The 57,671-nt window shown below is 61.6% G+C and carries 48 protein-coding genes and 2 pseudogenes (2 of these 50 running past the window's edge); 27 read left to right on the forward strand and 23 right to left on the reverse strand.

Translation table 11 applies throughout. The features are described from left to right. Positions 1-669 carry the 5' portion of a DMT family transporter gene (locus M1E16_RS11310; protein WP_458130313.1) on the reverse strand. The gene continues 258 nt to the left of window position 1, outside the view, so the window shows 669 of its 927 coding nt (coding positions 1-669); it begins with the start codon at positions 667-669; the stop codon falls past the left edge of the window. 115 nt (positions 670-784) lie between these two features. On the opposite strand from M1E16_RS11310, the gene M1E16_RS11315 reads away from it, so the two are divergent. Continuing rightward, a complete protein-coding gene (locus M1E16_RS11315) occupies positions 785-1,801 on the forward strand; it encodes a LysR substrate-binding domain-containing protein (protein WP_458129931.1) in 1,017 nt (338 codons plus the stop codon). A gap of 30 nt (positions 1,802-1,831) precedes the next feature. Here the strand turns inward: M1E16_RS11315 and M1E16_RS11320 are convergent, their stop codons facing one another. The 4 genes from M1E16_RS11320 to M1E16_RS11335 form a co-directional block, all read right to left on the reverse strand. Beyond that, positions 1,832-2,734, reverse strand: a complete 903-nt coding sequence (locus M1E16_RS11320) for a bestrophin family protein (protein ID WP_305495189.1) — start codon at positions 2,732-2,734, stop codon at positions 1,832-1,834. A gap of 239 nt (positions 2,735-2,973) precedes the next feature. After that, on the reverse strand, positions 2,974-3,279 hold the full coding sequence (locus tag M1E16_RS11325; protein WP_458129932.1) for an NIPSNAP family protein: 306 nt from the start codon (positions 3,277-3,279) through the stop codon (positions 2,974-2,976). A gap of 169 nt (positions 3,280-3,448) precedes the next feature. Beyond that, a complete protein-coding gene (locus tag M1E16_RS11330) occupies positions 3,449-3,970 on the reverse strand; it encodes a hypothetical protein (RefSeq protein WP_434674148.1) in 522 nt (173 codons plus the stop codon). A 412-nt stretch (positions 3,971-4,382) separates the two neighbouring features. Then, on the reverse strand, positions 4,383-5,348 hold the full coding sequence (locus M1E16_RS11335) for an AraC family transcriptional regulator (protein WP_458129933.1): 966 nt from the start codon (positions 5,346-5,348) through the stop codon (positions 4,383-4,385). Between the two features lie 101 nt (positions 5,349-5,449). On the opposite strand from M1E16_RS11335, the gene M1E16_RS11340 reads away from it, so the two are divergent. From M1E16_RS11340 to M1E16_RS11390, 11 genes are all read left to right on the forward strand, one after another. Further along, on the forward strand, positions 5,450-6,721 hold the full coding sequence (locus M1E16_RS11340) for an MFS transporter (protein ID WP_458129934.1): 1,272 nt from the start codon (positions 5,450-5,452) through the stop codon (positions 6,719-6,721). 339 nt (positions 6,722-7,060) lie between these two features. Next, a complete protein-coding gene (locus M1E16_RS11345; RefSeq protein WP_458129935.1) occupies positions 7,061-8,008 on the forward strand; it encodes an ABC transporter substrate-binding protein in 948 nt (315 codons plus the stop codon). 252 nt (positions 8,009-8,260) lie between these two features. Next, positions 8,261-9,676 carry an LLM class flavin-dependent oxidoreductase gene (locus M1E16_RS11350; protein WP_458129936.1) on the forward strand — a complete coding sequence of 472 codons (1,416 nt, stop codon included), beginning with the start codon at positions 8,261-8,263 and terminating at the stop codon, positions 9,674-9,676. A 4-nt stretch (positions 9,677-9,680) separates the two neighbouring features. Next, the gene (locus M1E16_RS11355) at positions 9,681-10,652 is read left to right on the forward strand and encodes an AMP-binding protein (protein ID WP_458129937.1); all 972 of its coding nucleotides are present in this window, start codon (positions 9,681-9,683) and stop codon (positions 10,650-10,652) included. Next, positions 10,649-11,419: an ABC transporter ATP-binding protein gene (locus M1E16_RS11360; RefSeq protein WP_434652175.1), complete on the forward strand. Its 771-nt coding sequence runs from the start codon at positions 10,649-10,651 to the stop codon at positions 11,417-11,419. The genes M1E16_RS11355 and M1E16_RS11360 overlap by 4 nt, the downstream gene beginning before the upstream one ends. Further along, positions 11,416-12,297 carry a branched-chain amino acid ABC transporter permease gene (locus tag M1E16_RS11365; protein WP_458129938.1) on the forward strand — a complete coding sequence of 294 codons (882 nt, stop codon included), beginning with the start codon at positions 11,416-11,418 and terminating at the stop codon, positions 12,295-12,297. The genes M1E16_RS11360 and M1E16_RS11365 overlap by 4 nt, the downstream gene beginning before the upstream one ends. A 4-nt stretch (positions 12,298-12,301) precedes the next feature. Next, a complete protein-coding gene (locus tag M1E16_RS11370) occupies positions 12,302-13,366 on the forward strand; it encodes a branched-chain amino acid ABC transporter permease (RefSeq protein ID WP_458129939.1) in 1,065 nt (354 codons plus the stop codon). A gap of 87 nt (positions 13,367-13,453) precedes the next feature. Further along, a complete protein-coding gene (locus M1E16_RS11375) occupies positions 13,454-14,788 on the forward strand; it encodes an ABC transporter substrate-binding protein (RefSeq protein ID WP_458129940.1) in 1,335 nt (444 codons plus the stop codon). Between the two features lie 25 nt (positions 14,789-14,813). Continuing rightward, on the forward strand, positions 14,814-15,590 hold the full coding sequence (locus M1E16_RS11380; RefSeq protein WP_458129941.1) for an ABC transporter ATP-binding protein: 777 nt from the start codon (positions 14,814-14,816) through the stop codon (positions 15,588-15,590). A 168-nt stretch (positions 15,591-15,758) separates the two neighbouring features. Continuing rightward, positions 15,759-16,991 carry an SfnB family sulfur acquisition oxidoreductase gene (locus tag M1E16_RS11385; protein ID WP_458129942.1) on the forward strand — a complete coding sequence of 411 codons (1,233 nt, stop codon included), beginning with the start codon at positions 15,759-15,761 and terminating at the stop codon, positions 16,989-16,991. Between the two features lie 10 nt (positions 16,992-17,001). Continuing rightward, positions 17,002-17,388 carry a hypothetical protein gene (locus M1E16_RS11390; RefSeq protein ID WP_458129943.1) on the forward strand — a complete coding sequence of 129 codons (387 nt, stop codon included), beginning with the start codon at positions 17,002-17,004 and terminating at the stop codon, positions 17,386-17,388. On the opposite strand, the gene M1E16_RS11395 is transcribed toward M1E16_RS11390, so the two are convergent. The 5 genes from M1E16_RS11395 to M1E16_RS11415 all read right to left on the reverse strand — a co-directional run bounded on the left by M1E16_RS11395 (position 17,340) and on the right by M1E16_RS11415 (position 22,424). Further along, a complete protein-coding gene (locus tag M1E16_RS11395) occupies positions 17,340-18,326 on the reverse strand; it encodes an alpha/beta hydrolase (protein ID WP_458129944.1) in 987 nt (328 codons plus the stop codon). The genes M1E16_RS11390 and M1E16_RS11395 overlap by 49 nt on opposite strands. A 64-nt stretch (positions 18,327-18,390) precedes the next feature. Then, positions 18,391-19,413 (reverse strand): transketolase family protein, encoded by a 1,023-nt coding sequence (locus tag M1E16_RS11400; protein WP_458129945.1) that lies wholly within the window; start codon positions 19,411-19,413, stop codon positions 18,391-18,393. Then, positions 19,410-20,258: a transketolase gene (locus M1E16_RS11405; protein WP_458129946.1), complete on the reverse strand. Its 849-nt coding sequence runs from the start codon at positions 20,256-20,258 to the stop codon at positions 19,410-19,412. The genes M1E16_RS11400 and M1E16_RS11405 overlap by 4 nt, the downstream gene beginning before the upstream one ends. Positions 20,259-20,276: 18 nt before the next feature. After that, positions 20,277-21,575, reverse strand: coding sequence for an MFS transporter (locus M1E16_RS11410; protein WP_458129947.1), 1,299 nt, complete (start codon positions 21,573-21,575; stop codon positions 20,277-20,279). A gap of 99 nt (positions 21,576-21,674) precedes the next feature. Beyond that, entirely contained in the window at positions 21,675-22,424 is a 750-nt protein-coding gene (locus tag M1E16_RS11415; protein WP_458129948.1) for an SDR family NAD(P)-dependent oxidoreductase, read from the reverse strand. 196 nt (positions 22,425-22,620) lie between these two features. On the opposite strand from M1E16_RS11415, the gene M1E16_RS11420 reads away from it, so the two are divergent. Beyond that, positions 22,621-23,538 (forward strand): LysR substrate-binding domain-containing protein, encoded by a 918-nt coding sequence (locus M1E16_RS11420; RefSeq protein ID WP_434604421.1) that lies wholly within the window; start codon positions 22,621-22,623, stop codon positions 23,536-23,538. A 29-nt stretch (positions 23,539-23,567) separates the two neighbouring features. On the opposite strand, the gene M1E16_RS11425 is transcribed toward M1E16_RS11420, so the two are convergent. Then, positions 23,568-24,419 carry a LysR substrate-binding domain-containing protein gene (locus tag M1E16_RS11425; protein ID WP_434568800.1) on the reverse strand — a complete coding sequence of 284 codons (852 nt, stop codon included), beginning with the start codon at positions 24,417-24,419 and terminating at the stop codon, positions 23,568-23,570. Between the two features lie 242 nt (positions 24,420-24,661). Here M1E16_RS11425 and M1E16_RS11430 point away from each other — a divergent pair, with 242 nt between their 5' ends. From M1E16_RS11430 to metC, 9 genes are read left to right on the forward strand one after another with little or no spacing between them, the layout of a single operon-like run. After that, on the forward strand, positions 24,662-25,504 hold the full coding sequence (locus tag M1E16_RS11430; protein WP_458129949.1) for a transporter substrate-binding domain-containing protein: 843 nt from the start codon (positions 24,662-24,664) through the stop codon (positions 25,502-25,504). A gap of 59 nt (positions 25,505-25,563) precedes the next feature. Then, complete coding sequence (locus tag M1E16_RS11435) at positions 25,564-26,415, forward strand: transporter substrate-binding domain-containing protein (RefSeq protein WP_458129950.1); 852 nt, start codon at positions 25,564-25,566, stop codon at positions 26,413-26,415. Continuing rightward, entirely contained in the window at positions 26,412-27,836 is a 1,425-nt protein-coding gene (locus M1E16_RS11440) for an FAD-binding oxidoreductase (protein WP_458129951.1), read from the forward strand. The genes M1E16_RS11435 and M1E16_RS11440 overlap by 4 nt, the downstream gene beginning before the upstream one ends. Then, positions 27,833-29,044 (forward strand): aminotransferase class I/II-fold pyridoxal phosphate-dependent enzyme, encoded by a 1,212-nt coding sequence (locus M1E16_RS11445; RefSeq protein ID WP_458129952.1) that lies wholly within the window; start codon positions 27,833-27,835, stop codon positions 29,042-29,044. The genes M1E16_RS11440 and M1E16_RS11445 overlap by 4 nt, the downstream gene beginning before the upstream one ends. After that, entirely contained in the window at positions 29,041-29,775 is a 735-nt protein-coding gene (locus tag M1E16_RS11450) for an amino acid ABC transporter permease (RefSeq protein WP_458129953.1), read from the forward strand. Before M1E16_RS11445 ends, M1E16_RS11450 begins: the two co-directional genes overlap by 4 nt. Continuing rightward, positions 29,765-30,553 (forward strand): amino acid ABC transporter permease, encoded by a 789-nt coding sequence (locus M1E16_RS11455; protein ID WP_458129954.1) that lies wholly within the window; start codon positions 29,765-29,767, stop codon positions 30,551-30,553. Before M1E16_RS11450 ends, M1E16_RS11455 begins: the two co-directional genes overlap by 11 nt. Next, positions 30,540-31,379, forward strand: a complete 840-nt coding sequence (locus M1E16_RS11460; protein ID WP_458129955.1) for an amino acid ABC transporter ATP-binding protein — start codon at positions 30,540-30,542, stop codon at positions 31,377-31,379. Before M1E16_RS11455 ends, M1E16_RS11460 begins: the two co-directional genes overlap by 14 nt. A gap of 13 nt (positions 31,380-31,392) precedes the next feature. After that, complete coding sequence (locus tag M1E16_RS11465) at positions 31,393-31,989, forward strand: cysteine dioxygenase (protein ID WP_458129956.1); 597 nt, start codon at positions 31,393-31,395, stop codon at positions 31,987-31,989. A gap of 45 nt (positions 31,990-32,034) precedes the next feature. Next, positions 32,035-34,782, forward strand: coding sequence for a cystathionine beta-lyase (gene metC, locus M1E16_RS11470; protein ID WP_458129957.1), 2,748 nt, complete (start codon positions 32,035-32,037; stop codon positions 34,780-34,782). Between the two features lies 1 nt (position 34,783). Here metC and M1E16_RS11475 read toward each other — a convergent pair whose 3' ends face one another. From M1E16_RS11475 to M1E16_RS11520, 10 genes are all read right to left on the reverse strand, one after another. Beyond that, positions 34,784-35,911 (reverse strand): glycosyl transferase, encoded by a 1,128-nt coding sequence (locus M1E16_RS11475; protein ID WP_458129958.1) that lies wholly within the window; start codon positions 35,909-35,911, stop codon positions 34,784-34,786. Then, complete coding sequence (gene wecB / locus M1E16_RS11480) at positions 35,908-37,011, reverse strand: non-hydrolyzing UDP-N-acetylglucosamine 2-epimerase (protein ID WP_458129959.1); 1,104 nt, start codon at positions 37,009-37,011, stop codon at positions 35,908-35,910. Before wecB ends, M1E16_RS11475 begins: the two co-directional genes overlap by 4 nt. Further along, positions 37,008-38,594 (reverse strand): GMC oxidoreductase, encoded by a 1,587-nt coding sequence (locus tag M1E16_RS11485; RefSeq protein ID WP_458129960.1) that lies wholly within the window; start codon positions 38,592-38,594, stop codon positions 37,008-37,010. Before M1E16_RS11485 ends, wecB begins: the two co-directional genes overlap by 4 nt. Next, the gene (locus M1E16_RS11490; protein WP_458129961.1) at positions 38,584-39,867 is read right to left on the reverse strand and encodes an NAD-dependent epimerase/dehydratase family protein; all 1,284 of its coding nucleotides are present in this window, start codon (positions 39,865-39,867) and stop codon (positions 38,584-38,586) included. The genes M1E16_RS11485 and M1E16_RS11490 overlap by 11 nt, the downstream gene beginning before the upstream one ends. Further along, the gene (locus M1E16_RS11495) at positions 39,864-40,277 is read right to left on the reverse strand and encodes a GtrA family protein (RefSeq protein WP_458129962.1); all 414 of its coding nucleotides are present in this window, start codon (positions 40,275-40,277) and stop codon (positions 39,864-39,866) included. The genes M1E16_RS11490 and M1E16_RS11495 overlap by 4 nt, the downstream gene beginning before the upstream one ends. Continuing rightward, positions 40,274-40,942 (reverse strand): class I SAM-dependent methyltransferase, encoded by a 669-nt coding sequence (locus tag M1E16_RS11500; protein WP_458129963.1) that lies wholly within the window; start codon positions 40,940-40,942, stop codon positions 40,274-40,276. The genes M1E16_RS11495 and M1E16_RS11500 overlap by 4 nt, the downstream gene beginning before the upstream one ends. 110 nt (positions 40,943-41,052) lie before the next feature. Continuing rightward, the gene (locus M1E16_RS11505) at positions 41,053-42,072 is read right to left on the reverse strand and encodes a glycosyltransferase family 2 protein (protein WP_458129964.1); all 1,020 of its coding nucleotides are present in this window, start codon (positions 42,070-42,072) and stop codon (positions 41,053-41,055) included. Positions 42,073-42,083: 11 nt separating this feature from the next. Then, complete coding sequence (locus tag M1E16_RS11510) at positions 42,084-44,492, reverse strand: phospholipid carrier-dependent glycosyltransferase (RefSeq protein WP_458129965.1); 2,409 nt, start codon at positions 44,490-44,492, stop codon at positions 42,084-42,086. Positions 44,493-44,712: 220 nt separating this feature from the next. Next, positions 44,713-47,163: a glycosyltransferase gene (locus tag M1E16_RS11515; protein ID WP_458129966.1), complete on the reverse strand. Its 2,451-nt coding sequence runs from the start codon at positions 47,161-47,163 to the stop codon at positions 44,713-44,715. Between the two features lie 146 nt (positions 47,164-47,309). After that, positions 47,310-48,128, reverse strand: a complete 819-nt coding sequence (locus M1E16_RS11520) for an ABC transporter permease (RefSeq protein ID WP_434568782.1) — start codon at positions 48,126-48,128, stop codon at positions 47,310-47,312. Positions 48,129-48,311: 183 nt separating this feature from the next. Here M1E16_RS11520 and M1E16_RS11525 point away from each other — a divergent pair. From M1E16_RS11525 to M1E16_RS11540, 4 genes and pseudogenes are all read left to right on the forward strand, one after another. Then, positions 48,312-49,538: pseudogene (locus tag M1E16_RS11525) on the forward strand (ABC transporter ATP-binding protein); the annotation flags it as partial. A 135-nt stretch (positions 49,539-49,673) separates the two neighbouring features. After that, positions 49,674-51,035 (forward strand): annotated as a pseudogene (locus M1E16_RS11530) (polysaccharide pyruvyl transferase family protein); the annotation flags it as partial. Next, the gene (locus tag M1E16_RS11535) at positions 51,029-51,715 is read left to right on the forward strand and encodes a 2OG-Fe(II) oxygenase (RefSeq protein WP_458129967.1); all 687 of its coding nucleotides are present in this window, start codon (positions 51,029-51,031) and stop codon (positions 51,713-51,715) included. The pseudogene M1E16_RS11530 and the gene M1E16_RS11535, both read left to right, overlap by 7 nt. Continuing rightward, the gene (locus M1E16_RS11540) at positions 51,708-53,861 is read left to right on the forward strand and encodes a glycosyltransferase (protein WP_458130314.1); all 2,154 of its coding nucleotides are present in this window, start codon (positions 51,708-51,710) and stop codon (positions 53,859-53,861) included. Before M1E16_RS11535 ends, M1E16_RS11540 begins: the two co-directional genes overlap by 8 nt. 260 nt (positions 53,862-54,121) lie before the next feature. Here the strand turns inward: M1E16_RS11540 and M1E16_RS11545 are convergent, their stop codons facing one another. After that, positions 54,122-54,994 (reverse strand): NAD-dependent epimerase/dehydratase family protein, encoded by an 873-nt coding sequence (locus tag M1E16_RS11545; RefSeq protein ID WP_458129968.1) that lies wholly within the window; start codon positions 54,992-54,994, stop codon positions 54,122-54,124. Beyond that, positions 54,991-55,950: a glycosyltransferase family 2 protein gene (locus tag M1E16_RS11550; RefSeq protein WP_458129969.1), complete on the reverse strand. Its 960-nt coding sequence runs from the start codon at positions 55,948-55,950 to the stop codon at positions 54,991-54,993. The genes M1E16_RS11545 and M1E16_RS11550 overlap by 4 nt, the downstream gene beginning before the upstream one ends. A gap of 322 nt (positions 55,951-56,272) precedes the next feature. Between M1E16_RS11550 and M1E16_RS11555 the strand changes: the two genes are divergently transcribed. Next, positions 56,273-57,671: the 5' portion of a PQQ-dependent dehydrogenase, methanol/ethanol family gene (locus tag M1E16_RS11555; RefSeq protein WP_458129970.1), read on the forward strand. The gene runs 779 nt beyond the window's last position; 1,399 of the gene's 2,178 nt are visible here — the first part of the coding sequence; it begins with the start codon at positions 56,273-56,275; the stop codon falls past the right edge of the window.

Genomic DNA, 57,671 nt, shown 5'->3' on the forward strand with positions numbered 1-57,671 from the left:
TGCCACTGACACGATTAATGTCTGGAAAACCAGGCTGGCCACTGCGCCGGTAGAGAAAGTCATCGAGCTTTGGCCTGCTACCAGGCTTAAAGGCAGCAGAAAGAGAAAGGCTCCTGCCAGTTGATAAAACAGGGTCTGGGTTGCCGGAGCTTCACTAAGGCGACTGGTACGCACCGCTACTGTCGTAAATCCCCAAGTAGCGCCCGCGCACAAGCCCAACAGGTCACCCAGAAGACTGTTTGAGTTGGTGATTTGAAGGGCTGTCCCGTCCCGTGGCATGAGGAAGGTGACGGCAATCCCTGCGAACGCCAGAGACATACCAGACCATTGAATCGCGCTAAGGCGCTCCTCCGGCAAGCGTAGATGCAGACCAATGGCGGCGAATAAGGGCGCTGTATAAAGGAAAACCGCCATATGTGAAGCACTTGTCCAGCGTAACCCTTGCGCGATAAACAGAAATTCGCTGGCGAACAGAACGGCCACGACCAACCCGGAGCGGCACCAGACACTTGGCAACCACATCTCCCGCATGATGCATTTTCCGATCAGCCAGACCAAGGCTGCAGCGACTCCGGAGCGAACGGCGACCTGCATGATGGGTGCCATGTCACCAGCAACCGCCTTCATTGCCACTTGCTGGGCACCCCAAATGAGGCACAGCACCACCATCACCGCCGTGGCAGCCCCGTCTACAGACTTTCTCACTTATTGGCACCTTTTATCGCTGATGATTTGCACAACCATTTATTCCTCACGCGGTTGGGAACAGCCGGCCACCTGCCGGATGATCGGCATTGGTTTTTCCTACGGAAATCGGAATTCGTTCTGCGCTGTGGCGAAATTCGATTGTGGGAAAGTACGCAAGCCGCTACAAATCATGTGTTTTCGATCTATAGAAGAGAAAAACTACGTCATGAGAGCTGACACGCCCCTCAGGGCTATCGCTTGCTTCGACGCGGTCATGCGCACTGGCAGCGTCAGCGTCGCTGCAAGCCAGTTGTTCGTGACGCCGGGAGCAGTAGGGCAACAGATCCGCAAACTGGAAGGTTGGCTAGGAACGCCACTGTTCGTACGCAGTGTGCGCAGGCTGCAACCAACGGCGGAAGCTCTGAGCTACTGGGAGCAGGTGAAGCCGGCTCTTCGCCAGCTGGAGACAGCCAACCTGGCTGTCCAGGGTCTTAGAGACAGGCAGGTACGGTTGAGTCTGCCGCCGGCGTTCGCCAAGTCCTGGTTCGCAAAACGGATGCCGTTGTTCACCGAGCGCTATCCAGAAGTGCAACTGCACCTGAGTGCATCTACCGATACCGTGGATTTTAATGACGCCGCCTGCGACCTGGCAGTGCGCCATTTCGATGGATATGCCAGTGACGTGCACGCAGAACTGCTCTTGCCAGACGAGGTAAGGGTCTACTGCAGCCCGGCCTACCGCGAACGGCTGCAGTTGCATGACCTTGATTGTTTGCCGGGAGCCACCTTGCTTTATACGACTTCTCATGCCCACTGGTCTCAATGGCTGTCATCGGTCGGCATGTCCCCTGTTAACTTCTCCAGCAGCCTCAAATTCGATCAGTCCGAGTTGGCAATCGACGCGGCGCGGCGCGACCAAGGTTTGGTGCTCACCAGCCCTTGGCTGGTCGAGGACGACATGGAGCATGGCCTTCTTGTACCTGTCGTTGACGCTGTACTGAAGACTGGCAAGGGCTATTATTTGGTGCAGGCCAAAGATGTGGTGCTGGGTGAGGCAGCCCAACTGTTGCGCCAGTGGCTATGTGAAGTAGCGCGGCGAGTTCAACAACATTGATAACTTGAGGGGCCATTACAGGGTTTTTCTTCAAGCGTTCTCTTCAATCCTGCGCACATCACCCAAGGAATCGCGCTGCATCGACTGCAGGTTCTTTTCGATGGTTTCGCACAGCGCATCCATCTGGATCTGATGTTCGCTGTGGCGGAACGGGCTTTGCAGATCGGTGCCGATGCGCTCGATGGCCAGCAGCATGAACCCAACCACGGTCGAAGCCAGCGGCGTGAACCAGCCCAGGGATTCCACCAGTCCAACCGGCACAATCAGGCAGAACAGCGAAATAAACAGCCGTGGAAAATACACATAAGGGTAGGGCAGCGGCGTATTCGCGATCCGCTCCATGCCGCCCTGACTGTTGGACAGGTCCACCAGCGTCGACTCAAGACGCGCCAGGCGAATGCTGTCCAAGTGTCCGGCCTTGTATTCGCGCGCCAGCAACGTCGCCGAGCCGGTGAGGATATCGTTGGCAAAGTTATTGGTCGTGCCACTGCGGGCAAACTCTTCGTCCGGAATAAACGCCCGCACTTCCTCGGGACAAGGCTGGCCTTGCAGATGCGCGGCGAGGCAATTCACATAAGCGACGTGGCGACGCAACAGGGTCGACTTGACCGGATTCACCTCGCTGCCGGGGTCGTCCAGCAGCGTCAGCACCTGACGGGCGAAGCTGCGTGAATTGTTGATCATCGTCCCCCACAGCGTCCGTGCTTCCCACCAGCGGTTGTAAGCACTGCTGTTGCGGAAGCTGATCAACACCACCAATGCCGAGCCGAGCAAGGTCAGCGGCATCAGCGGCAGGTTCAACTTGGCGTTGAGAAACAGCATGAAGTCCACCGTGACGGCGATGTCCCAGAGCAACAACCAGAACAAAGCCCAGCCCACGTAGCCCATGGTCTTGACGATCAGACGGTAATTTTTGACGATGGCAGCTTTCAAACGGAAACCTCGTGGCGAGCAGTTAGCTTAAACGCTTAAGCTCGGACGATGCTTGGGGGCAAAGGTTCGGTTGGCGCAGGAAGCATGACATTTTTTCGATGGGGCTAGCGACATCTCACGTTCAAGCTCTGTATCGCATGGCGGATAGTTGAAATATCCAGTGCAGGAGCGTCTGCTAATGGCCGCTAGCTCTCGTCGCGAAAGGGTGCAACTGACCAAACGTCCGGAAGTTAATTAGCTCAATCCAGAACGGGACGCAGAAAAGTGCGTTCATAGCTCAAGATAAATCTTTGCTGGGTCGCCTCTGCCACCAGTTTGATGCATTCCTCGTCCAGCTCGCTTTCTTTGCGATAGCGCTCGTACTCAGCGAGGTTGGCAAAGCTGAACAGACAGTAAGCAATGTTGTTAGCACCTTCAGCCGGTAGAAAGTAGCCGTGATGCTGGCCGCCCATGCGGGTCACGACACCGATCCACTGACGGGAATAGCTTTCGAAGGCCGGGAGTTGGTAAGGGTCAATGGCATATCTGACATGGCAAGTGATCACTGATCAGTCCTTGGAAGGGGGCAGGCCAACATTTTACACTCCAACGGCGCAACGCGGAGCGGACCGCTTTTCGCTGCAGAACAGTGGTCGGTAATCGGTGTCGTTGCCCGGGGAGGGCGCTATCCGCCCGTAATGGTATCCAACTCGCAACGGATGCCGTGCGGTGTCCCTATTCTTTAACGAATTTCAGGCATGCGAACCCAGTCTTGATTTGCAGCTGTTGAATGGGTTCGACGCTTTCCTGGTCGCCGACTTTCTTGACGACGCCTACGCCGCAAAAATATTCGTCGCGATTGAAGATAGGAAGAATGCCTGTCCTGGGCTTGCTCCAAGAGCCTTGGACCAAGGTATACGTGGCGCCGTTCTGTGGAGTGAAAGAGAACGGTATCTGGCAAACGCTGCCTCCTGCCACCCGCCCATAGGTCAGGATCAGCTCCTTATTCACGGCGACCCGAGATTCGATATGGTCGCCGTTAGAGGGCAGGATGGTGTAGCCCGCATAGCATCCATTGTCGCTGAACGTCATGGCATCCAGTCTCGCACCATTTCCAGCCTTGAGGCGAACCGTTGCGGAGGGTTCACCGGGGGCGGGAACGACATACTGCTTGCCCTGCAAAAACGAAGTGCAACCGCTAATGACAAACACGCCGGCCAGCAAAATACATTGGCTGGACTTTTGAATGAGGTGCATCCATCTCTCCTTGATTCTATTGGGTGCCCTAGTCATCCCGGGGCTTGGGACTGCCGAATAGCGGGCTGATATTCCGGTCTCCTTAAGCTTTGCTTAAAGAACAGCAATACGTCTGCTCCTGGCCGAAAGTCACCGGTTGCGAAGGGCACCAACCGGCCGAAAGCGGCGTTCGATCCACTATCTTCAACCACAGCATTTATGATCCCGTCCATAACGCCGTTGCAACAATCATAGAGCAGAGATCCTTGTAGATAGTCTTCCGTAACCGCGACGGACAGCTCGTTCAGCGGCGATCAGCCACTGACGCGCCCATGATGCCCGCGCCAACGACAACTACGCGTTTGCCCTGCATATCAACTTTCTTACTGCCGACGTGAAAAATCAACTTCGTCGTCCTATCCGCCTATCAAGGCTAGAGAGCCGACTGCCTCGACTGACGACTCAACCCAGGTGTCTTGCCCGTAACACGCTTGAATGCGCGGCTGAAAGCGGCTTGGGAGGTGTAGCCCAGGCGCTGCGCCACTTCTTCGATTGGCAGCCTTTCGAGCGTCAGCCACTGGCTCGCGAGCCGCATCCGCAGTTCGGTGACGTAGCGCAACGGGGCCATGCCGATAGTCGCCTGGAAACGGTCGGCGAAGACCGAGCGCGAGGTATTGCATTGCTCCGCCAACTGCGCGACGGTCCAGTCGCGGCCCGGTTGTTGATGGAGCGCGAGAAGTGCATTGGCCAGGCGCTGATCGCGCAATGCGGCGACCAGGCCAGAGGCATTACCGCAGGCGCACTCCACCCAACCGCGAACGACCATGGCGGCCACCACGTCGGCCAGCCGCGCGAGAATGCCGGCGAAGCCGACACGTGCGGCGCTGGCTTCGCGTTCCATGGTGGTCAGGATCGGCATCAGTCCGGGGTAACGCTGACCACCGGCGTCAATCAGCATCAGGCCCGGCATCAGCCTGCCCAGGCCATGGATGCTGCCCAGTTCAAACTCCATGCAGCCGCTGAACAGAATGGTCGTCGGCGTGGGGCTGGCATCGTTTCCGGTATCCACCGCGCTGACGGCATCGCCGAGGGGAGCGCCGTCCAGGCGATCGATGTCTTGAACCGGCGCGTCCACATGGGACAGCAGTTGGTGGGCCGCCCCATGGGAAATGAACACGGCATTGCCGGCCGACAGCGCATAGGTGGTTCCGTCTTCCATCCGCAGCAGTGCATTGCCGACCGCCAGGAAGTGGAACCAGGCGTGTCCTGGTTTGGCAGCGAAGCCCAGGCCGAAGGCTGGACCGGCCTGGATACGCCGGTACTCGACACCACGCAGGCGCATGCCGCGCAACAGCTCGTTGATGAGATCCGAGGAGAGGGCAAACTGATTGGTGGGCATGGTTCAGGTGTTTCGGTCAAAAATTTGAGGTTTTCGATCATAGATCATCCGGTTTCGCGCGCCTAGACTGCGGGTCGCAATGAAATTCGGAGATCCGTGCAATGACTGACTGTGTGTGTAATGCCGTACCCGGCAGCCGTTCCGGCGTCGGGCCGGATGTGGAGCCGACAACCCCCGCGTGGATGGCCGTTTTCTCGCTGGCAATGGGCGTGTTCGGATTGCTGACCGCCGAGTACCTTCCGGCCAGCCTGTTGACGCCGATGGCGACCGACCTGGGAGTGTCCGAAGCGTTGGCTGGCCAGGCGGTAACGGTGACCGCCGTGGTCGCGTTGTTCGCTGGCCTGTTGGTGCCAGGCCTGACCCGCGGCATCGACCGCCGCTGGGTGCTGCTGGGTTTCTCCACGTTGATGATCGCATCCAATCTACTGGTCGCCGTTTCTTCCAGCCTCGCGGTGCTGTTGCTGATGCGGATCTTGCTGGGCATTGCCCTTGGCGGGTTCTGGAGCATGGCGGCAGCGGTGGCGATGCGCCTGGTACCGGCGGCTTTGTTGCCCCGAGCGCTCTCGATCATTTTCAGCGGCATCGCCATCGGGACGGTGGTTGCGGTCCCGTTGGGTAGCTACCTGGGCGGGCTGTATGGCTGGCGCAGCGCGTTCTTTGCAGCGGCGGCGGTAGGTGCGGTGACCCTGGCTTTCCAGTCGTTCACGCTGCCGCGCCTTGCGCCACGCAGGCCGGCACGCCTGCGCACCGTACTTGAAGTGTTGCGGCGCCCGGGCATCGCCATGGGCATGTTCGCTTGCGTGCTGGTGCACAGCGGCCATTTCGCGATGTTCACTTATGTCCGGCCATTTCTCGAAGGGACTACCGGCATCGACGCGCAAGGGCTGTCGCTGATGCTGCTGGGTTTCGGTGTGGCGAACTTCGCCGGCACGCTCCTGGCCGGGTGGCTGCTTGAGCGTCATCCGCTGGCCACCCTGGTGTTGATGCCGGCGCTGGTGGGCGTTGCCGCATTGGCGTTGGTGCTGTTGCCGGCCTCGGTGCCGGGCCAGGCGGTGCTGCTGGCAATCTGGGGCCTGGCCTTTGGCGGTGTGCCGGTGGCGTGGTCGAACTGGGTCGCCAGCGCGGTGCCTGATCAGGCGGAAAGCGCCGGGGGCATGGTGGTGGCGTCCGTGCAGTCGGCCATCGCAACGGGCGCTGCCGCTGGCGGTGCAATGTTCAGCCTCGGTGGCAGCGCCGGCGTATTCGTCGCGGCGGCTGTGCTGATGCTGCTGGCTGCGTTGCTGATTGCGTTGCGGGTCCGGGTTCGTTCTGTCCATGGCAGTGCCCAGGTCACGACGGCGCCGCTCATTGCCAATCCGTCGCAACGGCAGTGAGCATTTCATGAATCAGTTGCCCGAACCGTTGTGTCAGCAAGCCTTGCGGCCTGTCTGCCGGTAGCAGCAGATAGGTATTCCAGGGAGCGGTGCAAGCAGGAAGAAGTCCCGCTGGAATGGAATATTGCAGGCTCTGTGCCACACCCGCAGCAGGGCGGCTGGCGGGGACGCGAGGGGGTGGAAGTCTGGAGGGCGATGTTGCCCTGTCAACAGTCTGCTGCGGCGCTGTTGCAGCGCAGTCAGCGGTCGCAAGTGACTTATGAGCTTATGTCTTAAAAGAATTTCTGAGTTGGATTACAAGAGCGTTAAGTTCTAAGAAATTCATTCAGGAGTCTTTTTATGAAGCCCCGCCAATTCTTGCAACGTCTACTGCTCAGCACGATGTTTGCCGCACCGTTGGCCCAGGCCGCCGAGCCATTGGTACTGCATGTCGGCGACCAGAACTATTACAACGTACGGGCTTCGGTGGAGGCTTCGGGTGTGCTTGAGGGCGCCCCCTATCGCGTCGACTGGAAGCACTTCCAAGCGGCCGCGCCACTGGCCGAGGCGCTGAGTACCGGTGACCTGGACCTGGGTTTTCTCGGCGATTCGGGCTTTCTGTTCCTGGCCGCCAAACAGGCACCGGTGAAGTTGATCGGCGTCTCGCGGCAGAACCCTGACACCATCGCGCTGCTCGTGCCCAAGGACTCGCCGGTCAAGACCATCGCCGACCTCAAGGGCAAGAAGGTCGCCTATTGGCCCGGGGCGTGGAGCCAGCAACTGACACTGCGCGCCCTGGAACGGGCCGGCTTGCCGGAAGACCACGTCGACTTCATCAAGCTGATGCCCATTGATGCAGCTGCTGCCTTGCCCCAGGGCAGTATCGATGCCTTTCCGGTGTGGGAGCCCTACATCTCGCAACAGATCCTCTTCTCCGGCGCCCGGCCGATCCTGACGGCGAAGGACCTCATGCCCGGCCTCAGCGCCATTGCCGCCTCGACGCCGGCCATCGACAGCAAGCGTGAAGCCATCGCCGACTTCCTCGGCCGCGTGAAACAAGCCCGCGCCTGGGTCGACAACCACACCGACCAATACGCCGACCTCTGGGCAAAGAAGGCCAATCTTGACCAGGACGTCTCGCGCCATTGGTTGCGCCAGGCCCACATGAGCGTTGGTCCGGTGGACCAGCAGTCCGCCGCCGACCTGCAGAGCACGGCGGACTTCCTGTTCAAGGTCAAGGCGCTGCCGGCTCCGCTGGCCACTGCTGGCGTTATCGACACGTCCTTCAACCAAGCCTTCAGCCATTGAACATTGATGAGCGACGGCCGGTTCCGGACCAGGCCGTCGGCTGGGTGTTGGCAAACGGTCCCGAGCGAACGCCGAACTGTTTGTTATCGAACAATTGATCAACACCGGTGTTGGAAGGTAGTCACCCTGATTGCGCGGTTCCGTGAGTAAGCCACTGTAAATAAAGGGATTTTCTAATTGGCATGAATCATGTTGAGACAGCAACGAGAAAGCGCCCGGATATGGTGCTGAACCCATCGAGCAGGAGTTCCCATGCCACGTGAAATTCGTTTCAATGCCTTCGAGATGAACTGCGTCGGCCACCAGTCTCCAGGGCTCTGGCGACATCCCCTGGATCGTGCCTGGCAGTATAAAGACCTGGATTACTGGACCGACCTGGCCAAACTGCTGGAGCGCGGCAAGTTCGACGGCATCTTCATTGCCGATGTGATCGGTATCTACGATGTGCTCGGCGGCAATGGTGACGCCGCGATCCGCCAGGCGACCCAAGTCCCGGTCAATGATCCACTGGCGCTGATCACGCCGATGGCACTGGTGACCGAGCACCTGGGTTTCGGCCTGACCGCCTCGTTGACCTTCGAGCATCCCTATCCCTTTGCCCGCCGCCTGTCGACATTGGATCACCTGACCAAGGGGCGCATCGGTTGGAACATCGTCACGTCTTACCTCGACAGCGGGGCGCGTAACCTCGGCCAGAAGGCGCTGAGTGATCACGATGCGCGCTACGACTACGCCGACGAATACCTCGAGGTGCTCTACAAACTGTTCGAAGGCAGTTGGGAGGAGGGCGCGGTGGTGCGCGACCGGGAGCGCGGCATCTTCAGCGACCCCGGCAAAGTCCATGAGATCCGTCACCAGGGCAAGCACTTCCAAGTGCCGGGTATCCACCTTTACGAGCCGTCGCCGCAGCGCACGCCGGTACTCTACCAGGCGGGGGCATCGAGCCGTGGCAAGGATTTCGCCGCCGGCCATGCGGAATGTGTATTCGTCGCGGCGCCGTCGAAGGTCATCCTGAAAAAGACCGTGGCCGATATCCGTCGACGTGCCGCCGAGGCCGGGCGTGATCCGCGCAAGGTGCTGATCTTCAACCTGCAAACGGTGATCGTCGACGAGACCGATGCCAAGGCACAGGCCAAGTGGCGGGAGCTGAAATCCTACAGCAGCTATGAGGGCGCGCTGGCGTTGGTTTCCGGCTGGACTGGCATCGATTTCAGCCAGTACCGACCCGACCAGGTGCTCAAGCACATCCATACCAACGCCATTCAATCGGCCGTGGAAACCTTCTCCACCGCCGACCCCGACAAACAATGGACAGTCCAGGAACTGGCCGACTGGGTCGGCATCGGCGGCTTTGGCCCGTTGATTGTCGGCAGTGCGCAAACCGTCGCCGACGAATTGCAGGCCTGGGTCGAGGACACCGATGTTGACGGCTTCAACCTGGCCTACGCCCTGGCCCATGAGACCTTTCGCGACGTGGTCGAGCTGCTGGTGCCCGAACTCCAACAGCGCGGCGTGTACAAGACCGACTATCGCCTTGGCACCCTGCGCGAGAAGCTGTTCGGCGACGGCCCGCGCCTGCCCGCCAGCCACCCGGGCGCTGGTTATCGGGACTTGAATCGCCTGGCCCAGCGCGCTCGTGTCGCTGAGCCGGCCCTGGTTGAGGAGTAAGCGCATGAGTGTTTTCGAACTCAATGCGCCATTGCCCGAAAGCGTGACGGACAGCGCCCTCGTGGCGTTGCAGCGCTGGGCCAGGGAGCGTCCGACGCAGATCGCCATGCGTCATCGACGCCTCGGCGCCTGGAAGGCCTGGCGGTGGATCGATGTGCAACGCGAGGTCGAGCGGGTTTGCGATGGCCTGCGCCAGCAAGGCTTCGTCCCTGGCGCGCGGTTGGCACTGAGCGGTGCCTTCGAGCCGAGCCTGCTGATTCTGACATTGGCGGCGCGCCAGCTGGGTGGACACAGCGTGGTCGTCGACCGCGACAGTCAGGGCGAGGATCTGCAACGCCAGTTACGTCTGATCCGCCCGGCGTTCGCCTTTGTCCAGCGCCGCGAAAGTGTCTCGCACTGGCTGCAATGCGGCCTGGATGCAGAGTGGCCGCTGCGGCTGTATTCGGCCCAGGCCAGTGCGGCGCGTCGTGGCCTGTGGCAGGTGCAGTCACTGTCGGTGCTGTTCGTCACCGAGGCGCCGGCAGCGCAGCGCCAGGGCTGGGCCCAGGTCGCCAAGGACGCGGTGGTATGGATCGATGAGGGCACTGAATGGCGTGATGGGCTGACTCATCTGTTCCGTCGCTGGCTGGAGGGCGGCGAAGGCCTGGCCTTTCCGGAAGCGCGCGAGTCAGCCAGCCGCGATCGCCGCGAGATTGCCCCGACGGCCTTGCTGTTGTCCGCTGCGCGAGTCGAATCGCTGGCGGCGGAAATCGAAGCCCGGCTGCCGATTGCGGGCAGTTGGCGGCGACGCCTCTGCGAATGGACCCTGGATGATCCGCGACGTGGCCTGCGCCGCTGGCTCAAGGCGCGGGTGCGGCGCCTGCTCGGGTTCCAGCGGCTGCGCCGGATCGAGGTGCCAAGCGCGCCCGCAGATGCCTTGTTGCAAGGCTCGGCGCGCCAGGCATGGTTGCAGGAATATCTGGAGCGAGCAGCATGAATGCGCTGTTGGAGGTGCGTAATGTGTCGCTGTCGTTCAGGGGCGTGAAAGCGATTTCCGACCTCTCGTTCAGCGTCAGGCTTGGCGAGATCTGCGCGTTGATCGGGCCGAACGGTGCGGGCAAGAGTTCGCTGCTGAACATCCTCAACGGGGTCTACCGGGCCGATGCCGGCCAGGTGTTCTTCGCTGCCGAACCGTTGCGCCGTCCGCATCCACTGAAAGCGGCGCGGCTTGGTATCGGCCGGACGTTCCAGAACAACGCGCTGTTCAAGAAAATGAGCGTGGTGGACAACCTGCTTACTGGCCTGTCGCGCTTGCAGCGTACGTTTTTTCTCGAGCAGGCCTTGGGCTTGCCGCGCGCCCGGCGCGAGGCGCGGGCGTTCGCCGAGCGGGCCGAGCAGGTGTTGGAATTCCTCGAACTGCAGGCCTGGCGTGACGTCGCGGTGGGCAGCCTCGCCTACGGTTTGCAGAAACGCGTGGAGCTGGGCCGGGCACTGATCGCGCAGCCGACCCTGCTGTTGCTCGACGAACCGATGGCTGGCATGAACGCTGAAGAAAAACAGGAGATGAGCCGCTTCATCGTCGATATCAATCGCGACCTCGGCACCACGGTGATTCTCATCGAGCACGACATTCCAGTGGTCATGGGGCTGTCCAGCCATGTGGTGGTGCTGGACTACGGACGCAAGGTCGGTGACGGCACGCCCGCGCAGGTGCAGGCCAACCCCGATGTGATCGCCGCTTACCTGGGGGCCTCGCACTCATGAATTTCTTTCTGGAAACCCTGGTTGGCGGGCTGCTGGCCGGCACTCTGTATTCACTGGTGGCCATCGGTTTCGTGCTGATCTACAAGGCCAGCGGCGTGTTCAATTTTGCTCAGGGCGCGATGCTGCTGTTCGCCGCGCTGACCTTCGTCAGCTTGCGTGAGCAGGGCCTGTCTTTTGCCCTCGCGTTGGTCCTGACGGTGCTGGTGATGATCGTCGGCGCATTGTTGATCGAGCGCCTGGTGCTGCGGCCGTTGGTCAACCGATCGCAGATCACCCTGTTCATGGCCACCCTCGGCCTGTCGTTCATCATCGAGGGCCTGGCCCAAGGACTGATGGGCGCCCAGGTGCGCGCGCTGGACCTGGGCATCGAGGACGTCCCGCTGTTCGTGGGGGAGATCATGGTCAGCCAGTTCGACTTGATCGCTGCTGGAGTGTCGGGGCTGACGGTGGCGGTGCTGGCCTTGCTGTTCAACAAGACCCGCATCGGGATCGCCCTGCGCGCCGTGGCCGATGATACCCGTGCGGCGTTGTCGCTGGGCATCAACCTCAATCGCATCTGGCAGATTGTCTGGGCCGTGGCCGGAGTGGTCGGCCTGGTCGCCGGGTTGCTCTGGGGCGCGCGGCAGGGCGTGCAGTTCTCGCTTTCGCTGGTGGTGCTCAAGGCATTGCCGGTGCTGATCATCGGCGGCTTCACCTCGATTGGCGGGGCCATCGTCGGCGGGCTGATCGTCGGTGCGGCGGAGAATCTTGCCGAGGCTTACATCGGTCCGCTGATCGGCGGAGGCATCACGCCCTGGTTCGCCTATTTCCTCGCCTTGATCTTCCTCTACATCCGTCCGTCCGGCCTGTTCGGCGACCGGATCATTGAACGGGTATGACGCCATGACCGCTACTGTTGCGCGCCTCACTGCCAGCTTCGACGACTCACCCCTGACCCTGGTGCGCCGGCGTTGGCGGCCGGGCCTCTTGTTGCTGCTGTTGGTGGCGTTTGTCGGGTTGCCGTGGCTGGGCAACGACTATTGGCTCAACGCGATCCTGATTCCCTTCCTGGTGCTGTCGCTGGCAGGCGTGGGGCTGAACCTGTTGACCGGCTACACCGGCCAGACCTCGGTCGGCGCCGCCGGCTTCATGGCCGTGGGCGCGTTCGCCACATACGGCCTGCTGCTGCGCGTGCCCGGGCTGCCGTTGCCATTGGCGCTGCTTGGCGGTGGGGTGATTGCCGGGTTGGTCGGGCTGCTGTTCGGCATCCCCAGCTCCCGGATCAAGGGTTTTTACCTGATGGTCACCACGCTGGCCTCGCAGTTTTTCCTGGAGTGGGTATTTGCCAAATTCCCCTGGTTCTACAACTACGCCTCGTCCGGCACCATCAGCGCGCCACGCATGGAGCTGTTCGGCCATAACCTCGGCACCCCGGTCGGTCGCTACCTGTTGACCCTCAGTTGTGTGGTGCTGTTGACCTGGGTGGCGGTCAACCTGGTGCGCAGCCAGATTGGCCGCAACTGGATGGCCATCCGGGACATGGACACCGCTGCCGCTGTCATCGGGATCGCCGTGGAGCGCGACAAGCGCATGGCCTTCGCCGTCAGTTCGTTCTACCTCGCAATCGCCGGGGCGCTCTGGGCGTTCGCGTACCTGGGGACGGCCAGTGCAGGCAGCTTCGACATCAATCGTTCGTTCCAGATTCTGTTCATCATCATTATCGGTGGCATGGGCAGCATTGCCGGCAGCTTCATCGGCGCGGCCTTCATCAGCCTCGTGCCGATCCTGCTCAGCCATGCCGGCCTATGGCTGTTCAACGGCAACGTCGACGCCGGGCAACTGCAGAACCTGCAGAAGGTGCTCTTCGGTGGCCTGATCATCTGGTTCCTGATCAAGGAGCCGGAAGGGCTGGCACGCCTGCTCGGCGACCTGCGTGAACGCATCAAGGTCTGGCCGCTGCGGTTCTGAGCGCCTCCCCACAACCCAACGAACCTTGACCCTACCGAGGGAAAGGAGGTTTCCAACACGGCACAAGACCCAATCGAGAAGACCAACATGCATGCAACTTTAAAACGCAGCCTTGCTGCCATCGGCCTGGCACTGGGTGCCTGCGCAACGCTGGTACCGGTTGCCCAGGCGGCCAACGAACAGTTCTTCCCCCTGGCCACCTACCGGGTCGGCGCCTATGCCTCCAGCGGCATTCCGGTGTGGGCCGGAATGATCGACTATCTGCGCTACATCAACGAGGTGGAAGGCGGGATCAACGGCGTCAAGCTGGTCTGGCAGGAGTGCGAGACCGAATGGACGGCGGAAAAAGGCATCGAGTGCTACGAGCGCTTCAAGAACGGCCTCAACGGCGCGCCGGTGGCGGTCTACCAGCCCAACGGTGCACCGGCGGCCTATGCCCTCGCGGACAAGGCCGAAGCCGACCGGATTCCGCTGATCACCCTCGGCTATGGCCGTACCGAGGCCACCGATGGCAGGGTGTTTCCCTACAATTTCCCGGCCATGCTGACGTTCTACAGCGAGGCCTCGGCATTCATCAATTACGTGGCTGAGCGCGAGGGCGGGCTGGACAAGCTCAAGGGCAAGAAGATCGCCACCGTCTACCATGACTCGGCCTATGGTCGGGAAACCCAGGGGCCGCTGGCGCTGCTGGCGCAGAAGTATGGCTTCGAGAACATCCAGATCGCGGTGGCGGATCCGGGCAACGAACAGGCCGGGCAGTGGCGCCAGGTGCGGCAGCTCAAGCCGGACTGGTTGTTCCTGCGTACCTGGGGTGTATCCACGCCGGTGGCGATCAAGACCGCGGCGCGTTTCGGCTACCCGGTGGAGCGCATCGTCGGTGATATCTGGGCCAGTTCCAACGAGGACGTGTTGCCGGCCGGCGAGGCCGGCAAGGGCTACCTGGCGTTGACACCCTATCCAGGCGGTGCCGATTTCGACATCCACCAACGCATTCGCCAGTACATCCTTGATACCGGCAAGAGCGATCTCAAGGATCCGAAGAGTTTCGGCAGCGTCTATTACAACTCCGGCCTGGTGAATGCCGCCATTGCCGTCGAGGCGATCCGCACCGGGCAGAAAAAGTTCGGCAATCGTCCGCTCAACGGTGAGGAAGGTCGCTGGGGCCTGGAGCATCTCGACCTCGATGACGCGCGTCTCAAGGAGATCGGTTTCCTTGGACTGATGCAGCCGCTGAAGCTGTCTTGCAGCGACCATGAAGGTGGCGGGGCAGCCAAGGTACAACAATGGGACGGCCAGCAATGGAAACTGATCACCGACTGGGTCCAGGCCGACCGCGCGACGTTGCGCCCATTGATCGACGCCAAGGCCGCCGAGTATGCGAAAGAAAAGGGCGTAACGGCCCGCGATTGCGCGGCGCAGTAGCCGTGCGCACGAGGAGGAAGAACCCATGACCATTGCGGCCCTTGTGGGCACCGCAAGCAGTGAGTTGCTGGCGGTACACGACATCGAAGTCATCTACGACGGCGCGATCCTCGCCGTGGCCGGGGTTTCCCTGCGGGTCGGGCAGGGCGACATCGTTGCGCTGCTGGGCGCCAACGGGGCTGGCAAGAGCACCACGCTCAAGGCCATTTCCGGGCTGGTCCAGGCTGACCGTGCGCAAGTCAGCCGCGGCCGGATCACTTTCCAGGGGCAGGATACCGCCGGCGTCGCAGCCAACCTGCTGGCCCGCCAAGGCATTGTCCATGTGCTGGAGGGGCGCCACGTGTTCGCCCACCTGACCGTCGAGGACAACCTGCGTACCGGCGGTTTCCTGCGTAACCCGACGCGCCGGGAACTGGAACAGGATCTGGAGCGCATCTACGCCTGGTTCCCACGTCTCAAGACCAAGCGCAAGACCCAGGCCGGGCTGACCTCCGGTGGCGAGCAGCAGATGCTTGCCATCGGTCGGGCGCTGATGACCCGACCTCGGTTGGTATTGCTGGATGAACCTTCGATGGGGCTGGCGCCGATCCTCGTCGAGGAGATTTTTGCCATCGTCGCCCAGCTCAATGCCCAGGAAGGCATGAGCTTCCTGGTGGCCGAACAGAACATCAACGTTGCGCTGCGCCATGCCACCTACGCCTACGTCCTGGAAAACGGTCGGGTCGTGGGTGAGGGCAGCGGTGCGGAGTTGGCGGCGCGGGAAGACATCCAGCAGTTCTATCTGGGCGGCAAGGCCGGTTGAGTGCCGGTTTTCCGCTGTCTTGTGGGCAACAGTGAATCCGCAGTTTGCTGTTGCAGGGGCTTTGTCCAGCCCGCTGCTGGTTCACAACTCTTTGAAAATAAAGGGTTTAACGGGTTGGTACGGACTGTGCTCTGGCTGTTGATGAACCCGTTACGAAAGGAGCAGCACATGAGCCATTCAGCGACTATTGATCCGTCCGAGCAGGTTCGTCCGGCGCCTCGGCGCCCGGCCCATCTCATTCGCAGCGACGTCGAGGCGATCGCAGTGGCGCACCGTGTGGCCGGGGATTTCGCTCGCGAGGCGGCAACCCGCGACCAAGAACGACGACTGCCCTGGGAAGAACTCGAACGCTTTTCCGAAAGCGGGTTGTGGGCGATCAGCGTGCCGAAGGCCTATGGTGGCGCCGGGGTGTCCTATGTCACGCTGAGCGAAGTGATCGCCATCATCTCCGCAGCCGATTCCTCCCTCGGCCAGTTGCCGCAAAACCATTTTGGTGTACTCAGCAATCTTGGTTTGACCGGCAGCGAAGAGCAGAAGCGGCGCTACTACGCCAGGGTGCTCGAGGGGTATCGCTTTGGTAACGCTTTTTCCGAAGCGCGAAGCCAATACGTCACCACGTTCCAGACGCAGATTCGCTTCGAGCGTGACACGGCTGTACTTGATGGAGAAAAGGCCTACTGCACCGGTGCATTGTTCGCTCATATCGTGCCGGTAGCCGCGGTGGACGAGGCGGGGCATGTGCATATCGCGCTGGTTCCGCGCGATGCCGCCGGATTGACGGTGATCGACAGTTGGGACGGTTTCGGCCAACGCATCACCGCCAGCGGCCAGGTGCGCATCGAAGGCGTACGCGTGCCTGCCCGCGACGTGGTACCTGCCTGGAAAGCCTATGACCAGCCCACTGCCGATGGTCCGATTTCGCAGATCATCCAGGCCGCGGTGGACACCGGCATTGCCCGGGGTGCCTTCGCCGAGACCCTGCGTGTCGCCCGCCAGGCGCGTCCTTGGGTCGACAGCGGTCTGCAACACGGTTGGCAGGATCCGCTAGGCCAAGCGCTGATCGGCGAGCTGGCCTGGCGGCTGCAAGCGGCCGAGGCGATTTTGCAGCGCGCGGCCCAAGCGGTCGATCTTGCGGTCGCCGAGCCCAGTGAGGAACGGGTCGCCGAAGCCTCTGTGGTCGTAGGCCAGGCCAAGGTGCTGTCCACCGAGATTGCCCTGGAGGCTTCCAGCCGCCTGCTGGAGCTGGGCGGCACGCGCAGCGTCTCGGCCAGCCAGGGCCTGGACCGATTCTGGCGCAATGCGCGGACCCATACCCTGCATGACCCGGTGCGCTGGAAATATCACCTGGTCGGCAACCAGCTTCTCAACGACATCAAGCCGCAACGTCACTCCTGGAACTGAGGTATCGAGCATGTCCCATTCACACTCCCAGGGTCGCAGCGACCTCGCCCATGCCCGCCACGTCGAGGCGGCTCTGCTTGACTACCTGCGCGGGCAGAGCGCGCGACATGAAGCCCTGGTGGTCGCCGCGGTCGGTGACCTGCGTATCCGTATCGACGCCGCCGATGCGTTGCTCGAACGCGCCAACGCCTCCCAATCGTCCGCCATTGCCTTTCGTCTGGCTGCTGCCGAGGCGGCGCGTGTCGGCGCGCATCTATTCTTCGAGCTGGCCGGGCGCAGCTTGCCGCGGCCGTTGCCGGATGCAGCCGAGCCGGTGTTGCTGACCCAGCGTCGGCTGCTGGGCGACCATTACCTCAACGGCGCGGCGCTGGCTGATGGACAGGGAGGGCAGGCATGACGGCTGCTCAAAAGTCCTTTCAACGCCCGGACGATATCAAGGGTCAATTGATCCGCGATGCGCCCTGGCACTTGGTCGAACATATGCGGGGCTCCAGGATAGACGTGGAGTTCCATGGCAACGCCGGCGCGAGACAGCCGCATTGCAAAATCGACGTCCTCCTCAAGGAACAGGTCTTGAGAGCCGACGGCAATGAACGTCGCCGGCAGGTTGCGCAGGTCGGGTTGCAGGGCCGGGGAAAACAGACCGACACGTTCATCGTCCAGGGCGTAGCCACCGCGCAGGCATGTCCAGCAGAACTGATTGGGCTCCGGCAACCAACTGAACGTGCCTGTCTGCCCGCTGGGATAGGGTGATTGCGCTGAGCCTGTGCGGTGATCGAGCATCGGATAGATGAGGACCTGGCCGGCGAGCGGAAACCGGGATCTGTCGCGGGCCATGATGGCCAATGCGGCGGCCAGCGCGCCGCCGGCGCTATGGCCCATCACGGCAATGCGCCGGGGATCCAGGCTCAGGTCCTGACTGTTTTCGAACAGCCAGGCGAGGGCGCTGTAGCAGTCGTCAAGGGGCGCTGGAAAGGAATGTTCTGGCGCCAGTCGATAATCCACTGCAACGATGAACGCACTCAGTTCGTCGGCCAGGTCGGCCAGGAAGTCATCGGCCATCTCGGGTCTTCCGAGTACGAAGCCACCGCCATGGATGGACAGGATCGCCGGAAGGCTTGCGTCTGGCCCGAGGCCTTTCGGCCGATAGAGGCACAGACGCAAGCGTGCGGTATCGGGGCCGGAGATCCAGCGCACTTCGCATCGTGCGCGATGCTCGGGTTTGAAGCCCGAATGGACTCGGGTGCGGATGGCCGGCAGCGTGTCCAGCGACCATTGTTCAGCACCCGAGGCGACAAGGCCGCGAAATGCGGGATCGAGCCATTGATCAGGCATCAGGTTGCGCTCCCCTTTGTTTGAAACCGCCGGGTACCTGTTGCCGGTACCCGGCGCTTTGCCGTTAAAGCCAGGCTTTGATTTGCGCGCAAACGGCCTGGGTGGAAATGCCGTAGCGATCATGCAGTGTCGGCAGCGCGCCCGCGTCGAGGAAGGCGTCTGGCAAGGCTATTTGCCTGAACGTCGGCGTCACGCCGTTGCGCAGCAGGACCCCGGCAACCGCTTCGCCGAGCCCGCCGATGATAGAGCTGTTCTCCGCGGTCACCACCAGTCGTCCCGGCTTTCTGGCCTCGGCAAGGAGGGTGTGTTCATCCAGCGGCTTGATGGTCGGCATGTGCAGTACCGCGACGTCGACGCCGTCTGCCTGCAATTGCTTGGCGGCTTCCAGAGCACGCATCGTCATCAACCCGGTAGAAACGATCAGCACATCATTGCCGGTGCGCAGGGTCTTGGCTTTGCCGATTTCGAACGTGTAGCCGTACTCGTCCAGCACCAGGGGCACGTTACCGCGCAGCAAACGCATGTAGACCGGGCCTTGGTGCGCGGCGATGGCGGGCACGGCCTGTTCGATTTCCAGCGCGTCGCAGGGGTCGACGACCATCAGGTTGGGCATGGCGCGGAAGATCGCCAGGTCGTCCGTGGCCTGGTGGCTGGGGCCGTAACCCGTGGTAAGGCCCGGCAAGCCGCAGACGATCTTGACGTTGAGGTTTTCCTCGGCGATCGCCATGCAGATGAAGTCGTAGGCACGACGGGAAGCGAACACCGCGTAGGTCGTGGCAAACGGCACGAAACCTTCCCGGGCCATGCCAGCTGCTGCGCTCATCAGCAACTGCTCGGCCATGCCCATCTGATAGAAGCGATCCGGATGGGCCTTGGCGAAGATGTGCAGGTCGGTGTATTTGGACAGGTCGGCGGACAGCCCGACGATGTCCGGGCGCTGGTCGGCCAATGCAGCCAGCGCATGTCCGAATGGTGCAGGTTTCGTGGCTTGGCCCTCGGCTGCAATCGAGGCGATCATCGCCGAGGTGGTGAGGCGTTTTTTGCCCGGTTCGCCCATCGCGTTCGGTGTGTTGGCGGCGTTGTTCATGGCTTTTTTCCTTCTTCAAGGTTGTTCAGCGCCAGGTCCCACTCGTGTTCTTCGACGCGGATGAAATGGGTCTTTTCGCGGTTTTCCAGGAATGGCACACCCTTGCCCATGCGGGTATCGCAGATGATCACCCGGGGCTGTCCGGCGGGATGGTTGCGCGCGGCATCGAATGCCGCGACAAGCGCATCCAGATCGTTGCCGTCGACGCGCTGGGTAAACCAGCCAAAGGCTTGCCAGCGATCGACGATCGGCTCGAACGAGAGAATTTCGCTGGAGTATCCATCGGCCTGCTGGTTGTTGACGTCGACGATGGCGATCAGGTTGTCGAGTTTCCAGTGCGACGCCGACATCACCGCTTCCCAGGTTGAACCTTCGTTCAATTCACCGTCCGAGAGCAGGTTGTAGACGAAGGCGGGCGAGCCTTTGCGCTTCAGCCCCAGGCAGGCGCCTACCGCGATGCCCAGGCCTTGGCCGAGGGAGCCGCCGGTGATTTCCATGCCTGGCGTGTACGCCGCCATTCCCGACATGGGGAGGCGGCTGTCGTCCGCTCCGTAGGTTTCCAGTTCATCGAGCGGAACGATTTCGGCCTCGATCAATGCCGCGTACAGCGCAATCGCATAGTGGCCGATGGAGAGATAGAGGCGATCACGTTGTTCCCAGTCAGGGTCTCCGGGCCGATAGTTCATGGCGTGGAAGTACGCGACCGCCAGCAGGTCGGCGGCGCCCAGGGCCTGGCCAACGTAGCCTTGGCCCTGGACCTGACCCATGCGCAGCGCGTGATGGCGGATGTTGTGGGCGCGTTCGGTCAGGGACATGGATGAAGCAGAGGAAAGCGAGCGAGTCATGGTGAAACTCCGGTGAACTTAACGATTGACCAGGGCGGCGGGGATGCGCAGCACCAGCGAGGCGCCGCCCAGCAGTACGCCGGTGATCAGGTACATGCCGATGGCGCTGGAGCCGGTTTGCGTGGTGATCCAGCCAATCAGATAGGGAGAGCAGAAGCCGGCGAGGTTGGCGAAGCTGTTCACCGCCGCGATGCCTGCGGCGGCGGACACCCCGCCGAGGAGGGTCGTGGGCAGCATCCAGAACATCGAGGACGCGGACAGGATGCCGGATGCCGCCAGGCACAGGCTCAGGATGGACAGCAGGATGTTGCCCCCCAGCAGCGCGGCGAGCGTCAGCCCGATGGCACCGGCGATCATCGGTACGATCAGGTGCCAGCGCCGCTCGCGATGCCTGTCGCCGCTGCGGCCGATCAGCAACATGGCCGCGATCGCGCAGAGGTAGGGCAGGCTGGTCAGGAAGCCGATGTGCAGCGGATCGGAAACCCCGGCGTTGCGCACCAGCGTCGGCAGCCAGAAGGTGATGGCGTACTGGCCCATGACGACGCAGAAATAGATACCTGCCAACAACCACAGGCGGCGGTCGCGGACGAACTCGCCTACCGAGGCATGGGTGACCTTCTGCTGGTTGTCCTCGGCCAGTTCACGGCTGACCAACGCCTTTTCTTCGTCGTCCAGCCAGTGGGCCTGATGGACGCCGTCCTTGAGGTAACTCAGCACCAGCAAACCGACAATGACGGTGGGAATGGCTTCGAGCACGAACATCCACTGCCATCCGGCCCAGCCGTGCACGCCGGCGAAATGGTTCATGATCCAGCCCGAGAGCGGACCGCCCACCATGCCTGACAAAGGGATGGCGATGAACCAGAGCACAGTCATGCGCGCACGGCGATAGGATGGGAACCAGTAGGTGAGATAGAGCAGCAATCCCGGCGCCAGCCCTGCTTCGGCGACCCCGAGCAGAAACCGCAGGGCATAGAACTGCCAGGCCGTTTCGACGAAGGCGAACAGCGCCGAAATGATGCCCCAGGTAATCATGATCCGCGCGATCCACACGCGAGCGCCGACCTTGTGCAGAATAACGTTGCTGGGGACTTCGCAGAGGAAGTAGCCAATGAAGAACATCCCCGCACCCAGCCCGTAGACGGTTTCGCTGAGCGCCAGGTCGTTCATCATTTGCAGCTTGGCGAAGCCGACGTTGACCCGGTCCAGATAGGCGCACAAATAGCACAGCATCAGGAATGGCATCAGCCGCCAGGCCGTTTTCCGGTAGGCATTGGAGCGCACGGTCGAAACCGCTTCGAGCGACAGAGTAGTCATGATGGCCTGATCTCTTGTTTTTATTAACCGCCAGGCGAACAGCCCGGCTGGGGTCTTCGATCCAGAACCGCACGGGCCGGGTGGGCCCGCCCAGATACATCAGTGAATCAGCATTCCACCGTTTACATCCAACGTGGTGCCCGTCAGGTACGAAGATAAATCGCTGGCGAGGAAGAGGGCGGCGTTGGCGACGTCCTGGGCCGCACCCAGGCGACCCAACGGAATACCTTCGATGATTGCGTGACGACGCTCGTCCTGCATGAGGCCGCCGGTGATGTCGGTGTGGATCAGACCTGGGGCGATGGAGTTGACCCGCACCTTGTCCGGGCCCAGTTCGCGCGCCATTGCCTTGGCCAGGCCCAGTACACCGGCCTTGGCGGCGCTGTAGTGTGGCCCACCGAATATGCCGCCGCCACGTTGGGCAGACACTGAAGACATGCAGACGATGCTGCCGCCCTGCTGCTCGCGCATCAGCGGGATCACGGCTTGTGACATGAGCAGGGTGCCGCGCAGGCTGACGTCCAATACCTTGTCGTAGTCCGACGCACGGATGTCGAGGGTCTTGAGGGGTTGGGTGATGCCCGCGTTGTTGATGAGAATGTCGATTCGGCCGAAATGTTCGATGGCGCGGGCGACGGCCCGTTGGACCTGCGCTTCATCGGCGACGTTGGCGGCAAGGCCGAGATGATTGTCACCCAGGGCGCTGGCGGCATCGCGTGCGGCAGATTCATCCAGGTCGAGAATCACGACGCGGGCGCCGTGCCGGGCGAACGTTGTGGCGGTGGCGCGGCCAATGCCACGGGCAGATGCGGCGCCGGTAATGATTGCGACTTTGCCTTGAAGAAGCATGGGAGAGATACCTCGGATTGTTTTTATTGGGTCGATTCGGCAAAAACCGATGACTCAGCTTCGTCCTGGTTCCCTGGCTGAGCAATGGCCTGAAAGTCATTCAGTGCTGAAAAAAATTCAGCACTCGCTGGCTTGCGGCTGGAACCTTTCACGGCGAAGCTCAACAATCATTAGAACTGTTGTGCAGGGACCTGCCATGCGTACCGATGCCGATGCCCCTTTGATTCTTCCACCGCTGAAAGCAATTCAGGCTTTTGAGCAAACGGCCCGGTTCAGCAATGTCGCCAGGGCGGCGGAAGTGCTGGACCTGACACCCTCCGCGGTCAGCCATCAATTGGCGAAACTTGAAGCGATGATTGGTCGGCAACTGTTTGTGCGTGCCGCGCGGGGCGTCACGCTCACGCCTGTGGGGGAGCAATACCTCAAGGAGGTGTCCGGGTTGCTCCATAGCCTGGCCGTCGCCACCGAACGCGCGGCCAGCGACGTGAGCCTGGACTGCTTGCGCCTGCATTCGGCGCCCAGCTTCGGGTTGTTGTGGTTGATGCCGAGGCTGGAAGCTTTTCGGGCGTCCAACCCTGATATCCAGATCAATCTTTCCTGCTCTTACGAATCGCTGCATTTCAGTCGGGACAAGATTGACGTGGACATCCGCCACGGCACTGCAAACTGGCCCAGTTATGAAGTCCGTACCGTCCAGAACGAGACCTTCGCGGTGCTCGCTTCGCCAAAACTGCTCGCGCAATGCCCGATCCGCAACGCGTCCGATTTGTTGAATTGCGACCTGGTGCTTTCGGAAGCCACGTTGCTCAAATGGCCGCAATGGTTTGCGCAACATGGCCTGGCGCGCCCGGAGAAGCCTTATGCCTTGAGCTTCGACCGGTCGTACATGTCGCTGGAGGCCGCCAGTCATGGCTTGGGGTTTGCCTTGGAAAGCACATTGCTGGCCAAGAAGTATCTTGCCACCGGCAGCCTGGTCGAGGTGGCACCCGAGGCGCTCAGCGCACCGGTGGCTGCCCATCACCTGGTGTTTCCGAAGGCCCACTCGAGCTTCCCCCGCGTCCGGCGTTTTCTGGAGTGGATGGAAAGTGAGCTGGGGCAGGGCTTCGCCTATTGACCGAGCGGGTCTTCCTGGGCAGCGATGACTCAATGCCCCTGATTGTTCCTGATCAGCTCATAAGCCCGGCGCACCAGCGCGTTGACGGTATTCGGCCGGATCCACAGGTGATAGGTCACATCCGGCAGTCGCGGCAGCCCATCGTTCTCGCCGAGCACACGCATGTCCGGGCCGAGCATTTCCATGCTGCGGGGCGTGACGCCCAGGCCGGCGCGGGTCGCGGCCTTGATGCCGATCAGGTTCGAGGCCAGGTAGGCCTGGCGCCAGGGGATATTGGCGCGTTCCAGGGCTTCGAGGGCGTAGCGCCGATAGATGCTCGGCTCGTCCACGAGGATCAGTGGCAGCGGTTCGGCGGGGTTGTGGAGGTACTGCGCCGAGCAGATCCACCACACTGGTGAGGTGCGCAAGGCGAAGCCTTCGAGGTTCGGATCCTGGCGGGTGGAAATGACCATGTCGACCTTGCCGCGATGCAGGTCGTCCATCAGGAACGGGCTGCGGCCGACATCGATTTCCAGGCGCAGGCGCGGGGCCGAGCGGGCGATGTGGCTGAGGATCGGCGGCAGGATCGTGTCAGCAATATCGTGGGGCGAGCCGATACGCAACACTCCGCTCAGGCTGCTTTCGCGCAGGGAATTGAGCGCATCGTCGTTGAGCGACAGCATCTGCCGCGCATGCCGCAGCAGCTGCTGGCCCGCTTCGGTGAGCTGCTTTTGCCGGCCACGTTTTTCGAACAACGTGACCCCGACCTGCTGTTCCAGGCGTTGCATATGCTGGGTGACTGAAGATTGCGTGCGGGCCAGTCGGGCACCGGCTTCGGCAAAGCTGTGGTGATCGACCACGGCGATGAAGGTGCGCAGCAATTCGAGATCCAGGGTCGCCATGGCTATCGCTTCATATCAAGACTGAAAACCTAAACATTACAGTTTTTTATGTATTGATTGCATTTCCTTTACGTGAACTTCGCTGTGGGCTAATAAAATAACGGTTATATGTTTTTCGCCTGTAAACCAAACCGGGCGAGTTATAACGATATGAGATATCTGCATTTCCGTTGGCTCCAAGCGGTACCTAGGATGCCCACTCATCAGGTCGGGGTACGCCGATCATCCATGAGGGGAAATCCATGTTGTTCGAGCGCTCACCTGTCAAACATCTCCTGCCTGTGTTGCTGGGCGCCTTGGTCTCTTTGGCAGCCGTCGACATTGCCCAGGCCGACGCCACCCTTGAGAAGATCGAACAGCGCCATGAGCTGGTCGTCGGCGTGCTGTTGTCCGGGGGGCCGTTCGGCGGCATCGATCCCGCTACCCAGAAACCGCGCGGCCTCAACGTTGATCTCGCCCAGGAGCTGGGCCGGCAACTCGGCGCCGAGGTGCAACTGGTGCCGGTATTGCCCGCCAACCGCGTGCAGTTTCTGCAACAGGGCAAAGTCGATCTGTTGATCGCCAACATGGAATGGACCACCGAACGCGGTGAAATCCTCGGGTTCGTGCCTACGCCGTTCTACCGTGTCGGCGGTACCGCGGCGGTGCTCAAGGACAGCCAGATCAGCCGCTGGGAAGACCTGAAGAATCAACCGGTATGCACCTCCCAGGGCAGCAGCTACATCAAGCCGCTCACCGAATTGGGCGTGCAGATCAAGGCCTTCAAGAGTTCCTCGGAGTCGCTGCTGGCGTTACGGGGCAACAACTGCGTTGCCGCCGTGCATGACGCCACGTTGATCAATCCGCTGATCGCCGACAACGCCGAGTGGCAGGGCTACCGCGCCCTGAGCCCGGAGCTGAACCCGGCCCCCTCGGTGATCTGGACGCGCAAGGGCGAAAGCGATACCCAGGCCAGGCTCGATCCGATCATCAAGCAATTGCACCGCAGCGGCTGGTTGATCGACGCCCAGGCCCGCAATCGCATCACCCCGGCGTCACCCGCCCTGGTCGAATTGCAAAAGCAGTTCCAGGCCAACGGCGCCTGAGCAGCGGCGCACTTGCAGCTTTCTCAACGATCCTCGACCGACGCGCAAGGTAATCGCCCATGTCTTCATTTTTCTCCCCTCGAACCCTGGCCGCCCTGTGCCTGACCTTGGCCGCCGGCTGCGCTGCCAGCCTGGCCCAGGCGGACGCCACGCTGGACAAGATCGAGCAGCGCCACGCCATCAGCGTCGGGGTGATGCTCAGCGGCGCGCCGTTCGGCACCATCGACCCCAAGACCGGCGAGCATCGGGGCTACAACGTCGAGTTGGCCCAGGGCATCGGCAAGGCGCTGGGGGTGGAGACGCAAACTGTTTCCGTGCTTGCGCCGAACCGCGTGCAATTCTTGCAGCAGGGCAAAGTCGACATCCTGATCGCCAACATGCAGTTCACCGAAGAACGCGGCGAAATTCTCGACTACGTGCCGACACCTTATGAAGAGGTCGGTGGCGCGGCGCTGATACGCAAGGGGGCCGGCATAGCGCAATGGGCCGACCTCAAGGGCAAACCGGTGTGCGTGTCCCAGGGCAGCAATTTCATCAAGCCGCTGCAAGAAAGCTATGGCGCACAGATCAAGGCTTTTCGCAGCCAGTCTGAGTCGCTGTTGTCGCTTCGCGGCAATGGCTGCGTGGCTGCGGTGCACGTGAGCCCGACCATGCACGCACTGTTGAGCGAAGCCGAGTGGTCAGGCTTTGAGATCCCGCTGCCGGGGGACCTGATTCCTTCGAATTCGGTGATCTGGCTGCGCAAGGGCGAGCACGACACCCAGGCCAGACTCGATGCCATCGTGCGCGACTGGCATCGCAGCGGTTGGCTGATCGAACTCGGCGAGCGCACCGGCATGGCACCGTCCCAGGCCCTGCGTGATCTGCACGCCAGGTATCAAGATGCGGCTCCCTTGGCCTCGCAGCCATGAGCCATTCACTCTTTTCGACCTTGCAGGCCCTGCTGGGCGCCAGGCATGTGCAACGCGGCGAGGAAGCCGCGCCGTACCTGACCGACAGACAGGGGCGTTACGTCGGGCGAGTAATCGCCGCGGTCCATCCGGGTAGCACCGAAGAAGTCGCGGCGGTGGTCCGGGCTTGCGCCGCGACGGCTACGCCGGTGGTGGTGCAGGGCGGCAACACCGGATTGATGGGCGGCGCCACCCCGGATGCCAGCGGCCGCTCGGTGTTGCTGTTGCTCGATCGGATGAACCGGATCCGCGCCGTGGACACCGACAATGACACCCTCACCGTCGAGGCGGGCTGCATCCTGCAAACCGTCCAGGACGTTGCCCGCCAGGCCGGACGCCTGTTCCCCTTGAGCCTTGGCGCCGAAGGCAGTTGCACCCTCGGCGGCAACCTGGGGACCAACGCCGGCGGCACCGCGGTGCTGCGCTACGGCAATGCCCGTGAACTGACCCTGGGCCTGGAAGTCGTGACCGCCGAGGGTGAAATCTGGGACGGTTTGCGCGGCTTGCGCAAGGACAATACCGGCTACGACCTGCGGGACCTGTTCATCGGCAGCGAAGGCACGCTCGGCATTATCACCGCCGCGACGCTGAAGCTGTTTCCGCTGCCCAAGGCCCAGGCCACCGCGCTACTGGCGTTCGACTCGCTGGAGCAGGCGGTGGCGTTGTTGTCCCATGCCCGTGCCGGTTTTGGTGCCAGCCTGACGGCGTTCGAGTTGCTGAGCGCCGAGTGTCTTGCGCTGTTGCGCGAGCAGTTTCCCGATGGTCCGCGGCCCTTCGCCAATGCTCGCCAGCCTTGGTTCGCGCTGTTGGAGCTGTCGGATAACCACAGCGAAAACCATGCCCGGGAAATCTTCGAACAGGTGCTGGGCGAAGCCTTCGAACAGCAGCTGCTGGCCGATGCGCTGATCGCCGAGAACCTCGTCCAGAGCCAGGCATTCTGGCAACTGCGGGAGAACATGAGCGATGCGCAAAAGCGTGCCGGTCGCAACATGAAACATGACATCTCGGTGCCGATTTCTCAGGTCGTCGCGTTCGTTGCCCATACCGATGCGTTGCTCCAGCAACATTTTCCCGGCGTGCGGCATTACACCTTCGGGCATCTGGGCGATGGCAACCTGCATTACAACGTTGCCCATCCGCTGGACTCCACGATTGACGCACACATGGCCCATTACGCCGCGCTCAGTCAGCGGGTGCACGACAGCGCCCATGCTCATGGTGGCTCGATCAGCGCCGAACACGGCATCGGCCAGCGCAAGGTGAACGAGTTGGGACGCTACAAAAGTGCCGTGGAACTGGACTTGATGCGCCGGATCAAGCAAGCGCTGGACCCACGCAATCTGCTCAATCCGGGCAAGGTACTGGAGGAGGCGCGGCCATGACGCTTCATCTGTCCCAGCGCGTGCAGCGTGTCTCGCTGTCCGCCAATGCCGCCGCCAAGTCCCGCGCCACGGCCCTGCGTGAAGCCGGTCGGGATATTCTCGACCTGACCACCGGCGAGCCGGATTTCGACACGCCGGCGCACATCAAACAGGCGGCCTGTGCCGCCATTGCAGCCGGGGCCACCAAGTACACCCCGACGCCGGGCGTGAAAGCCTTGCGTGTGGCGGTGCAACACAAGCTGCGCAGGGAGAACCAACTGGACTATCCGCTGGCCTCCATCGTGATTGCCAACGGTGCGAAGCAGATCATTTTCAACGCTTTCGCCGCGACCCTCGATGACGGCGACGAAGTGCTGGTACCGACGCCGTACTGGCCATCTTTTCCGGACAGCGTGCGTTTTAATGGCGGCGAGCCGGTCTTCATCGAGTGCGGGTTGGAGCAGGGCTGCAAGCTCACGCCACGACAGCTTGAGCAGCATATCGGCGAGCGCACTCGCTGGCTGATCCTCAACAGCCCTGGCAACCCCAGCGGTGCGCTGTACAGCGAAGCCGAACTGCAACGCCTGGCCCAGGTGCTGCGCCGATATCCCGACGTGCTGATTCTGCTGGATGAACTCTACGAACATATTCGTTTCGACGGGCTTGCCATCCAAAGCCTGCTCAATGTCGCGCCGGATCTGCAACCACGGTGCCTGATGGTGGGCGGGGTCTCGAAAACCTATGCCATGACCGGCTGGCGGATCGGTTTCGGGGCCGGGCCGCAGGCGCTGACCGACGCCATGAGCGCGGTGCAATCACAATCCACCTCCGGCGCTTCCTCGGTCGGCCAGGCGGCGGCGCTGGCGGCGTTCGAGGGCGGCCTGGAGTTTCTCCCGGAACAGGTCGCGGCCTATCGTCAGCGCCGCGATGTGCTGGTGAGCCGCTTGCGCGATGTCGCAGGCCTGGAAGTACTTGAGCCTCAAGGCGGCTTTTTCGTTTTTGTCTGCTGCGCCGGGCTACTGGGGCGCTATCGCCCGGACGGCCAGTGCCTGCAGCACGACGCCGATGTGGTTGCGTATCTGCTGGAAGAGGGCGTCGCCGGCGTCGCGGGCAGTGCTTATGGCTTGTCGCCGTGGTTTCGCCTGTCCATCGCCACGGCGACCGAAACCGTCGCCGAAGCGGGTCGGCGTATCGCCCACGCCTGCGGCCAATTGAGGAGCGAACCATGAGCCATTGGCTGGAGCGACTCGTCCAGTGGAGCGCCGGGCTTGGCCTCAACTACAACTTTCTGCTCGACGCCTATCAGCGCGGCACGCTGGAGCAGGGCGCGCTGACTACCCTGTGGTTGTGCCTGCTGACGATCGCCGGAAGCTTGCTGGCGGGTGTCGGATTGGCCGCCCTGTTGACCTCCGGCAAGCCTTGGCTGGCCAGACCTGCGCGAGTGTTTATCGAAGTCACCCGCAACACGCCGACGCTGGTGCAGCTGTATTGCGCCTTCCTGGTATTGAACATGCTGTTGACCCAGGCCGTCGGCGCGGCCAACCCGCTGACGCCCTTCGCGTGGGTGGTGATCGTGATTTCGCTGCACAAAGGCGCCTTCCATGCCGAGGCCCTGCGTGCCGGCATCGAAGCGGTGCCGACGGTGACCCTGGAGGCGGCCAGTTCATTGGCTTTCAACCACCGCCAATTGTTGTGGAGCGTGCAACTGCCGCTGGCCCTGCGTTTTGCCTTGCCGTCGCTGATCAACAACCTGATCGACCTGGTGAAAATGACCGCCGTGGCCTCGGCCATCGCGGTGGGCGACATCACCTACGCGGCGATCATGATCTGGACCCAGAGCGACAACGTGCTGGAGCTGATGATTTTGATCCTGGCGTTTTTCGGCCTGCTGAGTTTTACCGTCAATTGCGTCGGGCGCTGGCTCGAAGCCCGCCTGAGGATGCCCGGTTATGGCCATTGATTCCTCCGCTGTCCTGCCCGTGGCCTGGCCGCGTCGCCATCTCGGCAAATTGCTGCTGGGGCTGGGAGCGCTGTGCTGGCTGGCTTATCTCGCGCCGAACAGCCCGGTGCTCAAGGCGCTGTGGCAATGGTCGCCGGCGTTGGTCGCAGGGTTTGGCCAGAACATTCTCATCAGCCTGCTGGCCATCGGTCTCGGCTCGGTGATGGGGCTGCTGGTAGGCGCCATGGTGCTCTCGCCGTTGCGTGTGTTGCGCTGGCCGGCGCGGATCTGGGTGCAGGTCTTTCGTAATGCGCCGTGGCTGGTGCTGATCTATTTCACCACCTATGTGTTCCCGTTCGAGATTCGCATTGGCACGGCCTATGTCGCGTTTCCCGACTGGGTCAAGGTGACCCTCGGCCTGGCCCTGCCAGCCAGTGCGAATGTCGCGGAAATCTTCCGTGGCGCCATCGCCTCGATCCCCAGCACCCAATGGGAGGCCGCGCGATCCCTGGCGTTCACCCGTGGGCAGATTTTTCGCTCGATCATCCTGCCCCAGTGCTTCAAGCGCATGTTGCCGCCGTGGATGAACCTCTATGCGGTGATCACCATGGGCACCGCGCTGGCCTCGCTGGTGGGCGTGCATGACGTGATCGATACCGCGCAGATCGCCAGCAACACCGTGAACCTGACGGGCTTCACCGTGCTGATCTACCTGAGCCTGCTGGTGCTGTTCTTTGCCTACTGCTACCCGATTTCCCGTCTTACCCAATACCTGGAGCGACGTTATGCCTTCTACTGAAACCGTCGCCGAGCCCCTCGTCAGCCTGCGCGACCTGCACCTGTCGTTCGGCAGCAACCCGGTGCTCAAGGGCATCGACCTGGACGTACGCCGTGGCGAAGCCGTGTCGATCATCGGGCCGTCCGGCTCGGGCAAGTCGACAATCCTGCGTTGCATCACCGGGCTGCTGCAGCCCCAGCGTGGCAGCATCCGTGTCGGTGCCACCGAGGTTCATACGCTGGCCCAGGAGGCCCAGCGCATCGAACTGCGCAAGCGCGTCGGGTTCGTGTTCCAGCAGTACAACCTGTTCCCGCACCTGTCGGTACTGGAGAACCTGGTGATCGCGCCGCGCAAGGTGCTCGGCCGCAACCGCAATGATGCCGAAAAGGACGCGCGGGCCTTGCTCGCCAAGGTGCGCATGGAGCACAAGGCCGACGCCTATCCGGGGCAACTCTCGGGCGGCCAGCAGCAACGCGTGGCGATCGCCCGCGCGCTGGCGATGCGCCCGGAGCTGATTCTATTCGATGAAGTGACCTCGGCCCTGGATCCGGAAACCGTCGGCGAAGTGTTGACGGTGATTCGCGAGCTGACCGAGGAGGGCATGACCTGCGTGCTGGTGACCCATGAAATGCGCTTCGCCGAAGAGATCAGCGACGTCGTCTATTTCACCGAGAACGGCGTGATCGTCGAGCACGGTAGCGCCGCCCAAGTCTTCCAGCATCCCGCCAGCGAGCGCACCCGGGAATTCCTGCGCCACGCCCTGGGCGACCCGGGGCGCCGGCCGCCTCTCGTCCAGGACGACCCGTATCTGTTGACCAACCTGAGCCGCTATAGCCTGTCCGTCTGAAAAGGAACCTGCCATGAATACCCGTAACCGTGCCGATGTGATCGAGGGCTTCCTCAAGCAAGTGCGCGTCATTCATCAGCGTGGCGTCGACCGCGCCGCGCTCAAGCAGATCGTCGTGCTGCTGGAAGACCTGGCCGAACGCCGCGACCTGTTCAATTTCGAGGCGTTCCCGGCGCCGCAGCCGGGGCAGGGCAGCACCGCGTTTCGCTATCGCCTCAACGATGACGGCGACACCCCGACGCTGTACCTGAACTCGCTGCTGCCGGGCAAGAGCACCATCCCCCATAACCATGAGACCTGGGCCATCATCAGCGCCATCGAAGGCCAGGAAATCAACTACGTCTACCAGCGTGATGACGAAGGACGCGAGCCCGGATTCACCACGCTGCACTTGGAAAAGGAAGTGATCGTGCAGCCTGGAACCTCCATCGCTTTCCTTGGCGAGGACCTGCATGGCATTCGGGTCGCAGGCGAGCAACCGACCCTGCATTTCCATCTTTATGGCCTGCCGCTGGAGTCGCTCAACGGCCGTTACGGCGTCGAAGCTGATGGGCGAATCCTCAACTACAACGCCTCGCAGATGGCGCCGTCGATCAAGGCCTACGCCTGACGGCCTCTTGCCTTCCAGTCTTTCAATTTTTCCAGCGGGACTCCCATGAGCCAGACCTTGACTCCCCAGCAACTGCAGCAGTGGTTGTTCGACGGGCAGGAAATCGCCCTGTTTGACGTGCGTGAGCACGGCCAGTACGGCGAAGCCCATCTGTTTTTCGGGGTGAACCTGCCCTATAGCCGCCTGGAGCTGGAGGCTCGACGGCTGGCGCCAAACCTTCAGGTCCGGTTGGTGCTGCATGACCAGGATGGCGGGGACCTGGCGGAGCGCGCGGCGCAGCGCCTGCACGCGCTGGGCTACGCCAACGTGCACATCCTGGAAGGTGGCGCCGACGGTTGGCAGGCCGCCGGCTATCAGCTGTTCGCTGGCGTGCATGTGCCGTCCAAGGCTTTCGGCGAACGGGTGGAGGCGGTCCGTCACACGCCTCACGTCAGCGCTCGCCAACTGGCGCAATGGCAGGCTCGGGGCGAGCCGTTGGTGATCCTCGACGGCCGGCCGCTGGAGGAGTATCGCAAGATGACCATCCCCGGTTCGATCTGCTGCCCGAATGGCGAGCTGGGGTACCGCGTGCATGATCTGGTGCCGGACGAGCAGACCCCCATCGTGATCAATTGCGCCGGCCGGACCCGCAGCATCATCGGCGCCCAGACGCTGATCGACCTCGGTCTGAAAAACCCGATCTATGCGCTGGAGAACGGCACGCAGGGTTGGCATCTGGAAGATTTTCACCTGGAGCACGGCAGCCAACGGCGTTACGCCGACCAGGTGTCCGGCGCCACATTGCCGACGCAGCGTCTGGCGGCGACACGCCTGGCCGATCGGGCCGGAGTGCCGACCGTCGGCGCTGCCCAGGTCGAGCGGTGGGCGGCGGAGGCCGGGCGCAGCCTGTTTCTCTGCGACGTGCGCACCGCCGAGGAGTTTGCCGCCGGCACATTGCCGGGCGCGCAGCACACGCCAGGCGGTCAGCTGGTGCAATCCACCGATCTGTATATAGGCGTTCGTCAGGCGCGGGTGGTGCTGTTTGACAACGACGGCGTGCGTGCACCGATTATCGCCAGTTGGCTGCGGCAGCTCGGACATGAAGCTTTTGTATTGTCGGGCGGATTGAGCAGTGGCCTGGCGTTACCGCTTCCAGCCGTCGTCGCGCCAGCAGAACTGCCCAGTATCAGCGCGCAGGCCATGGCCGATGCCCTGAGGGATGACGCGGTGGCGCTGATCGACCTGCGTTCGAGCAGCGCCTATCGCAAAGGCCATATCGCTGGGGCGCGCTGGTCGATCCGACCCTTGCTGGCCGGTGCGCTGGCGGGCGAGCGGCGGCCGCTGGTGCTGGTCGCCGATGATCCTCGGCTGGCGGCCGTGGCGGCGCTGGAGCTATCGCGAACCGATGTTCACTGGCTCGATGGCGGGGTCGATGCGTGGCGCTCGGCCGGCCTGGCGCTACGAGAAGGCGCCGACACGTTGCCGGATGAACAGTGCATTGATTTCCTGTTTTTCACTCACGACCGGCATTCCGGAAACAAGGACGCGGCGCGCCAGTATCTGGCGTGGGAAATCGGCCTGCTGGCGCAAATGAACGAAGCGGAGATCGCCAGCCTCAAGCCGCTGCAGGGCCCGCCTCAAAGCGCTGCCGATGAGCGGATTCGCACCCGTCTGGTCCATGGCGCGCGCAGCGAAAAGGGCACCGGTGCCCGGTCCGTCAATGTGCCGGTCAGTCGTTTGAGCACGGTGCTGTTCGACAACCTCGCACAGATGCGCGACGCCCGTTCCCGGCGCGACAGCGAGCGAGTGCTGACCTACGGCGCTCGCGGCAACCCGACGGCCTTCGCTCTCGAAGACCTCATTACCGAACTGGAGGGCGGCTACCGCACCCGGCTGTTCGGTACCGGGTTGGCTGCCGTGGCGCAAACCTTCCTGGCCTACCTGCGGCCCGGCGATCATGTCCTGATCACCGATGCGGTGTATGCGCCGGTACGCCGCGTGGCCCGGGATTTCCTCGAAGCATTCGGCGTAGAAGTCGGCTATTTCGCCCCCGACGGCAGCGACCTCCCCGGACGGCTGCAAGCCAACACCCGGATGGTCTACACCGAAGTGCCCGGTTCACTGCTGTACGAACTCTGCGACTTGCCGGCCATCGCCGCGCTCTGCAAGCCGCGCGGCATCCTGCTGGCGGTGGACAATACCTGGGGTTCGGGCGTGCTGTACCGGCCGCTGGCGTTGGGCGCAGATATCTCGATCATGGCCCTGACCAAGTACCTGAGCGGCCACAGCGACGTGGTCATGGGCAGCGTGTGCACGCGCCAGGAGGCTTGGCCAGCACTGGCGGCCATGAGCGACACTTTCGGCAACACCGTCAGCCCCGACGACGCCTATCTGGTCCTGCGCGGCGCACGCACCCTGGCGCCACGCCTCGACACTCATGAGCGCCAGGCACTGGCGATCGCCCATTGGTTGCAGGCGCAGCCGCAGGTGAAACGGGTCTTCCACCCAGCACTGCCCGATCATCCCGGTCACGGTCTGTGGTTGCGGGACTTCAAGGGCAGCAATGGACTGCTGTCTTTTGAGCTTCGGGAAAATGACGACGCGTACCTGGAGCGTTTTATCGATGCGTTGCAGGTGTTCGGGTTGGGGGCGTCCTGGGGTGGGTTCGAGAGTCTGGTGACCGTTGCCGATACCCAGGATCGGCAGAGCGCCGAGGATCGGGCGTTGAACCCGGTGGTGCGATTGCATGTGGGATTGGAGGATGTCGAGGTGTTGATCGAGGACCTGCAGCGGGGCTTTGTGGCTGCCGGATGATTTACCAGACTTCTGGTTTCTCCAATGAGGCAGGCATGAGGTCTACCGCCGAAAAACGCTTGGCCCAGAGATGCGCCTGACGAAATTGCTGAACGGTGGCATGGTCGCTTTGACTGGCGAGCGCTGCAACGACAGTGTTGCGCAGGTCAGTCCCTTGATCCACGATCCAGATGCCCGGCTCCCGGTCGCGCAGGGCCATTTCACCGAAGCGGGTCGAGATGACAGGCAGGCCGAGGGCGCGGTACTCGTAGTATTTGATCGGGTCGACCGAGGCGGTCAGGCGGTTGAGCTTGAACGGAATCAGGCCTACCGAAAACGTTGCCATGGCCGTCATTGCATCGGCATGGGAACACTCGGGTAGCAGCTCGATGTTGGCGGGCAATACGCAGGGCGCCGGTGTGAAGACGGGGCCAATCAGCCGGATCCGGTTTCCAGGGTTGGCCTGGGCCAGCGCGGTGACCAGGTCCCAGTCGAACCAACGGCCCAGGGTGCCGACATAACCAAGCACCTGTTGTCTGGCGGCCAGGTCCAGGCTTTCGACCGGCGCCAGTCCGCGCACGTCACAGGCATTGAGGGCCAGTTCCACCTGGTCGGTCATGCCCAGGAGTTTATTGCGCAGGTGGCTGGAGGAGGCCAGCACTCTGTCTACCCGTCGAATAAGCTGCGCCTGGCGACGCTCCATGGACCGGCGTGACAGGCCCTGATAAAAGGCCGGGAAATCATCCATCGCGTCGTAGACGGCAGGGCTTGCAGGCATGCGTGCCAGCAGTTGCAAGGCCAGTTCGGAGGGTTTTCCGACACCTATCAGGCAGGGGCCGGCGGCGGCAAACGCCGCAGTCTCCTTGAACAGGTTGCGCCACAGTTGCGTGAGTAGCATTGCCGAGCCTGGAAGCGGCTCAATGGGAAGGCTCCGGGGTTTGCAAATGTGCAACCAGGGGGGAACGGTGACGCTGTGCTGATCGGCAACAGGCGGCTTGGACCTGATGTCGTTCAACGTGGGCAAGCGCGTCGGATAGGGGTCGATCCAGAGCACCTGTGCGCCAGTCTGGTGGTGATACCAGCTGACGAAATGATGCGGGCGCTGGCTGAAACTGGCCCATGGCACCGGGGACAGGTAGATCATTCTCATGGCTGAAGGTGCTGGCGCAGGACGTCGGCAATACGCGTTGCGGCCCTGCCGTCGCCATAGGGGGAAACGCCCCGCGCCATGCCCTGATAGGCCTCAGGGTCATCCAGAAGATGCTGTGCCTGTTCAACGATGGTGTCCCGATTGGCGCCCACCAACTTGACCACGCCGAGGTCGACCGCTTCGGGGCGTTCGGTTTCTGTCCTGAGTACCAGCACCGGTTTACCCAGGGCAGGGGCTTCTTCCTGCACGCCCCCGGAATCGCTGATGATCAGGTATGAGCGCTTGATTGCCGCGACAAACGGAGCGTAGTCCAGCGGTGCGCAGAGGATGATGTTCGGGGTTCGGCCGAGCAACTGATGCGCGACGTCCTTGACGTTCGGGTTGGGGTGGACGGGATAAAGAATCTGGATGTCCGGGTTCCGTTCTGCCAGGCGCTTGAGTGCCTGGCAGATATCCTGGAACGGTTCGCCGAAGTTTTCCCGACGATGGCAGGTCACCAGCACCATGCGTCTGTGCGCATCGAGTGGGACGGTCAAGGCCGAGTCCTGTGCCGCGGTCATCAGCAAGGCATCGATCACGGTATTGCCGGTCAGGGTGATATCGCTGGCGGCAACACCTTCGCCCAGCAGGTTGGCCACGGCGCCCTGGGTCGGCGCGAAATGCCAGCGGGCCAGCTTGCCGGCGATCACCCGGTTGGCCTCCTCGGGGAACGGATTGTACAAGTCCCCGGTACGCAGGCCCGCTTCGACATGGCCGAAGGGAATTCGCAGGTAGAAACACGCCAGTGCGGCGCTCATGACGGTGGTCGTGTCACCTTGAGCCAGTACTACATCGGGTTTCTCGGCTTGCAGAACGCCGTCGAGTTCACGCAGCAGGCGTGAGGTCAGCGCTGCCAGAGACTGGTTGGGACGCATGATGTCCAGGTCGAGGTCGGCATTGATCGCAAAGCCTTTCAGTATCTGGTCGAGCAGGCCGCGGTGCTGGGCGGTGGCGAGCACCCGGCACTCGATGTTTTTCTCGGCCTTGAGGGCGTTGATCACCGGGGCCATCTTGATGGCTTCGGGGCGTGTACCGACGATGCAGAGTACTTTGCGGGTCATGACTGCTGATTTCCTATCATTGTTGTCAGAGAGCGTGCTATCCGGTCCGCGTTGGCCATCAGGGTCAACGTGTGCGATTTCTCGGTTAGGCTGGGCAGACAGGCGCCGTCGACGACATGCACGCCCTCGAGGCCTGCGACCTGGCCAAGGCGATCGGTCTGGCCAATCTTCGGCGCCGAGTGCATGGGCAGGGTTCCCGCATAGTGGATATCTGCTCCCGGTCTGCCGACGGTGAAGCTCATGGGCATCAACAGCGCGCCCATCTTCCAATAGATCCGGCGCAGCCTGGTCTCGGCGGCTTTCATGATCCCGGGGAGCTCGGGATGCACTTGGCCGGTGATGCTCAACGAACCGTCGGGGCGCAGCACCGCCGTGTTGCTGGACAGCTGCCCGGGAAGGAAGAGGTTGCCGACGACGCACGCGCTGAGCAGGTTCCTCAGCAATTCGATGCTGTAGCGTTTGCTCATGGGAATCCGGCTGACGAACTCGGTCATGGGCAAGCCCGTGGTGCTGAACGTCGAACCGAAAGCTGTGGCGCCGGACTTCAACTCCAGAGTGAACGAGAGCTGGCCCAGGCCAAATGCCGGCACTCTAGGGGTGCCGAGCATTCTTGGCAGCCATAGCAGGAAGGCCGCCGTCGGTGATGACAGCAGCGGCACCGGTGCCGAATGGTTCAGGCACTTGAGGACGAGCCGGGTCGAGGCCAGTGTGCCGGCCGCCAGCAACAGGCGCGCACCGCGCAAGCGCCGGGCGGAGCGATGATCGGTGATGGTCCATGCGTCGTCCTGTTTCAGCAGATCCTCCACCAGGAAATTCTGGACGTGCTGGAACCCAGGGTATTGCTTGAGTTTTCGCAGCTCTTGCGAGGCGCTGTACAAGGCTTGGTGGTGACAGCCCCACAAGCAGTTTCCAGAAAGATCGCAGGCCTTGCGCTCGTCGAGGGGCTGGCTCAAGGCGGCGACCCTTGAACGGCCAAGGCGAAACCCCAGGTCGGGAAACACCGCTCGGCGCCGGGTGTAGCGGTCGAGCAAGCGCTGATGCAGGTTGTCCAGCGGCAGGGGTGGTTGCGACCACTCATCCAGACCGAAGTAGCTGGAGAGATCGTCGTTGAGCCGGCCACTGATACCGATCCGGCGCGCAATCGTTTCGTAGGACGCCTGCATCTCGGAATAATCGATGGGCAGCCCGGCAAAGTCACCGGCGCCCAGCGTTGCCACGCCGCAACCCCAGGCATTGGACAGGCCTCCGGTGGCCAGTGATCCGATGCCGATGAAGTTTTCGGTCTCGATGCGATTGCCGGCGCTGAACCCTTCGAAGACATGGGCGTGGGTCGGCGTCTTCAGCTTGGGCGATACGGCGTCCAGTTGGTCCAGGGCGTGGAAGTTTTCGCCGATCATCCATTTCCACTGATGCGCGTCGTTGGCCCTGGCACCGAGGAATGGCCGGGTTGGCGGCGCCGGTGAGTCGCTGTTGGCCTGGGCATCGACCATGAGCACTCGCAGGCCCGCCTTGACCAGCGGATAGGCCGCCGAAGTCCCGGCTGGGCCGCTGCCGACAATGATCACATCGAACTCAGGCTTCACGGTGGGCTTCACTTCCAAGCAGCAGCGGGCGGGCACAAGCACGGCACGACAACGCCGCGATCTTCCAGACCAACGCTTTGACCGAGGTGAGTCCCAACGCAGCCAGCGTGGCGACAAGGCTGTGCGGCCACCGGGTGCCGAGAAACACCTGCGCGCCTTGGGGGCTGGCTTCGGCGATACCGAGTGCAACCTGCAGGCGCCAGGCCAGTTCCTGGCCCTCGGGCGTGCCCAGGACGCCGGGGTTGTCCAGCAGCGTCAAGAGTATCGGCCAGCCCATCAGCAGGCGTGAGTGAATGACGGGACGGGTTTTGCCCGCACGCTCCAGTGCCCTTGCATAGCGCCTTACCAGGCTTTTTTGCGGCGGGCGCTTGAGCAGGTAGCCCAAGAGCACCGCCGCTTCCTGTAGCAGGCCTCGACGTTGCCCATGGCCGGAGCGATGCATGCCGTGGGCAAGGGGGCGCAACGCGATGCCGAGTTTTTCCAGGGAACGCTCGCTGTCCATGGGCGGCAGATGAATAAGGGAAAAGATCCGCTCCAGGCCCAGTTTTCTGCTCAAGGACCGTCCGAGTATCAGCCGCAACAGCCTGAGCAATGCCACCGGCAGAGGGATTGGCATGCGCACGGCGCGGACCCGGTGCGTCGCAATGGCGCTCAGGAAGCGCCCAAAGGCAATCGGTTTTACGGCACCCAGCGTGAGGACCTCACCATGAACGTCGTCCCGCTCGGCGATGGCCAGTATCGCGGCCGCGAGGTCGTCGACATGGATGGGCTGCACGCGAGGCGCTGGCATGAGGATCGGAATGAACGGGCTCCGGCGAACCAGCCCGGTCAACAGGCCAAAAAGCCCGCGTTCGGGGCCGCCGTACACTTGCCCGGGGCGGATCACGGTACCCCCGGCGGCGAGCACATGCTGCTCGATACGCCACTTGGTCCGGCCATAAACGCTCGGGGCCGTGGCCCCGGCGGTTTGGCTGGAAATGAAGATGAACCTGGCCGAGCCTTGTCGGGCGCAATCGATCAGCGCCAGGGCCGCGTTTATTTCAGCGTCCGCGTTAGTGTCAGTATCGGGTGACGTGTCGGCCGCCAGATGGATCAGCGCCTGAGTTCCGGCCGGGCATTCGGGCGCCGGGCCCCGCAGGTCATAAGGCAGCCAGGCATAGGGGGCAGGGCACGGCTTGCGGGTGGCGCAAATGACTTCGTGACCGCTTGCCGCCGCGAGGGCAGTCAAGCGTCGTCCGATGTAGCCGGTCGCGCCGGTAATCAGTAGCGTCATGGTCGTGCGCCTTCGGCTCGGTCAGCGGGAGCCGGCGGGTGCGTATCGGTACGAAACACGAACCGCTTGCTGATCCAGTAGGTCAGTGCTACGCAGATCACGTCGCTGACTAATTTCACCGGGACAGGGTTATCGATGAGGTACAGCCCCGCGCTGAGCAGCACCGAAGCGAGCGGAATATTGATGGCGAGCAACGAAAAATAGCGCAGCGCTTGAGCCTTGCTGCCGACGCGTGTCGACTGGAATGTGAAATGCCGATGCGAAAAGAACGCGAACGTCCCGGCCACGACTTTGCCAGCGACGTTGGCCAGCACGGGTTGGTTGTCGAATAGCGCGAGCAGCAACAAAAACGTCCCCATGTCCAACCCATAGGCCACGAGTTGGATGACGCCGTATCGGATAAAGGTCAAGACGTCCTCCGGATCACCACGATGTGGTGCAAGGCCAGTATCCGGCGCAGCGGATACAGCAGTTTTTCAATGACCTTGAGCACAGGGATGAATACGTCAGGCAATAGCTGGCGAAAGTTCAGGCCGCCGGAAATCAGGTAACGCAGATAATTGCCGCAGATTTCCTGGTGGACGATCTCCAGGCCCGGGTACTTACCCTCGAATGCCTGCCGGTCGCGAACGAAAACGATGTAGCTGAGGGCCTGGTTGGCGCCGTTCATGGGGCCGGTCGCCGGTGTGTCCCAAGAGGGGAAGTGCATGTCGAAGCCTTCGGACTTGAACAGGCGCTTATAGAGGAACGCGGCAAAGGGGCCGTGAAAGGGCTCGATCAGAATGGCCCCGCCGCCGATCCTGAGCGTCCTTTCCAGCTCCGTGAAAAAACGCTCGGGGTAAGGAAAGTGGTGAAAACAGTTCTGGCCATAAAAGGCCCTGACCGAATCATCGTCCAGGCTCATTGCCTGGGCATCGAGCGCCATGTCGAGTTTCTCGCTGGCGACAACGTCCGTGGCCAATACGTGCGGGTACGAATCGCGCATGGGCGCGATGCCCGCTCCCAACTCCACCTCAAGACCCCCGACCTGGAAGTAGCGGTCTGCCAGTCGACGGAACGCGTGGTGGAATTCCACGAAGACTTCCCTGAGCATTTGCTTGCGTTCAAGCACCTTGCCGTGAAGTTCGAGGCGTTCGCAGCCATCGACATCCAGCGCCTTGAGCGACGGGTCCGATAAAAAATCTCTTAGCGCTTTAATGACTTTTCTTCCCGCAATGAAGTGGCCCTGCGCCTGGAATGCCGAGGCCTGTTGGGGACCGAGGCGATGTCGTAACCGAGAAACGCCATGATCAATTGCAGCCCCATGAGCATGGGCAATGCGCTGAGCATCACGGTGCCGGCTGGCGTCGCGACGCCATGCTGCGCCGACTCGAACCAGTGGTAACTGCCGAACAGGATGCCGAACACGAACATCAGGATTCCGATCGGCAGCTCGATCGAAGCCAGGGACATGTCGCGCAAGTAGTAGTTGTAGAGCACGCGCTTGGTGAAGTTGCGCAGGTGCTTGAAGAGAAATTCGCCGACGATTTTCGAGATCTTCAGGTGACTGACCTCATCGCCGTAGCGGGCTTCCATCGGAATATCCACTACCACCGCGCGCACGGTGTTCAGGCGGAACAGAATGTCGGTCTCGAAAAAATAGCGTTGGCTGACCTTGTCCAGGGGCAGCAGCCTGGCGACGTCACGGTGAATCGCGGTATAGCCGTTGGTCGGGTCGAACAGATCCCAGTAACCCGTCGACAGTTTGGCCATCAACGACAACACGGCATTGCCGAACAGTCGAATTCGCGGCATCGACTGGACTTCCTCCAGGTCGAAAAACCGATTGCCCTTGGTGTAGTCGGCTTCACCCGCCAGGATAGGTTCGATGAACAGCGGAATCAGGGTCGGGTCCATCTGACCGTCGCCGTCGACCTTGACGATGATACTCGCGCCGTCAGCGAGGGCTGCTCGATAGCCGGTCATGACCGCACCCCCCACACCTTTGTTGATGTCATGGGGCAGCACCTTGACCCTAGGGTCGTTACAGGAGGCCAGGACATGCCCGCCCGAACCGTCCGGGCAGGCATCGTCAACGACATAGATGCGCCAGACCTCCGGCCCGATGGCGTCGATGACGCCGACGATGTGTGCGGTGACCCGATAGCTGGGGATGACGACGGCAACGCGTAGTTCATCCGTGAAAATCGCTGTTGTTGTGTTCATCGATTCGCCAACTATTGCCTGAATGAAAGTGATTTGAACTCCAGGGGAGTGTCGGTATGCCCGGACGCATAAATGACCGCGGACGTGGCATTAGCCGGGGCGATGACACTCATCTCATGGGTCTCCCAATGCGTGGTGCAATCAAACGTTGCGATGCTGGCGCTGATGAAGTCGCCTTGGTCGTCAATCCAGTTGGCCTGGATTCTTCCGGTAGTGGCTGCCTCCGCGCAGCGTGCGGACACACTGTTGATGTAGGTCAGCCCCGGCGTGACGTCGACGCGCTGAGTGGCGGGTGTGTTGACGTTGACGGTGAGGATCTTGCGCGAGGTGTCATAGGTCGAGGGCGACAGCAGGTTCCAGCCGTCGAGGCTGGACAGGTCCGGATTGAGCAGGAGCTCGTAGTGGGTGGCGTTGAGTTTGCGCAGGTCCAGGTTCCCCAGCCTGGAATATGACGTGGACACGGCGAGCAGGCGGTCGAGTTGCGCCTGGGGAAGAGACTTGAGATCGATCACCAGCCAGTTCACCTGGCGCTGGCGCAAGCGCCGGGTAAGCTCCGCCGGCGAGGTCGCTGCGTCGAATTCGCCCTTCCACTTCAGGTTGTACCACGATGCGTAAAGGGCATCGCCATGCAAACCCGCCATCAAGGGCGACGCAAAAACCGCCACGGGTTGATAACCGCTGTTCAAGGCGTTGACGGTGTCGACCATTTTCCGGATCGGCAGGCGCTCCAGCAAAAAGGCCTCCCGACCGGCCTGGCTCAAGAGTGCCGAGGGTTTGATTTCGCCATAGTAAGTCGCGGCCTGGATGAAGCGGGTATTGGCCAGGACCAGCACGGCACCGGCCGCGATGGCGAGGCTGCGGGGGAAGGCCCTGGCGTCGGAAAAGGGCAGGGCGAGGATCACCGAGAACAGCGCAAAGGAGGGAAACACATAACGCAGGTAGGCCGTTGACTGGAACGTCATGAACATCGCGCCGGCGCCGACCAGGAGGATGCACAGGGCTTTTCTGTTGCCGCTCAACAGCACGGCGACGGCCGCTGTGGGTAGCAGCAGCCACTGGAAACCCGCCGCGCCGACCCGCCCCTCGATGAACTGCGGCGACTGGAAGACCATTCGATAGAGGGTGTCCCAGGTCATCCCGGTACCGAAAGTGGCGGGCGGTTCGAAGTTCATGTTCGGCCAGAGCGGCGAATGGAAAACCCCGTTGAAAAACGGGAACACCGGGTTACCGGTCAAGTACCCGGCGCAGACGTAAGGGGTAGCGCCCGCCAGCAGCAGGCCGGCGCTGCCGAGCATGAGGGTCTTGGCGATTCCTCGCACGGCCCAGGCCTTGTACTGCAGCAAGAGGACCAACAGCAGGACCGGCAGGACACTCAGGGTCACCGCCTTGGTCGCCATGGCGAAGCCCAGCAGGACACCGGCCAGGACCAGTTGCGACAGGCGTTCCCGAGGATCCGCAGTGAAGCCTGAGACCTTCAGGATTGCCAGGGTCCCGGCCAGCATGAAGGCGGTCCACGCCGACTCTATGTGCAGGCTGCTGCTTTCAGCAAAGGCGAGGGGCGTCGACAGGAAGATCAGGCTTGCCCCGCGAGCGCTCGTGGCGGAGCCCCCGGCCCAGAGGGTCATGTTGCGAATCTGCCACGCCACCAGCAAGGCGAATGCGCTATTGCTCAGGCGTGACGCCGTTTCGCCCGCCAGCATATAGACGATGCTATAGATCCAGTCGGCCAGCATGGGCATGACGGCCCACACATAGGTGTTTGCATCGAACGACCATTGGTGCCGCTGGGCCAGCTGTGAAGGGACGAAGAGGTGCATGGCCAAGGCGTCGTGGCCGACCTCCGGCATGAAGGCTACCAGCACGTAGAGGCAGGCGAAGCCGCCAATCAGTACATCGAGCCCGGTTTGCAGGGGCGTTTGTGCCGAGCGGGTGGCCTGGATTTGTGCCAGCAGTTCGCGACCTATCGACAGAACCTGTTTGCGCCCCAGTACAAGCGGCACTGCCAACATCGCGCCATACAGCCAGGGATAGTTGATCGGCATATACGCAGCCAGGCCTGTCAGCGTACCGAACGTGCCGGTGCCCATCAGTAGATGGATGCTCCAGTCGGCCGGATTTTCTTGCCTGAGCAGCCACCTGCCGAGCACGGTGGCAGACAGCGCGAAGACCGCGACGACAACCACCGGCCAGGTCTGCGCGCAGGCAATGGTCAGGCACGCCAGCAGGCCAAGGCAAAGAATGATCGGCGGCTTGCGAGTGAAAGCGGTAAGGGCCGCCAGGACTGCCACTGATAGCAGTATCGTGCGGCTACTGCTGTTCATGGACGCCAGTTCAAGCGTCGAAAAACCGTACACGCCGACCGCCGTACTCGCCAGTAAAACCAACAGCACCACTGCGTATTTCAGGCTTGATCCGGGCAAAATATCATCTCTGCTGAAGGAACTTCGCTTAAGGCGTTTCTCGATTCATTGTGGCGAGGGAGCTTGCTCCCCTGGGCTGCGCAGCAGCCCCAAAAGCTGAATGCAACCTACCTGGCACGCTGCGGTGGCCGGGTTCAGGGCCGCTTCGCAGCCCAGCGGGAGCAAGCTCCCTCGCCACGGTTGGTCAACGCTCGTAAACAGCGTTGCATCCCAGAGGGGCCTATACATCTCGGTACGTGTGCGGAACCCAGGATCCCCATTTGTTCTCGTAGATCGCTCGGTTCTTCTCGAAAAGTGCCTGTTTTTTCCTGGCACCCAAGGTGTTGAACGAGGCGGACAGGTGGTGATGGACGAAGACGTCTTCGGCGCAAGCCGCGCGCAGGCCGCGACGCTGCACGCGGCGGCAATAATCGTCATCCTCGAAGAACCCCAGGCCGTACTCCTCGCACAGGCCGCCGATCTGCTCGTAGGTCGAGCGCGGGAACATCACGCAGAAAAACGCCAGGGTGTTGATTTCGAACCATTCGCCCATGCGGGCACGGGTCATTTGCGCGGCTTCGGCGGGCATGTCCTCCATCCGGCCATAACGGGTGCGGACTTTGGCTTCGTTGCCGATGTTGTTGGTGACCGGACCGATGATGCCGATTTCCTCGTGGTCCTTCAGATGACGGATCAACCCCTTGATCCAGCCGGCGGTGACAACCGTATCGTTGTTCAGGATGACCAGGTAATCGCCACTGGCTGCCGCGAGCCCTTGGTTGTTCCCTGCGGCGAATCCCTTGTTATCCGGATTGAGGATGACGATCCGTTCGGGATGTCCCTTGGCCCAGGCAGTGAGATAGGTCGGGGTCTGGTCGCTGGAGCAGTTGTCGACCACGATGATTTCAAGGTTCGGGTACTGGCTCTGGGTCAACAGACTGTCGAGGCAAGCCTTGGTCAGTTCGAGGTTGTTGTAGGTCAACACCACGATGCTGACCTTGGGCAGGGGCAATGACGCGATGGCCTTGCGCAGGCTGGCGGCCCGATGCTGCCAGGTCTGGCCCTGGGCGAACGATTGACGCGCCCTTGGCGTTGCGCCGACCTCTGGCAGAGCGTCGAGTACACCGCGTATGGCCGAGATGAACTCAGTCGGCTGTTCGACCGTCCAGACCAGTTTGCCGAACTGGCTCAACTCCGGCAGTTTCACCGACACTACCGGTTTTCCTGCGCTCAGGTATTCATAGACCTTGACCGGATTGGTGGCGAGCGTCAGGGGCATGACCTTGAACGGAAGCAGGCAAACGTCCATGGCGTAGAGGTAATAGGGCAGGGAGGCATATGGGACTTCGCCTTCCAGGACCACATTCGGGCAGGCCTTGAAATATTTTTTCGCCTGGACGATATCGCTGCCGATCAACAGGATCAGCTGCTGCGGGAAGGACTGGGCGACGCGTTTGACCAGTTCCAGGTCGAACCATTCGGCGATGACGCCGTAGTAGCCGATGATCTTTCTGTTGGCCGGGTCCCGGTAGATCTTCTCGGGGCGTTGGCTGAAAAAACCGTATTCGCAGGCGTTGCGGATCACCTCTACGTTGCGGTTTTCCCGCTTGCCGTGTTGTTCGATCCAGTCGGAAGTCGCCACCAGCAGATCGGCCCGGCGCATCAAGGCGATTTCCAGGTCGAGCAGTTCCTGGGCAACATTGCCGAAACCTTCGTGATGATCCATGCAGTCATAGACCAGCGTGGCGTTGGGGACACGTCTTGCCAGCGGGAACCAGTAGGCGTGCTGGACGATGCAGTCCACGGCGGCGACGTTCGCCGCGTCCAGCAGCATGGCCAGTCCCTGGCACAACTGGCGGATCGCGGCCGCTGAAGGCGGGGCATGATAAATGGCCGGAGCCCCGCGCACCTTGAAACGGATCTGGAACAGCCGCTCGGAGCCCTCCAGGCGCTCCGCCTCGAAGCCGGGAGCATCATCGTCGATAAAGTGGTTGGAAATATAAAACGTCGTTTGTCCCGCCCGCGCCAACTCCTTGGCCAGGTTTTGTGGGCGCTGGATGCGGAAGTGCCAATCGATCACGCCGAACATGAGGATCGTCGGCTGCCCGTGACCGGATGGCACGGCAAGGTCAATCGGTGGTAGCAGGGGTTGCAGCGGCGCGAGGCTTGGGGACGCCGATGATTCGCCGGCTGTCGCCCTGGTGCGTTTCAACCAGCTTCGAAGCCGCTGGGCCAGGCTGCTTTTCTGCTGTGCGGTGAGCGGCAACCAGGCGTAGATCCGGCGCGATAATTTATACAGCTGCTTGCGTATCGAATAACGCAGCGGTGCGCGTTCGATGGCGTTGCCCCAGTCGGAAAGCTTCAACAGCTCAGTCTGTTTCGCCGCCAATTGTGCGCGTAAATCCACCGCCCAATCGGACAGCTCCACCGCTTGGCGTTCTTTAGCGCGAAGTAATGCCTGGGTGTCTTTGAGGCGCCGTTCGGTCACTTGCAATTGCTCGCGCAGTCGCCCGGCCTTGCCTTCCTGAAGCGACAGGCGAGTGCGAAGCGCTTGTGAACCCAGGTTCAGTTGCTTGATCAGCCGGTCCCGATTCTCGATTTCCTTGACCAGCTGCAAGGCTTCAATGGATCTGGACTGTGTTGAGCGAGTCAGTTTGTCAATGTGATCGACAAGACGGTTGATCTGATCCATGCGTTCTTCCAGTCCCTTGGACATTACGGCAACGCACCCCGGGTCTTGCAGGTGTGTTGTCGACTTCAATAACCAGGCAGGCCCAGGTTCCAGCCGTGCCATCTATCAGCATAGCGGCTGCCGGACGAGGCGCCACGTCAACAAACTCATATGACATCGGCAAAGCCTTTGCGTGTCCTCTGGAACCAGGCGAATCCGGCACAGGCAATCGACAAGGAAATTGCCGAATAAGTTGCCAGGTGCGCCCATTGTGGCGTCCTGCCCCAGAACAGTACGTCACGAACCATTTCCACCGGCAGCGTCAGGGGGTTCGCCTGCAACGCCGCCTGGTAGCTTTGCGGAAGTATCGAAAGGGGATAGAAAATCGGCGAGAGAAAGAGCATCGCCGTGATGACAATGCCGATGAACTGGCCGATATCGCGCAGGTATACGCTTATCGAGGCGAGGAACCAGGAAATACCCAGCGTCAACAACACCAACGGAAACAGCACCAACGGCAGCAGAAGGGCGGTTGCCGGAGGGGTTCCGAACAGCACGATATAGAAGAGCAGCCAGGCCAGGATGCTGATCGCCATATGGAACAGCGCAGCGCCGAGCGACACCATCGGCAGGGTTTCCAGCGGGAAGACGATCTTTTTGACGTAGTTGGTATTGGCCAGCACCAGGCCCGGCGCGCGGTTCAGGCATTCGGAAAACAGGTTGAACACCAGCAGGCCTGCGAACAGCACCAGGGCGAATTCGCTCTTGGACTCGCCGCCACCCGACCAGCGGGCCTTGAAGACCACGCTGAAGACGAACGTGTAGACCACCAGCATGAACGCCGGGGTGAAGAACGACCATAAGATACCGAGCATCGAGCCTTTATAACGACCGATGATCTCCCTGCGGATCAACACGTAGATAAGGATTCGATTGACCAGCACACTCTTGATCATGGCGGCAGGGGAAGTGCTGAACGACTGCATTGGTACTGGGGCCTCAAGACAAAAAAATCGGAACTCGGTGAATCGCATCCTCATGGAGGGTAGGCCAAGTTCAGGGCGTTCGAAGTTTTTTTCCCGTTTTGTGCTTAACTCATCGGCAGTGCCCAGCGAAGGAATGATTCAGTAGTGCCGCTAATGGAAGTGACTCATGGAAGGGCTTTGCCGATGTCTTTTGAAGTGGCCATCAGCGCCGAGAACCTGAGCAAGTGTTATCAGATCTACGATGCACCCAAGGACCGCCTGTTGCAGATGCTGGTGCGCGGCAGGAAACGTTTCTACCGCGAGTTCTGGGCCCTGGATGATGTTTCCCTGACCATCGCAAGGGGGGAGACCGTCGGCATCATCGGCCGTAACGGCAGTGGCAAATCCACCTTGTTGCAACTGATCTGCGGAACGTTGATGCCGACCCGGGGCAGTGTTCGCGGGCATGGCCGGATTGCGGCGTTGCTTGAGCTCGGGTCGGGCTTCAATCCGGAGTTCAGCGGCCGCGAGAACGTCTATGTGAACGCGGCGGTGCTGGGCTTGAGTCGCGCGGAAATCGATGCTCGTTTCGATGACATCATCGCCTTCGCCAACATCGGCGACTTCATCGAGCAGCCCACCAAAATCTATTCCAGCGGGATGCTGGTACGGCTGGCCTTCGCCGTTTCGGTCTGCGTGGAACCGGAGATCCTGATCGTCGACGAGGCCCTCTCCGTCGGCGATGCATCTTTTCAATTCAAATGCCTGAACCGCCTGGAAGAACTGGCTGCCAAAGGCACTACGCTGCTGTTCGTTTCCCATGACATGAGCATGGTCAAACGGTTTTGCCACCGGGTCATTTATCTGCGCGCAGGCCGCGTCGTTGCCAGCGGCTCGCCCGATGAAATGGCCGAGCTGCACTTGCTCGACATGCGTGACGAGCAACGTCGCTGGGCCAGTGGCGGGGCCATACCGGTTACACAAAAGTCTTTTATTGGCGGTCAGCAGGGGATGGCTTTTGGAACCGGGGAGGGACACATCAGCGCCGCCTGCTTCACCAACACCCGGCAGCTTTCGTCGAGTTACCTGTATGGCGACGACATCGAGATTCGCGTTGAAGCGTTACTGCATGAGTCGATCACTCAACCCAACATCAGCTTCACCATTCAAGAGGCGAGGCTGTTGGTGATCGGCGGGGGCAACTTTGCCCTGCAACCGGGGCCGGTCGAAAACGGCTGGCGGCGTACGGCCATCACGGTACGCTTCCCGGCTAACCTTGCCGAGGGGCGCTACCACGTCACGCTCAAGCTGTTGCATGGTGCGACGGAAGACACCTCGCAACTGATCGAGAAGCAAGTCGCGCCCTTGGCGTTCGACATGTTGCCCAGCCACAAGCATTTCCTGGGCATGGTTGACCTGGGATTGCAGAGCGTCGACCCGCGAGCGGCCGAGTCGCTTCCCAAGACCTGCGGGATTCAAGCAGAGGAGGACCTGGCGGAAAACTTGGATGAGCGCACGTGGCAGTTGGCTATCTTCGGCACCTTCGACGTAGAAAACTATGGTGACCTGCTGTTCCCCATCATCGCCGAGGCAGAGCTGGCCCGGCGCTTGGGTTCGGTCAATCTGCAGCGGTTTTCCTATCACGGGAAAACCCCATCCGAGTGGCCCTACGCGGTGACGTCGCTGACAGAGTTGCCCGCTGTAGCGGCAAGGCTGGATGGCGTGTTGATCGGCGGTGGTTTCCTGATCCGATTCGATAAAGTCGTTGCCCATGGTTATGGTCCGACCACTGCCGACATCCATCACCCTACCGGTTATTGGCTGACCCCCGCGCTCATCGCGCTGCAACATGCGGTTCCGGTCATGTGGAATGCACCGGGGATGCATTGCAACAGTATCCCCGATTGGGCCAGGCCGTTATTGACGATGGCCCTTGAGCAGAGCCGGTACGTGCGCGTCCGTGATGCCCTGTCGCGCGATACCCTCGGCGCGCTCAGCCAGCGAATCGAGATCGAAGTGCTGCCCGACACCGCGTTTGGCTTGCCGCGCCTGATCGATGAGCAACGGCCCTCGGCCGAGTTTGTTCGCCTGCGCGAGCATGCCGGGCTGACCGGGCCCTACATCGTGATCCACGCCATTCATGTGGTGGAGTCCTTTGTAAAATTGTTCGAAGACCACCCTGAGGCGTTCCTGGGCTACCAGTTCCTGGTGGTGCCGATTGGACCGGTCCTGGGCGACGATCCGTCAGTGATTGCCGGGCGGCTGCCCGGATCCATCACCTTGCCGTTCTGGCCGGAGCCGTTGCTCATGGCCGAAATTCTCAGCCAGGCCCAAGCGGTGATCGGCCATAGCTATCACCTGGCGATCACCGCCCTGGCGTTTGGCGTGCCGGTGTTTTGCTCGGCGGACCTGACCACGGGCAAGTACACGGCGCTGGCGGGGTTCGACACGCTACATGCGTTGCCGAACGTCGCGACGATCGATCCGCAATGGTTCCTCGCCCGCGTGGGCAAGACTCAGCCATCGCCCTTGGCGCGTGCGGCGGCGGATCAGTTGGTGGAGCATTGGGACCGGGTCGCTGAAATCATTCGCCAAGGTAAAACGGCGTCCCAGCCAGTGCTGGGGGCTTTTCTGCAGCACCTGCCGAATCTGCTCGAAGCCGCGGCCGAGACGTGCGACCCAGTGCAAGCTGAATCGCCGGTGAGTCCGGTCATGCCTGTGCCGCAGATCAACGAACCCGCGCAGGACCTGGCAGCACGAGAGCTTGCCCAACAGCAACGGATCATCCAGCTCCGTGAGCAACTGGCTCGCAGCGATGCCAGGATGCGTGAGCTGCGGAACTCCAATTCATTCCGAATGACCGCGCCACTGCGTTCCATCGCCCGTGGTATCAGAAACCTGACAGCGAACAAAGACCGACAATGCTAGATCTCTCTCGTCTCACGCCAGCGGCGCTAAAGGATCAGCCGTTCTCATGGGCTGAAATCGGCAACCTGTACTCGGCCGAGGATGCCGCCGCGTTGGCAGCGTCTTTTCCTCATGATCACTTCAAGACGGTGAGTGGTTATGGCGGTGAAAAAAACTATGACTACGAGGCACGAGCCTTGTTGGGCATGGGCGACGATACCATCGCTCATGCTCAGGAATTGAGCGAGGCATGGTTGCGGCTGGCTCGGGATCTTGGCTCGGCTGGTTATCGCGAAGCCATGTCGCAAATGACTGGAATCGATCTGTGCAGCGTGCCGATGGAGGTCAATGTCTTTCATTACGGTCCGGGTGCGAGCCTGGGCGCCCATCCGGACCTGCCCGACAAACTGGTCACCCATGTCCTCTATTTCAATGAGTCCTGGGACCGCAACGACGGCGGTTGCCTGAACATCCTGCACCGCAACGATCCCAGCGCAGTGGCGGCCGAGATCGAGCCCCTGGTGGGTAATTCGGCGATCCTGGTGCGCTCGGATAATTCCTGGCATGCCGTCACGCCCGTAGTCAGTGGCTGCCATTCTTCCCGTCGTAGCCTGACGGCAACGTTCTACCGGCCGGGTTCGCGCAGTTCCATGTGGCCGCCGGATGACAGCACGCCGCTGCATCGGTACCCGCATGCTTAAGCCCGACAGCACCTTGATCGACCGGGACGCCGCCTTGGCTCAGCGAGATGCGGCCGTCAACGAGCGCGATACCGCGCTGGCGAAAGTCGACTTCCTGCAAAACACCCGTTCGTGGCGTTTCACCCGGCCACTGCGTACGCTGTTCCGGGTGCTGCGTTATGGATTTTCCGCCTACCGGGAGTTTCCCGAAACGGCCCCGGCAATCGTCTACCCGGCAGCGCCGGAACCGTTGCCGAACGTTGAGGTACAAGCGGATTTTGCCACCAGAGGGCAGCTGGATATTCTCTGCTTCGCCAATATCGACTGGGCCGCGCGCTTCCAGCGACCGCAGCAGTTGATGAGCCAGTTCGCGAGCAATGGTTATCGGGTGTTTTATATCGTTCCATCCAGTGTGCCGGAGCAGGGACAGCTTTATCGAGTGACGTCAGTGGCGTCCAACCTTTTCGAGGTGGCGCTGCATCGCGATGTGCAAATGGCCTATTACGAAAAGATAGTGACGCCTGAGAACCATCAGGCGTTGCTGCGTGCGATTGCTGCATTGGTCACTGACATGCAGATCAGAACCGCCCTCTCGGTGGTGCATATTGCCTACTGGAGCCCCGTGGTACTCAGCCTGCGCGCGCTGCATGGCTGGCGCATTCACTATGACTGCATGGACGACTGGGATGGTTTTCCAAACATCGGCGAACAGCTGCTGAGCGAGGAAAAGACGCTGATTGCCCAGGCTGATCTGGTGACCGTTTCCGCGGCGTTGCTTTACCAGAAATGGTGCGCCCATAACCCTCGCTGCGTGCTGGTGCGAAACGCTGTGGATTTCGCTTTTTTCCACCAGCACTGTTTTACCAACGGTCTGCTGAGCGGGCTGGTCGGCCCGGTGATTGGCTATTACGGCGCCTTGGCTGAATGGCTCGATTATCCACTGCTGGCGGCGTTGGCGGACCTGCGACCGACGTGGAATTTCATCCTGGTGGGGGATGTTTTCGTCGAGGACCTGGCGGGGCTCGAGCACAAGCCCAATGTGCGGTTGTTGGGCCGCAAGCCGTACACCGACATGCCGCTATACCTGGATCATTTCGATGCGTGCCTGATTCCCTTCAGGCTCTACAACGTGACCCATGCGGTCGATCCGGTGAAGTTCTACGAGTACCTCAGCGCCGGCAAACCGGTGATCTCCACGCCACTGGCGGAGATCGCCATCTACAAGGACCTGCTGTACTTCGCAACCGGAGTCGATGAGTTCATCGAGCAGATCGAGCGTGCCCTGGCCGAGCGCGATCTGGCCCTTTACAAGCGGCGTGTGGAGCTCGCTCGGGCCAACGATTGGAAGGATCGATTTAATAGCATGCAACTTGCCATCGTCGGGCTGTACGAAAAAGTCTCCATCGTGATCGTGACGTACAACAACCTCAATCTGACGATTCAATGTGTAAACAGTATTTTGCGTAATACCACCTGGCCCAATTACCAACTGATTGTCGTCGACAACGGCTCGGACGATGGCACGCGAGACTATCTTGAATGTCTTGGCCGTGAGGTACCGTTCACGAAGATCATCCTCAACCCGGACAACCGGGGCTTCGCTGCGGCGAACAACCAGGGTTTACGAGAAGCCGACGGTGACGTCCTGCTACTGCTCAATAACGACACGGTGGTGCCGGGCGGTTGGCTCGATCCGCTGGTCAGGCATTTGCGTGAACCGAGCATCGGCCTGGTCGGGCCGGTCACGAATGCGGTAGGAAACGAAGCGAAGATCGAGATTTCCTATACCGACATCCAACAGATGCAGGCGTTCGCAGACCACTACACCGAAGCCCGTAAGGGGCAGGCGTTCGATATCTCCATGCTCGCGATGTTTTGTGTCGCCTTTCGCCGAACCACCTTCGATGAGGTGGGGTATCTGGATGAAACGTTCGGTATCGGGTTGTTCGAAGATGACGACTACAGCCGTCGTGTCCAGGCTGCCGGCTACCGGACGGTCTGCGCAGAAGATGCGTTTATCCATCACTACGGGCAGGCCTCATTCAGCAAGCTGATCGCCAGCGGTGAATACCAGGCCCTCTGGGACAAAAACCAGGCGTATTTCGAAAGCAAATGGGGGGCGTGGCAAGCCCACGTTCACCGCGACGAGCCCGGTGCGGAGGGGTAGGGCGCGATAAGGTCACCCCTCGGCATCCTCGTTGACAGTAACTCCGCCATCGCGAGCAGGCTCGCTCCCACACTGGATCTTCAGGAAGCCACAAAATCCATCTACGCAGCAGATTCCCTGTGGAAGCGAGCCTGCTCGCGATGAGGCCAGCTCATTCAACATCTTCATCGACTGATACGCCGCCTTCGCGAGCAAGTTCGCTCCCACATTGGATGTTCGACAGGCAGACACAAAAAATCCCACCCATCGCCAAGGCCGTTTCAGCGTCCAGGCAAATCCTCATCCAGCAACTGAAACGCCTTGGGGGCAAAGCCAAACTGTTGACTGGCCTGCGAGTGGTCGAACACCAGGTCCTGGTTCATCCGCGCCACCAGCGCGCTGGAAAGGTGCCGGTAGCGTGGCAGGCAGCGCATGATCGAAACGCCCCAACCCAATGCCTTGGCTGGGAGGGGCACTGTTCGAACCGGGCGTCCCATGGCCTGGAAGATGCGTCGCACCATGGTGTGATACGGCAAGATTTCTCCCCCCGACAGGTTGTAGCCACCACTGAGCAGGTCAGTCATGTTCAGGGCCGACAGGCAAGCCTGGATAACATCATCACCATGCACTGGCTGGCGCAACCCGGTGCCGCCACCGATCAGTGGAAAAAATCCAAAGCGCTGGATGAAACGAGCGATTTCCGAAATATTCTTGTCGTCACCAAAGCCATAGATCAGGGTCGGTCGCAGGATTACCCATTCGATCTGCCGTTCGGTCGCCCACTGCTCAAGTTGTTCTTCTGCACGTATCAAACGTTGCGCCACGTCTCTTTCCCGAGGGTCAGGCGATGCGTGCTTGGCAAAACGACTGGTGGAGGACAGGACGACAACGCGTTTGACCTGGGTGCTGGCAAGGCGCTCCAGATAGTCGGACAACACCCAGATGGGAGCGAAGGACAGCAGGGTGTCCAGCGTCAGTCCTTGCCAGTCGTCAGCCTCCCGCCAGGTCACTCCCGGGCAGGACGAAACCTTGGACAGGTTTCGGGTGAAGGCGCTTGTCAGGTGGCCGTTTCGTACCAGCAATGGCAGGACGCGTCGGCCCAGGAAACTGGAACTGCCCAGTATGCCTACCCGCAAATGAAAGTTTCTTGTCATAGGTTGCTTGCATTTTTAAATCGGCTCGTCGCGTGGCGAAGGACCATCAGGCTGAATCGAAACCAGACTCCGATGACCACGCTGATCCATAGGATGGCGGGGTATTTGCGGCGGAAAAATTTGCGATAGAAGCGCAGGAATCCCAGGTGTTTGTGCCATTCGACGAAATACGGGCGATGCCGACTGCAGCCTCCAAACACATGCATCACCTGAGCATCAGGCACGAACAGAACGCTCCAGCCGGCTTGATGGAAGCGCATGCACCAATCCAGGTCCTCGCAGTGCAGGAAGTACTCTTCGTCCCACAACCCGACGCTCTCGATGGCTTCGCGCTTGACCAACATGCAGGCTCCGGAGATGGCTTCAACCACAGTGGGCGTGCTGGGTAGCGGCTCCTTGTGCAATAGGAAATCAGACAGAACCGATGGGAAAAACATCGAGAGCCGTGAAAGTCCGAAAGCCCGCATGAAGGCGCGTCGGGGCGTGGGGAACACCCGGCGCCCACCGGCTTGCTCGCTGCCGTCCGGGTTGCACAGGAACCCTCCGACCATGCCGATCTCAGGCGAGCTGCGCAGCGCCAGGAGCAAACGGTCCATGGCATTGGCTTCCAGCACGGCGTCCGGGTTCAAGAAAAACAAATTGGTGGCTTCCGACAGGCGGGCACCCTGGTTACACGCCACCGCGAAGCCGAGGTTGGCGGCATTGCGCACGACCTCAAGCTTGTCGTCGCCTGCGTGGATACGCTCCAGCCTCACCAGGCTGTCATCGTGGGAATTGTTATCCACCACGATCACTCTGGCAGCGCCGGCGGCAAACGCCGACGCTACACATGCCAGCAAAAGCTCACCGGCGTTGTAATTGACGACGATCACATCGCACTCGCCGCACAAGGATGATGTGGCCGATTCATCGATAGCGCGCAGATCCATTGCTTTCAATTTCAATACTCCCAGCACAACCTGAATACATATGAAATCGCAACTACACAGGTGTGTATTTCAAGATAGCAGGTCTGCGCCCTTCGACCAGTTTCTGGGCAGGTGTGCGCCTCGAGCCAGTCATATTCCACCGCGTCGAGTGTCGACTTTCGCTGTGTCAGGTCCGGCACAACTGTCGCGGCCAATGCGACAGCTGTCGCACGCCGACGCAATCGGCGGCCAGGGATGAGGGCCCGTATTACGGGGCCTGCAGCGATATTCATAACGGTGGCATGGGGGTTGCTCTTCTTCTGGTGCGCAGCGCAATGGCTTCGCTACTAATAAGAACCAGGAGTCTCCCATGACACAGATTGGCCTCGCCGTGCCTACTGCTTCTGCGAACGCGTGCCCGCGCGTTCCCCTCAAGACGTTATTTATCGTACTGGCGCTTACCCTCAATGCCGCCCCAGGCTGGGCGCAGGACATGCCGGCGAATGTCGATGGCAAGCGCATCATTGCCGCCGACCGGGAGCCGGGTAACTGGATGAGCACCGGCCGTACCTACGACGAGCAGCGCTACAGCCCCCTGAACAAAATCAGCGACCAGAACGTTGGCCAGCTGGGCCTCGCGTGGAGCTACAAGCTCGACCTGGATCGCGGTGTCGAGGCCACGCCGATCGTGGTCGATGGCGTGATGTACACCACCGGTCCGTTCTCCGTGGTCTACGCCCTGGATGCGCGCGACGGCAAGCTGATCTGGAAGTACGACCCCAAGTCTGACCGCAACCGCGCCGGCGAGGCCTGTTGCGATGCGGTCAACCGGGGTGTGGCGGTGTGGAAGGGCAAGGTCTACGTGGGTGTGCTCGACGGGCGCCTGGAGGCGATCGATGCCAAGACCGGCCAGCGCGCCTGGTCGGTGGACACCCGCGCCGATCACGCGCGCAGCTACACCATCACCGGGGCCCCGCGGGTGGTCAACGGCAAAGTGGTGATCGGCAACGGCGGCGCCGAGTTCGGCGTACGCGGTTACGTCACCGCCTACGACGCTGAAACCGGCAAGCAGGCCTGGCGTTTCTTCACGGTACCGGGTGACCCCAAGCTGCCGCCGGAAGACAAGGCCATGGCGATCGCCGCCAAGACCTGGCACGGCGATGCCTATGTGGCCCAGGGCGGGGGCGGTACGGCCTGGGACTCTTTCGCTTTCGATCCGGACTTGAACCTGCTGTACATCGGGGTGGGCAATGGCTCGCTGTGGGACCCGAAATGGCGTAGCCAGGCCAAGGGTGACAACCTGTTCCTGTCATCCATCGTCGCGGTCAATGCCGACACCGGCGAGTACGCCTGGCACTACCAGACCACGCCAGGAGACGCCTGGGACTACACCGCCACCCAGCACATGATCCTGGCGGAACTGCCGATCGATGGAAAGCCGCGCAAGGTCTTGATGCAGGCGCCGAAGAACGGTTTTTTCTACGTGATCGACCGCGCCACGGGTGAGCTGCTGTCGGCCAAGGGGATCGTGCCGCAAAGCTGGACCAAGGGCATGGACATGAAGACCGGCCGGCCAATCGTCGACGACGAGAATGCCGCGTACTGGAAGGATGGCAAGCGCAAACTGGTCACGCCGGCGTTCTGGGGCGCCCACGACTGGCAGCCGATGTCCTACAACCCGAACACGGGCCTGGTGTATATCCCGGCGCACATCATGTCGGCCTACTACGAGCACATCCCCGAGGCGCCGAAGCGCAACCCGTTCAAGA

This window comes from Pseudomonas sp. Z2-11, assembly GCF_054161305.1.

Excerpts from the sequence above, each read along its gene's own strand:
- M1E16_RS11315 (WP_458129931.1), top strand. The coding sequence starts at position 785 with ATGATCGGCATTGGTTTTTCCTACGGAAATCGGAATTCGTTCTGCGCT.
- M1E16_RS11330 (WP_434674148.1), bottom strand. The coding sequence starts at position 3,970 with ATGCACCTCATTCAAAAGTCCAGCCAATGTATTTTGCTGGCCGGCGTG.
- M1E16_RS11335 (WP_458129933.1), bottom strand. The coding sequence starts at position 5,348 with ATGCCCACCAATCAGTTTGCCCTCTCCTCGGATCTCATCAACGAGCTG.
- M1E16_RS11340 (WP_458129934.1), top strand. The coding sequence starts at position 5,450 with ATGACTGACTGTGTGTGTAATGCCGTACCCGGCAGCCGTTCCGGCGTC.
- M1E16_RS11345 (WP_458129935.1), top strand. The coding sequence starts at position 7,061 with ATGAAGCCCCGCCAATTCTTGCAACGTCTACTGCTCAGCACGATGTTT.
- M1E16_RS11350 (WP_458129936.1), top strand. The coding sequence starts at position 8,261 with ATGCCACGTGAAATTCGTTTCAATGCCTTCGAGATGAACTGCGTCGGC.
- M1E16_RS11355 (WP_458129937.1), top strand. The coding sequence starts at position 9,681 with ATGAGTGTTTTCGAACTCAATGCGCCATTGCCCGAAAGCGTGACGGAC.
- M1E16_RS11360 (WP_434652175.1), top strand. The coding sequence starts at position 10,649 with ATGAATGCGCTGTTGGAGGTGCGTAATGTGTCGCTGTCGTTCAGGGGC.
- M1E16_RS11365 (WP_458129938.1), top strand. The coding sequence starts at position 11,416 with ATGAATTTCTTTCTGGAAACCCTGGTTGGCGGGCTGCTGGCCGGCACT.
- M1E16_RS11370 (WP_458129939.1), top strand. The coding sequence starts at position 12,302 with ATGACCGCTACTGTTGCGCGCCTCACTGCCAGCTTCGACGACTCACCC.
- M1E16_RS11375 (WP_458129940.1), top strand. The coding sequence starts at position 13,454 with ATGCATGCAACTTTAAAACGCAGCCTTGCTGCCATCGGCCTGGCACTG.
- M1E16_RS11380 (WP_458129941.1), top strand. The coding sequence starts at position 14,814 with ATGACCATTGCGGCCCTTGTGGGCACCGCAAGCAGTGAGTTGCTGGCG.
- M1E16_RS11385 (WP_458129942.1), top strand. The coding sequence starts at position 15,759 with ATGAGCCATTCAGCGACTATTGATCCGTCCGAGCAGGTTCGTCCGGCG.
- M1E16_RS11390 (WP_458129943.1), top strand. The coding sequence starts at position 17,002 with ATGTCCCATTCACACTCCCAGGGTCGCAGCGACCTCGCCCATGCCCGC.
- M1E16_RS11395 (WP_458129944.1), bottom strand. The coding sequence starts at position 18,326 with ATGCCTGATCAATGGCTCGATCCCGCATTTCGCGGCCTTGTCGCCTCG.
- M1E16_RS11400 (WP_458129945.1), bottom strand. The coding sequence starts at position 19,413 with ATGAACAACGCCGCCAACACACCGAACGCGATGGGCGAACCGGGCAAA.
- M1E16_RS11405 (WP_458129946.1), bottom strand. The coding sequence starts at position 20,258 with ATGACTCGCTCGCTTTCCTCTGCTTCATCCATGTCCCTGACCGAACGC.
- M1E16_RS11410 (WP_458129947.1), bottom strand. The coding sequence starts at position 21,575 with ATGACTACTCTGTCGCTCGAAGCGGTTTCGACCGTGCGCTCCAATGCC.
- M1E16_RS11415 (WP_458129948.1), bottom strand. The coding sequence starts at position 22,424 with ATGCTTCTTCAAGGCAAAGTCGCAATCATTACCGGCGCCGCATCTGCC.
- M1E16_RS11420 (WP_434604421.1), top strand. The coding sequence starts at position 22,621 with ATGCGTACCGATGCCGATGCCCCTTTGATTCTTCCACCGCTGAAAGCA.
- M1E16_RS11425 (WP_434568800.1), bottom strand. The coding sequence starts at position 24,419 with ATGGCGACCCTGGATCTCGAATTGCTGCGCACCTTCATCGCCGTGGTC.
- M1E16_RS11430 (WP_458129949.1), top strand. The coding sequence starts at position 24,662 with ATGTTGTTCGAGCGCTCACCTGTCAAACATCTCCTGCCTGTGTTGCTG.
- M1E16_RS11435 (WP_458129950.1), top strand. The coding sequence starts at position 25,564 with ATGTCTTCATTTTTCTCCCCTCGAACCCTGGCCGCCCTGTGCCTGACC.
- M1E16_RS11440 (WP_458129951.1), top strand. The coding sequence starts at position 26,412 with ATGAGCCATTCACTCTTTTCGACCTTGCAGGCCCTGCTGGGCGCCAGG.
- M1E16_RS11445 (WP_458129952.1), top strand. The coding sequence starts at position 27,833 with ATGACGCTTCATCTGTCCCAGCGCGTGCAGCGTGTCTCGCTGTCCGCC.
- M1E16_RS11450 (WP_458129953.1), top strand. The coding sequence starts at position 29,041 with ATGAGCCATTGGCTGGAGCGACTCGTCCAGTGGAGCGCCGGGCTTGGC.
- M1E16_RS11455 (WP_458129954.1), top strand. The coding sequence starts at position 29,765 with ATGGCCATTGATTCCTCCGCTGTCCTGCCCGTGGCCTGGCCGCGTCGC.
- M1E16_RS11460 (WP_458129955.1), top strand. The coding sequence starts at position 30,540 with ATGCCTTCTACTGAAACCGTCGCCGAGCCCCTCGTCAGCCTGCGCGAC.
- M1E16_RS11465 (WP_458129956.1), top strand. The coding sequence starts at position 31,393 with ATGAATACCCGTAACCGTGCCGATGTGATCGAGGGCTTCCTCAAGCAA.
- metC (WP_458129957.1), top strand. The coding sequence starts at position 32,035 with ATGAGCCAGACCTTGACTCCCCAGCAACTGCAGCAGTGGTTGTTCGAC.
- M1E16_RS11475 (WP_458129958.1), bottom strand. The coding sequence starts at position 35,911 with ATGAGAATGATCTACCTGTCCCCGGTGCCATGGGCCAGTTTCAGCCAG.
- wecB (WP_458129959.1), bottom strand. The coding sequence starts at position 37,011 with ATGACCCGCAAAGTACTCTGCATCGTCGGTACACGCCCCGAAGCCATC.
- M1E16_RS11490 (WP_458129961.1), bottom strand. The coding sequence starts at position 39,867 with ATGACGCTACTGATTACCGGCGCGACCGGCTACATCGGACGACGCTTG.
- M1E16_RS11505 (WP_458129964.1), bottom strand. The coding sequence starts at position 42,072 with ATGAACACAACAACAGCGATTTTCACGGATGAACTACGCGTTGCCGTC.
- M1E16_RS11515 (WP_458129966.1), bottom strand. The coding sequence starts at position 47,163 with ATGGATCAGATCAACCGTCTTGTCGATCACATTGACAAACTGACTCGC.
- M1E16_RS11520 (WP_434568782.1), bottom strand. The coding sequence starts at position 48,128 with ATGCAGTCGTTCAGCACTTCCCCTGCCGCCATGATCAAGAGTGTGCTG.
- M1E16_RS11535 (WP_458129967.1), top strand. The coding sequence starts at position 51,029 with ATGCTAGATCTCTCTCGTCTCACGCCAGCGGCGCTAAAGGATCAGCCG.
- M1E16_RS11540 (WP_458130314.1), top strand. The coding sequence starts at position 51,708 with ATGCTTAAGCCCGACAGCACCTTGATCGACCGGGACGCCGCCTTGGCT.
- M1E16_RS11545 (WP_458129968.1), bottom strand. The coding sequence starts at position 54,994 with ATGACAAGAAACTTTCATTTGCGGGTAGGCATACTGGGCAGTTCCAGT.